This is a genomic window from Kitasatospora sp. NPDC002040, from assembly GCF_040296785.1.
Lineage (GTDB): Bacteria > Actinomycetota > Actinomycetes > Streptomycetales > Streptomycetaceae > Kitasatospora.
Window position 1 is genome coordinate 1 of sequence record NZ_JBEOXV010000025.1, and the last position, 56200, is coordinate 56200.

Annotated in this window: 54 protein-coding genes, 1 tRNA gene and 1 riboswitch (1 of these 56 cut by a window edge); of the genes, 43 read left to right on the top strand and 12 right to left on the bottom strand. The window is 72.6% G+C overall.

The genetic code is table 11. From position 1 onward, the window contains the following. Nucleotides 1–95 precede the first annotated feature (95 nt). Nucleotides 96–1436 (bottom strand): UDP-N-acetylglucosamine 1-carboxyvinyltransferase, encoded by a 1341-nt coding sequence (murA, locus tag ABT118_RS30495; RefSeq protein ID WP_350676255.1) that lies wholly within the window; start codon nt 1434–1436, stop codon nt 96–98. 271 nt (nt 1437–1707) lie between these two features. On the opposite strand from murA, the gene ABT118_RS30500 reads away from it, so the two are divergent. The 13 genes from ABT118_RS30500 to ABT118_RS30560 all read left to right on the top strand — a co-directional run bounded on the left by ABT118_RS30500 (nt 1708) and on the right by ABT118_RS30560 (nt 15040). Beyond that, nucleotides 1708–2277: a YqgE/AlgH family protein gene (locus ABT118_RS30500; protein WP_350676262.1), complete on the top strand. Its 570-nt coding sequence runs from the start codon at nt 1708–1710 to the stop codon at nt 2275–2277. Nucleotides 2278–2321: 44 nt separating this feature from the next. After that, entirely contained in the window at nt 2322–2603 is a 282-nt protein-coding gene (locus ABT118_RS30505) for a DUF3039 domain-containing protein (protein ID WP_350676267.1), read from the top strand. 51 nt (nt 2604–2654) lie between these two features. Then, entirely contained in the window at nt 2655–4271 is a 1617-nt protein-coding gene (locus ABT118_RS30510) for a beta-N-acetylhexosaminidase (RefSeq protein WP_350676271.1), read from the top strand. 253 nt (nt 4272–4524) lie between these two features. Continuing rightward, nucleotides 4525–5391, top strand: coding sequence for an FAD binding domain-containing protein (locus tag ABT118_RS30515; RefSeq protein ID WP_350676575.1), 867 nt, complete (start codon nt 4525–4527; stop codon nt 5389–5391). Further along, the gene (locus tag ABT118_RS32800; protein ID WP_502884731.1) at nt 5388–6470 is read left to right on the top strand and encodes a (2Fe-2S)-binding protein; all 1083 of its coding nucleotides are present in this window, start codon (nt 5388–5390) and stop codon (nt 6468–6470) included. Before ABT118_RS30515 ends, ABT118_RS32800 begins: the two co-directional genes overlap by 4 nt. Beyond that, entirely contained in the window at nt 6467–8806 is a 2340-nt protein-coding gene (locus ABT118_RS30525; protein WP_350676275.1) for a xanthine dehydrogenase family protein molybdopterin-binding subunit, read from the top strand. The genes ABT118_RS32800 and ABT118_RS30525 overlap by 4 nt, the downstream gene beginning before the upstream one ends. A 141-nt stretch (nt 8807–8947) precedes the next feature. Next, nucleotides 8948–9256: a hypothetical protein gene (locus ABT118_RS30530; protein ID WP_350676280.1), complete on the top strand. Its 309-nt coding sequence runs from the start codon at nt 8948–8950 to the stop codon at nt 9254–9256. Between the two features lie 3 nt (nt 9257–9259). Then, the gene (locus tag ABT118_RS30535) at nt 9260–10519 is read left to right on the top strand and encodes an amidase domain-containing protein (protein WP_350676285.1); all 1260 of its coding nucleotides are present in this window, start codon (nt 9260–9262) and stop codon (nt 10517–10519) included. A 5-nt stretch (nt 10520–10524) separates the two neighbouring features. Continuing rightward, nucleotides 10525–10890 (top strand): hypothetical protein, encoded by a 366-nt coding sequence (locus ABT118_RS30540; RefSeq protein WP_350676292.1) that lies wholly within the window; start codon nt 10525–10527, stop codon nt 10888–10890. A gap of 62 nt (nt 10891–10952) precedes the next feature. Next, entirely contained in the window at nt 10953–11543 is a 591-nt protein-coding gene (locus ABT118_RS30545; RefSeq protein WP_350676295.1) for a hypothetical protein, read from the top strand. Nucleotides 11544–11687: 144 nt separating this feature from the next. Then, entirely contained in the window at nt 11688–13055 is a 1368-nt protein-coding gene (locus ABT118_RS30550) for a S8 family serine peptidase (protein ID WP_350676300.1), read from the top strand. A 145-nt stretch (nt 13056–13200) separates the two neighbouring features. Beyond that, complete coding sequence (locus ABT118_RS30555; protein WP_350676304.1) at nt 13201–13527, top strand: DUF2563 family protein; 327 nt, start codon at nt 13201–13203, stop codon at nt 13525–13527. Nucleotides 13528–13579: 52 nt separating this feature from the next. Beyond that, a complete protein-coding gene (locus tag ABT118_RS30560; protein WP_350676310.1) occupies nt 13580–15040 on the top strand; it encodes a PPE domain-containing protein in 1461 nt (486 codons plus the stop codon). A 161-nt stretch (nt 15041–15201) separates the two neighbouring features. On the opposite strand, the gene ABT118_RS30565 is transcribed toward ABT118_RS30560, so the two are convergent. Next, a tRNA-Cys gene (locus ABT118_RS30565) sits at nt 15202–15273 on the bottom strand. A gap of 252 nt (nt 15274–15525) precedes the next feature. After that, a riboswitch (guanidine-III (ykkC-III) riboswitch) is annotated at nt 15526–15592 on the top strand. Nucleotides 15593–15627: 35 nt separating this feature from the next. Between ABT118_RS30565 and ABT118_RS30570 the strand changes: the two genes are divergently transcribed. Both ABT118_RS30570 and ABT118_RS30575 read left to right on the top strand, forming a co-directional pair. After that, nucleotides 15628–15942 carry a DMT family transporter gene (locus ABT118_RS30570; protein WP_350676317.1) on the top strand — a complete coding sequence of 105 codons (315 nt, stop codon included), beginning with the start codon at nt 15628–15630 and terminating at the stop codon, nt 15940–15942. 109 nt (nt 15943–16051) lie between these two features. Continuing rightward, on the top strand, nt 16052–17476 hold the full coding sequence (locus ABT118_RS30575; protein ID WP_350676323.1) for an MFS transporter: 1425 nt from the start codon (nt 16052–16054) through the stop codon (nt 17474–17476). Between the two features lie 67 nt (nt 17477–17543). On the opposite strand, the gene ABT118_RS30580 is transcribed toward ABT118_RS30575, so the two are convergent. Continuing rightward, entirely contained in the window at nt 17544–18851 is a 1308-nt protein-coding gene (locus tag ABT118_RS30580; protein WP_350676578.1) for a polysaccharide deacetylase family protein, read from the bottom strand. Nucleotides 18852–19120: 269 nt separating this feature from the next. On the opposite strand from ABT118_RS30580, the gene ABT118_RS30585 reads away from it, so the two are divergent. From ABT118_RS30585 to ABT118_RS30600, 4 genes are all read left to right on the top strand, one after another. Beyond that, nucleotides 19121–21685 carry a phosphatidylglycerol lysyltransferase domain-containing protein gene (locus ABT118_RS30585; protein WP_350676330.1) on the top strand — a complete coding sequence of 855 codons (2565 nt, stop codon included), beginning with the start codon at nt 19121–19123 and terminating at the stop codon, nt 21683–21685. Between the two features lie 116 nt (nt 21686–21801). Then, nucleotides 21802–22431: a class F sortase gene (locus ABT118_RS30590; protein WP_350676337.1), complete on the top strand. Its 630-nt coding sequence runs from the start codon at nt 21802–21804 to the stop codon at nt 22429–22431. After that, nucleotides 22431–23753, top strand: coding sequence for an alpha/beta hydrolase-fold protein (locus ABT118_RS30595; protein ID WP_350676342.1), 1323 nt, complete (start codon nt 22431–22433; stop codon nt 23751–23753). Before ABT118_RS30590 ends, ABT118_RS30595 begins: the two co-directional genes overlap by 1 nt. Continuing rightward, nucleotides 23750–26275, top strand: coding sequence for a phosphatidylglycerol lysyltransferase domain-containing protein (locus ABT118_RS30600; RefSeq protein ID WP_350676347.1), 2526 nt, complete (start codon nt 23750–23752; stop codon nt 26273–26275). The genes ABT118_RS30595 and ABT118_RS30600 overlap by 4 nt, the downstream gene beginning before the upstream one ends. A 12-nt stretch (nt 26276–26287) precedes the next feature. Here the strand turns inward: ABT118_RS30600 and ABT118_RS30605 are convergent, their stop codons facing one another. Next, nucleotides 26288–26728, bottom strand: a complete 441-nt coding sequence (locus ABT118_RS30605; RefSeq protein WP_350676350.1) for an SsgA family sporulation/cell division regulator — start codon at nt 26726–26728, stop codon at nt 26288–26290. A gap of 359 nt (nt 26729–27087) precedes the next feature. Between ABT118_RS30605 and ABT118_RS30610 the strand changes: the two genes are divergently transcribed. Further along, nucleotides 27088–28908 (top strand): DEAD/DEAH box helicase, encoded by a 1821-nt coding sequence (locus tag ABT118_RS30610; protein ID WP_350676580.1) that lies wholly within the window; start codon nt 27088–27090, stop codon nt 28906–28908. Nucleotides 28909–28933: 25 nt separating this feature from the next. Here the strand turns inward: ABT118_RS30610 and ABT118_RS30615 are convergent, their stop codons facing one another. Then, a complete protein-coding gene (locus ABT118_RS30615) occupies nt 28934–29401 on the bottom strand; it encodes an SsgA family sporulation/cell division regulator (RefSeq protein WP_350676354.1) in 468 nt (155 codons plus the stop codon). Between the two features lie 154 nt (nt 29402–29555). Here ABT118_RS30615 and ABT118_RS30620 point away from each other — a divergent pair, with 154 nt between their 5' ends. The 6 genes from ABT118_RS30620 (at nt 29556) to ABT118_RS30645 (ending at nt 33988) form a co-directional block, all read left to right on the top strand. Beyond that, nucleotides 29556–30368, top strand: coding sequence for a sensor histidine kinase (locus tag ABT118_RS30620; protein ID WP_350676359.1), 813 nt, complete (start codon nt 29556–29558; stop codon nt 30366–30368). A gap of 142 nt (nt 30369–30510) precedes the next feature. Further along, nucleotides 30511–31188 (top strand): LuxR C-terminal-related transcriptional regulator, encoded by a 678-nt coding sequence (locus ABT118_RS30625; RefSeq protein ID WP_350676362.1) that lies wholly within the window; start codon nt 30511–30513, stop codon nt 31186–31188. A gap of 200 nt (nt 31189–31388) precedes the next feature. Beyond that, nucleotides 31389–31616 (top strand): TM2 domain-containing protein, encoded by a 228-nt coding sequence (locus ABT118_RS30630; protein ID WP_350676365.1) that lies wholly within the window; start codon nt 31389–31391, stop codon nt 31614–31616. Nucleotides 31617–31687: 71 nt separating this feature from the next. Continuing rightward, on the top strand, nt 31688–32095 hold the full coding sequence (locus ABT118_RS30635) for a DUF2752 domain-containing protein (RefSeq protein WP_350676368.1): 408 nt from the start codon (nt 31688–31690) through the stop codon (nt 32093–32095). 333 nt (nt 32096–32428) lie between these two features. Beyond that, entirely contained in the window at nt 32429–33079 is a 651-nt protein-coding gene (locus tag ABT118_RS30640; protein ID WP_057237549.1) for an IclR family transcriptional regulator, read from the top strand. Nucleotides 33080–33181: 102 nt separating this feature from the next. Further along, nucleotides 33182–33988 (top strand): S16 family serine protease, encoded by an 807-nt coding sequence (locus ABT118_RS30645; RefSeq protein ID WP_502884732.1) that lies wholly within the window; start codon nt 33182–33184, stop codon nt 33986–33988. Between the two features lie 114 nt (nt 33989–34102). Here ABT118_RS30645 and ABT118_RS30650 read toward each other — a convergent pair whose 3' ends face one another. Together ABT118_RS30650 and ABT118_RS30655 are read right to left on the bottom strand one after the other, a co-directional pair. Then, entirely contained in the window at nt 34103–34864 is a 762-nt protein-coding gene (locus tag ABT118_RS30650; protein ID WP_350676376.1) for an IclR family transcriptional regulator, read from the bottom strand. A 167-nt stretch (nt 34865–35031) separates the two neighbouring features. Beyond that, on the bottom strand, nt 35032–35514 hold the full coding sequence (locus tag ABT118_RS30655) for an Lrp/AsnC family transcriptional regulator (RefSeq protein WP_350676381.1): 483 nt from the start codon (nt 35512–35514) through the stop codon (nt 35032–35034). A gap of 181 nt (nt 35515–35695) precedes the next feature. On the opposite strand from ABT118_RS30655, the gene ABT118_RS30660 reads away from it, so the two are divergent. Next, nucleotides 35696–36226: a VOC family protein gene (locus ABT118_RS30660; RefSeq protein WP_350676385.1), complete on the top strand. Its 531-nt coding sequence runs from the start codon at nt 35696–35698 to the stop codon at nt 36224–36226. 28 nt (nt 36227–36254) lie between these two features. Here the strand turns inward: ABT118_RS30660 and ABT118_RS30665 are convergent, their stop codons facing one another. After that, nucleotides 36255–36767 carry a hypothetical protein gene (locus ABT118_RS30665; RefSeq protein WP_350676389.1) on the bottom strand — a complete coding sequence of 171 codons (513 nt, stop codon included), beginning with the start codon at nt 36765–36767 and terminating at the stop codon, nt 36255–36257. 156 nt (nt 36768–36923) lie between these two features. Between ABT118_RS30665 and ABT118_RS30670 the strand changes: the two genes are divergently transcribed. The 4 genes from ABT118_RS30670 (at nt 36924) to ABT118_RS30685 (ending at nt 42394) form a co-directional block, all read left to right on the top strand. Further along, nucleotides 36924–37634, top strand: a complete 711-nt coding sequence (locus ABT118_RS30670; protein ID WP_350676394.1) for a response regulator transcription factor — start codon at nt 36924–36926, stop codon at nt 37632–37634. A gap of 83 nt (nt 37635–37717) precedes the next feature. Continuing rightward, entirely contained in the window at nt 37718–39079 is a 1362-nt protein-coding gene (locus ABT118_RS30675; protein WP_350676591.1) for a sensor histidine kinase, read from the top strand. A 195-nt stretch (nt 39080–39274) separates the two neighbouring features. After that, a complete protein-coding gene (locus ABT118_RS30680; RefSeq protein WP_350676401.1) occupies nt 39275–40813 on the top strand; it encodes a cellulose binding domain-containing protein in 1539 nt (512 codons plus the stop codon). Nucleotides 40814–41011: 198 nt separating this feature from the next. Further along, entirely contained in the window at nt 41012–42394 is a 1383-nt protein-coding gene (locus ABT118_RS30685) for a glycosyltransferase 87 family protein (protein ID WP_350676409.1), read from the top strand. A 283-nt stretch (nt 42395–42677) separates the two neighbouring features. On the opposite strand, the gene ABT118_RS30690 is transcribed toward ABT118_RS30685, so the two are convergent. After that, nucleotides 42678–43094 carry an SsgA family sporulation/cell division regulator gene (locus tag ABT118_RS30690; RefSeq protein ID WP_350676414.1) on the bottom strand — a complete coding sequence of 139 codons (417 nt, stop codon included), beginning with the start codon at nt 43092–43094 and terminating at the stop codon, nt 42678–42680. Nucleotides 43095–43322: 228 nt separating this feature from the next. Between ABT118_RS30690 and ABT118_RS30695 the strand changes: the two genes are divergently transcribed. Together ABT118_RS30695 and ABT118_RS30700 are read left to right on the top strand one after the other, a co-directional pair. Continuing rightward, nucleotides 43323–44594 (top strand): RDD family protein, encoded by a 1272-nt coding sequence (locus tag ABT118_RS30695; RefSeq protein ID WP_350676421.1) that lies wholly within the window; start codon nt 43323–43325, stop codon nt 44592–44594. Between the two features lie 92 nt (nt 44595–44686). Further along, nucleotides 44687–45388, top strand: a complete 702-nt coding sequence (locus tag ABT118_RS30700; protein ID WP_350676427.1) for an RDD family protein — start codon at nt 44687–44689, stop codon at nt 45386–45388. A gap of 82 nt (nt 45389–45470) precedes the next feature. Here ABT118_RS30700 and ABT118_RS30705 read toward each other — a convergent pair whose 3' ends face one another. Next, nucleotides 45471–45719 carry a hypothetical protein gene (locus ABT118_RS30705; protein ID WP_350676433.1) on the bottom strand — a complete coding sequence of 83 codons (249 nt, stop codon included), beginning with the start codon at nt 45717–45719 and terminating at the stop codon, nt 45471–45473. A gap of 147 nt (nt 45720–45866) precedes the next feature. Between ABT118_RS30705 and ABT118_RS30710 the strand changes: the two genes are divergently transcribed. The 9 genes from ABT118_RS30710 to ABT118_RS30750 all read left to right on the top strand — a co-directional run bounded on the left by ABT118_RS30710 (nt 45867) and on the right by ABT118_RS30750 (nt 53673). Then, a complete protein-coding gene (locus ABT118_RS30710; RefSeq protein WP_502884733.1) occupies nt 45867–46601 on the top strand; it encodes an endonuclease V in 735 nt (244 codons plus the stop codon). A gap of 163 nt (nt 46602–46764) precedes the next feature. Then, the gene (locus ABT118_RS30715) at nt 46765–47247 is read left to right on the top strand and encodes a DUF2563 family protein (protein WP_350676441.1); all 483 of its coding nucleotides are present in this window, start codon (nt 46765–46767) and stop codon (nt 47245–47247) included. 46 nt (nt 47248–47293) lie between these two features. After that, nucleotides 47294–48700 (top strand): WXG100 family type VII secretion target, encoded by a 1407-nt coding sequence (locus ABT118_RS30720; protein WP_350676448.1) that lies wholly within the window; start codon nt 47294–47296, stop codon nt 48698–48700. Between the two features lie 96 nt (nt 48701–48796). Continuing rightward, a complete protein-coding gene (locus tag ABT118_RS30725) occupies nt 48797–50230 on the top strand; it encodes a S8 family serine peptidase (RefSeq protein WP_350676454.1) in 1434 nt (477 codons plus the stop codon). 97 nt (nt 50231–50327) lie between these two features. Then, nucleotides 50328–50537: a hypothetical protein gene (locus ABT118_RS30730; protein ID WP_350676458.1), complete on the top strand. Its 210-nt coding sequence runs from the start codon at nt 50328–50330 to the stop codon at nt 50535–50537. Nucleotides 50538–50606: 69 nt separating this feature from the next. After that, nucleotides 50607–51110 carry a GNAT family N-acetyltransferase gene (locus tag ABT118_RS30735; protein ID WP_350676463.1) on the top strand — a complete coding sequence of 168 codons (504 nt, stop codon included), beginning with the start codon at nt 50607–50609 and terminating at the stop codon, nt 51108–51110. 118 nt (nt 51111–51228) lie between these two features. After that, entirely contained in the window at nt 51229–51729 is a 501-nt protein-coding gene (locus ABT118_RS30740) for a GNAT family N-acetyltransferase (protein ID WP_350676468.1), read from the top strand. A 91-nt stretch (nt 51730–51820) separates the two neighbouring features. Continuing rightward, nucleotides 51821–52345, top strand: a complete 525-nt coding sequence (locus ABT118_RS30745; RefSeq protein WP_350676473.1) for a DinB family protein — start codon at nt 51821–51823, stop codon at nt 52343–52345. Between the two features lie 215 nt (nt 52346–52560). After that, nucleotides 52561–53673, top strand: a complete 1113-nt coding sequence (locus tag ABT118_RS30750; RefSeq protein ID WP_350676476.1) for a nucleotide disphospho-sugar-binding domain-containing protein — start codon at nt 52561–52563, stop codon at nt 53671–53673. 59 nt (nt 53674–53732) lie between these two features. Here ABT118_RS30750 and ABT118_RS30755 read toward each other — a convergent pair whose 3' ends face one another. Next, the gene (locus ABT118_RS30755; RefSeq protein ID WP_350676479.1) at nt 53733–54800 is read right to left on the bottom strand and encodes a DUF2332 domain-containing protein; all 1068 of its coding nucleotides are present in this window, start codon (nt 54798–54800) and stop codon (nt 53733–53735) included. Nucleotides 54801–54951: 151 nt separating this feature from the next. Further along, entirely contained in the window at nt 54952–55356 is a 405-nt protein-coding gene (locus ABT118_RS30760) for a hypothetical protein (RefSeq protein ID WP_350676483.1), read from the bottom strand. Nucleotides 55357–55567: 211 nt separating this feature from the next. On the opposite strand from ABT118_RS30760, the gene ABT118_RS30765 reads away from it, so the two are divergent. Beyond that, nucleotides 55568–56200, top strand: the 5' portion of a protein-coding gene (locus ABT118_RS30765) for a cation diffusion facilitator family transporter (RefSeq protein WP_350676490.1). Its footprint extends 429 nt past the window's final position; only the first 633 of its 1062 coding nucleotides appear in the window; its start codon is at nt 55568–55570; the stop codon falls past the right edge of the window.

Below are 56200 nucleotides of genomic sequence, written 5' to 3' on the forward strand. Positions count from 1 at the left end.
CACGCCCCAAAGGCAATGTCGCCCCGGGCCGCCAAAACGCCCGTGGCCGGTCTCCCCTCGGGGAGACCGGCCACGGTCGTTTCGTGCCTGCGGGATCAGGCGGGGACGAGCTCCTCGCTGGGCAGCTCGACCTGGGCGCCCAGGTCGCGCAGCTTGGCCATGAAGTTCTCGTAGCCGCGGTTGATCAGGTCGATGCCGTGCACGGTCGAGGTGCCCTCGGCCGCCAGCGCCGCGATCAGGTACGAGAAGCCGCCGCGCAGGTCGGGGATGACCAGCTCGCCGCCGATCAGCTTGGACGGGCCCGAGACCACCGCGGAGTGCTGGAAGTTGCGGGCGCCGAAGCGGCAGGGGGTGCCGCCCAGGCACTCGCTGTACAGCTGGATGTGCGCGCCCATCTGGTTCAGCGCGCCGGTGAAGCCGAGCCGGGACTCGTACACCGTCTCGTGCACGATCGACAGGCCGTCGGCCTGGGTCAGCGCGACCACCAGCGGCTGCTGCCAGTCGGTCTGGAAGCCGGGGTGCACGTCGGTCTCCAGCGCGATCGCCTTGAGCTCGCCGCCCGGGTGCCAGAACCGGATGCCCTCGTCTTCGATCTCGAAGGCGCCGCCGACCTTCCGGAAGGTGTTCAGGAAGGTCATCATCGGGATCTGGTCGGCGCCGCGGACGTAGATGTCGCCCTTGGTGGCCAGCGCCGCGCAGGCCCAGGAAGCCGCCTCCAGGCGGTCCGGCAGCGCGCGGTGGTTGTAGCCGGAGAGCTCGTCCACGCCGGTGATCAGGATGGTCCGGTCGGTGCCGAGCGAGATGATCGCGCCCATCTTCTGCAGCACGCAGATCAGGTCGACGATCTCCGGCTCGACGGCCGCGTTGCGCAGCTCGGTGACGCCCTCGGCGAGCACCGCGGTGAGCAGCACCTGCTCGGTCGCGCCGACCGAGGGGTAGGGCAGCTCGATCTTGGTGCCCTGCAGCCGCTGGGCCGCCACCAGGTAGGTGCCCTGCGGGTGCTTCTCGATGGTGGCGCCGAACTGGCGCAGCACCTCGAAGTGGAAGTCGACCGGCCGGCCGCCGATGTCGCAGCCGCCCAGGCCCGGGATGAAGGCGTGGCCGAGGCGGTGCAGCAGCGGGCCGCAGAACAGGATCGGGATCCGGGAGGAGCCCGCGTGCGCGTCGATGTCGGCGACGTTGGCGCTCTCGACGTGCGAGGGGTCGAGGATGAGCTCGCCCTCCTCGTCGCCGGTGCGCACCGTCACGCCGTGCAGCTGCAGCAGGCCGCGGACCACCTTGACGTCGCGGATGTCCGGGACGTTGCGCAGTCTGCTGGGGCCCGTGCCGAGCAGGGCGGCGACCATGGCCTTGGGGACCAGGTTCTTCGCACCACGGACCCGGATCTCGCCTTCGAGCGGGTTTCCGCCGTGGACCAGCAGGACGTCGTCGGTCATCGTTCTCGCAATCCGGGATGCCAAAGGGGGGTGAGTCGGCTGCGGAGCAGGGCAGACGCAAGTGGAAGGATCTTCCACCGGAGTAGAAGACCCTTCCACCACCTATAGATGGTAAGGGGAGGACGATTGGTTCCCTTGCGCCCTAATGGTGATCATGCTCTCCCCGGCGCCGACACGGCGGTCCGGTACGGCCGTTCGGGTGGCGGAAGGCCCCGGACGGCTTTCGTGTTGGAGGCCCCGGCCGGGCCGGTACTGCGGGATCATGTGAGGCATGACCCCGGCCTCCTCGCACACCGGCCGACTCCTGGTCGCCACACCGGTGCTCACCGACCCGAACTTCGCCCGCTCCGTGGTGCTGCTGCTGGACCACGACGCGCAGGGCGCCCTCGGCGTGGTGCTCAACCACCCGACCCCGATCGAGGTGGCGGCGGTGCTGGACGGCTGGTCGGAGCTGGCCGGGCCGCTCGCGGTGGTCTTCCAGGGCGGCCCGGTCGGGCTGGACTCCGCGCTCGCGGTGGCCGTGGTCCCGGGCGAGCCGGGCCAGGCCGAGCCGCTCGGCTGGCGGCGGCTGCACGGCGCGATCGGGCTGGTCGACCTGGAGGCCCCGCCCGAGGTGCTGGCCGGCGAGCTGGGCGGGCTGCGGGTCTTCGCCGGGTACGCGGGCTGGTCGCCGGGACAGCTGGAGGCCGAGCTGGCCGAGGGCGCCTGGTACCTGGTGGACTGCGAACCGGGCGACATCTTCTGTCCGGAGCCCGAACGGCTCTGGCGCGCGGTGCTGCGGCGCCAGCGCGGCCCGCTCGCGGTGCTGGCCACCTACCCGGACGACCCGACCCTCAACTGACGCCTGCTCCCGCCCGGGGCCCGGGCCCCATAGACTTGGCCCCCATGAGCACTCTTGAGCCCGAGCGCGGCCTCGGTACCGGCACCCTGGTCGAGCCCGTCCCCCAGGTGTCCAACGGCGACGGCGACCACGAGCGCTTCGCGCACTATGTCCAGAAGGACAAGATCATGGAGAGCGCGCTCTCCGGCTCCCCGGTGGTCGCGCTCTGCGGCAAGGTCTGGGTCCCCGGGCGCGACCCGAAGAAGTACCCGGTCTGCCCGATGTGCAAGGAGATCTTCGACGGCATCGGCAAGCCGCAGGGCGGGGACGACAACAACAAGCAGTAATCCTGCCTATTGGTCTATGCCAATCGGGGTCGGGCGGGGCAGGATGAGGCCATGGATCTCATCCCGGCCCCGCTGAGTGCCACCCGTCCTCAGACCGGCGAGTTCGTGCTGGACGCCGGCACGACGCTGAACGCAGAACCCGGCCTGGAGGGCGTCGAGTCCTGGCTCCGCGCCACCCTCGGCGCCGCCACCGGCCTCCCGCTCCGCCCCGGCCCCGGCGGCGTCGAGCTGTCGCTGGACGGCTCGCTCGGCCCGGAGGCGTACCGGCTCTCGGTCGGCCCGGACGGCGTCCGGCTGACCGCGGGCGCCCCGGCCGGCGCCTTCCTCGGCGCCCAGACCCTCCGTCAGCTGCTCGGCCCCGACGCCTTCCGCCGCGCCCCGCTGCGCCGCACCGGCTGGGCGCTGCCGTACACCGAGATCGAGGACGCCCCCCGGTTCGGCTGGCGCGGCATGCTGCTGGACGTCTCCCGGCACTTCCTGCCCAAGGCGGACGTGCTGCGCTACCTGGACCTGATGGCCGCGCACAAGCTCAACGTGCTGCACCTGCACCTGACGGACGACCAGGGCTGGCGGATCGAGATCAAGCGCTACCCGAGGCTCACCGAGGTGGGCTCCTGGCGGGACCGCTCGATGGTCGGCTTCCGGGACGCCAAGCGGCACAACGAGGAGCCGCACGGCGGCTTCTACACCCAGGACGACCTGCGCGAGATCGTCGCGTACGCGGACGCCCGGCACATCACCGTGGTCCCCGAGATCGACCTGCCGGGCCACGCCCAGGCCGCCGTCACGGCCTACCCCGAACTCGGCAACACCGACGTGGTGGACACCGCCGGGCTCTCGGTCTGGACCGACTGGGGCGTCAGCGACAACGTGCTGAACGCCTCCGACCAGACCCTGCGGTTCTTCGAGGGGGTGCTGGAGGAGGTACTGGAGATCTTCCCGTCCGAGTTCGTCCACATCGGCGGGGACGAGTGCCCCAAGGAGCAGTGGCGGCTCAGCCCGGCCGCGCAGGCCCGGATCAAGGAGCTCGGTCTCGCGGACGAGGACGAGCTGCAGAGCTGGTTCATCCGGCACTTCGACAGCTGGCTGGCCGAGCGCGGCCGCCGGGCGATCGGCTGGGACGAGATCCTGGAGGGCGGGCTCGCGCCCGGCGCGGCGGTCTCCTCCTGGCGCGGGTACGAGGGCGGGGTGGCGGCCGCGAAGGCGGGCCACGACGTGGTGATGTGCCCCGAGCAGCACGTGTACCTGGACCACCGGCAGGGGCCCGGGGAGGACGAGCCGATCCCGGTCGGCTTCGTCCGCACCCTGGAGGACGTCTACCGGTTCGAGCCGGTCCCGCCCGAGCTGACCGGGCTGGACGACGACGGGGCGGCGGCCGCCCGGGTGATCGGCACCCAGGCCAACCTGTGGTCCGAGTTCGCGAACGACGCCCGTGACATCGACTTCCGGATCTTCCCCCGGCTGGCCGCGTTCGCCGAGGTGGCCTGGTCGGACCTGCCGCGCGACCCGGCCGCCCGCGACTGGACCGGCTTCGAGCGCCGGATGGCCACCCACTACGCCCGCCTGGACGCGCTCGGGGTGGAGTACCGCCCCGCCGCCGGACCGCACCCCTGGCAGCGCCGCCCCGGCGTGCTGGGCCGCCCGGCGGCGGGCCCCGGGAACTCCTGAGTCCGGCCCGTACGTCAACACGAAGTGAAGATCCGATCCGGGCCCGCCCGGATCGGATCGTTTCGCGCCTGGATTCGTCCGGGATTCTCCCCGCCTGTCCGTGCCCCGGGAAATGATCACCAAGCTTTGTGTGCCAGAGTTGCCCAACCCGCCCCGATCGCCCGTACCCTACGGGCCAGGCCGCACCGCCGGGAGACGGCGGGCAGTTGATGAGCAAGTGGAGCACGGTGGATTCCTGGTGAACCGGACGATCATGCTGCCGGCCTCGCTCGACGAGGCCGTCGAGGCGCTCGCCGCCACTCCCGGCGCGGTGCCGGTGGCCGGTGCCACCGACCTGATGGAAGCGGTCAACGCGGGACGGCTGCGGCCCGCCGCGCTGATCGGCCTCGGCCGGATCACCGAACTGCGCGGCTGGCGCTACGAGGACGGCGGCACCGCCGTCCTGGGCGCCGGGCTGACCCACGCCCGGATGGACCGCCCGGACTTCGCCGCGCTGATCCCCGCGCTGGCCGACGCCGCCCGGACGGCGGGACCGCCGCAGATCCGCAACGTCGGCACGCTCGGCGGCAACATCGCCACCGCCGCCCCGGCCGGGGACACCCTGCCGGTGCTGGCCGCGCTGGAGGCGACCGTCACGCTGGCCCGGGCCGGCTCCACCCGCGAGGTACCGGTCAGCCACCTGCTCACCGGCCTGGACCCGGTCCGCCCGGGCGAGCTGCTCACCTGGGTCCGCGTCCCGCTGCTGCACGCCCCCCAGGTCTTCCTGAAGGCCACCGGCCGCAGCGGCCCGTCCCGCGCCACCGCCTCGGTCGCCCTGGTGCTCGACCCGGCCCGCCGCGCCGTCCGGTGCGCGGTCGGCGCCGTCGCGCCGGTGCCGCTGCGCCCGCTGGAGGCCGAGTCCTGGGTGGCCGGCTGCATCGACTGGGACGCCCGCGGCGACCAGGCCGCCAGCACCATCGACCCGGCCGCGGCCGCCGCGTTCGGCGAGTACGTCGCCGCCGCCTGCGTCCCCGACGGCATGGCGGAGGGCGGCCCCGAGGGGGCGCACGCCGCCGCGCTGAGGCTGCGGCGTACGGTATCCGTGCTGGCCCGACGGGCACTGGGAAGGGCGCTGAAGTGACGGACGACCTCGTGGGCGCGGACGTGCGCCCCACCGCCTCGTACACGCTGCGGGTCAACGGCTTCGAACGGCCCGTCAGCGACGCGTGGATCGGCGAGAGCCTGCTCTACGTGCTGCGCGAGCGGCTCGGCCTGGCCGGGGCCAAGGACGGCTGCGAACAGGGCGAGTGCGGGGCCTGCTCGGTGCAGGTGGACGGCCAGCTGGTGGCCGGCTGCCTGGTGCCCGCGGCGCTCGCCTCGGACAGTGAGATCGCCACCGTCGAGGGCCTCTCGGCCGGCGGTGCCGCCAGTGACGTGCAGCAGGCGCTCGCCGACTCCGGTGCCGTGCAGTGCGGTTACTGCACCCCCGGGATGGCGATGGCCGTCCACGACCTGCTCCAGCGCAACCACCGGCCCAGCGAGGTGGAGGCCAGGCAGGCGCTCTGCGGCAACCTCTGCCGCTGCACCGGCTACCAGGGCGTGCTCGCCGCCGTGCAGGCGGTCGCCGAGGCGCGCGGCGTGGTCGAGGAGGAGCCCGACGCCGAACCGGCCCCGGCCCCGGCCCCGGCCGCTGCGGCCGACCGGTCGGCCGCGCAGCCCGTCCCGGTGCTGCCCGCGCAGTCCGCCGCCGACCTGCCGCTGGCCGGTGAGCACCCGATCTACGCCGACTCCGAGGTCTGGGTCGAGGCCGATCCGCAGCCGGCGGGCGTCGAGTACGGCGCCACCACCCATCAGACCGGCGTCTACGAACCGGGCTACCCCGCCGCCCCGTACTACGACCAGGCCCCGTACGAAGCCCCCTACGACCCCGGCTTCGAGGCCCCGTACGACCCCGGCCGGCACGAGGCCACCCCGGCCCACGGCACGGCCCAGGACAGCCAGGCCGGCACCCCCGCGCACGGCACCCCGTACATCCCGACCCCCGCGCACGGCACCTCCTTCGACGGTGCCGCCTTCCAGGGCCCGCCGTTCGACGGCCAGGGCTACGACGGCACGGTCTACGACGGACAGGGCTTCGACGGCAGGTCCTTCGACGGCACGGTCTACGACGGCAACACCCCGCCCCACGGCATCCGGCTCCCCGAGGACGATCGCGCATGAGCTCGCCCACCGACCTCGCCGTCCCCGCTCCGGCGGAGGAACTGCCGGACACCGCCGAGCCGTTCGGCCTCGGCAGCTCCGCCCCGCGCAGCGACGCGCTGCCCAAGGCGCTCGGCATCTACCCGTACGCCGCCGACCTGTGGGCCGAGGGGCTGCTCTGGGGCGCGGTGCTGCGCTCGCCGTACCCGCACGCCCGGATCGTCTCGATCGACACCAGCGCCGCGCTGGCCGTGCCCGGCGTGCACGCCGTGATCACCGCCGCCGACCTGCCGCCCGCACCCGAGGGCGCCGCCGAGGGCGATGGGGAGGGCCGGGGCACCGACAGCCGGGGCACGGCCGACCGCCCGGTGCTGGCCTCGACCGTGGTCCGCCACCACGGCGAGCCGGTGGCCGCCGTCGCCGCCGACCATCCGGACACCGCCCGGCTGGCCGCCGCCTCGATCGTGGTCGAGTACGAGCCGCTGGAGCCGGTCACCGACCCCGAGCAGTCCTTCACCGTCCCGCCGCTGCACCCCGACGGCAACCTGTTCCGGCACCTGCCGCTGCGCACCGGTGACCCGGACGCGGTCGGCGAGATCGTGGTCGAGGGCCTCTACCAGGTCGGCCGCCAGGACCCGGCGCCGATCGGCGCCGAGGCCGGCCTGGCCGTCCCGCGCCCCGACGGCGGGGTCGAGCTGCACCTGTCCTCCACCGACCCGCACGGCGACCGCGACCGCACCGCCGCCTGCCTCGGCCTGGAGCCGGACCGGGTCCGCCTGGTGGTCACCGGCGTGCCCGGGGCCACCGCCGACCGCGAGGACCTGTCGTTCCAGGTCACGCTGGCGCTGCTGGCGCTGCGCACCGGCCGTCCGGTGAAGATGACCCTCACCCGCGAGGAGTCCTTCCAGACCCACACCACCCGGCACCCCGCGCTGCTCCGCTACCGCCACCACGCCGACGCCGAAGGCAAGTTGGTCAAGGTCGAGGCGCAGATCCTGCTGGACGGCGGCGCCTACGCCGAGGTCTCCGCCGAGGCGCTGGCCGCCGCCACCGCCTTCTCGGTCGGCCCCTATGTCTGCCCGAACGTCTTCGTCGACGCCTGGGCGGTGCGCACCAACAACCCGCCCGCCGGGCGGATGCGGGGCGAGGGCGCACTCCAGACCTGCTTCGCCTACGAGTCCCAACTCGACCAGCTGGCCGCCCGGTTGGGCCTCGACCCGCTGGAGATCCGGCGCCGCAACGCGCTCGCCACCGGTGACCCGATGCCGACCGGACAGGCCGTCACCTGCCCTGCCCCGGTCGCCGCCCTGCTCGACGCGGTGGCCACCGCGCCGCTGCCGCCGCTCCCGCTGGACGACCCGGACAGCGAGTGGCTGCTGCCCGGCGGTCCGGGCGGTGCCGGTGACCCGGCCGCCGTCCGGCGCGGGATCGGCTACGCGGTCGGCATGGTGCACATGCTCGGCGCGGAGGGCGAGGACGAGGTCTCCACCGCCACCGTCCGGGTGAGCGGCGACCACGCCACCGTGATCTGCGCGGCGGTCGACTCCGGGCAGGGATTCGCCACCCTGGCGCGGCAGATCGTGCAGTCCGTACTGGGCGTCTCCGAGGTCTACATCGCCCCGGCCGACAGCGACCAGTCCGCGGCCGGTCCGTCCGCGCGGGGCCGGCACACCTGGGTCTCCGGCGGGGCGGTGGAGCGGGCCGCGCTGATGGTCCGGCACCAGCTGCTGCAGCCGATCGCGGCCAACTTCGGCATGTCCGTCGAGCTGCTCTCGATCGCCGACGGCAAGATCACCTCGTACGACGGCGTGCTCGGCATGCCGGTCACCGAGGCGCTGGAGGGCAAGGAGCTCTGGGCCACCGCCCAGTGCCGTCCGCACCCGACCGAGCCGCTGGACGAGCACGGGCAGGGCGACGCCTTCGTCTCGATCGCGTTCTGCGCGATGCGCGCCGTGGTCGACGTCGACATCGAGCTCGGCGCCGTCCGGGTGGTCGAGATGACGGTGGCCCAGGACGTCGGCCGGGCCCTGAACCCCCGTCAGATCGAGGACCGGATCGAGGCCGCCGTCGCCCAGGGCGTCGGGCTGGCCCTGCTGGAGGACCTCCGCACCGAGGGCGGCCGCTTGGTCAACCCCTCGCTGACCGGCTACCGGCTGCCCACCGCCCTGGACACCCCCGAGGTCCGGATCGCCGCCCTGATCGAGGACCGCGACGTGGTCGCCACCTTCGGCGCCAAGGCGGTCAGCGCCGTCCCGGCCGTGACCGCTCCGGCCGCGGTGGCCGCCGCCGTCCGGGCCGCGACCGGGCTGCCGGTCGGGCGGCTGCCGATCCTGCCCGAGGACGCCACGGTCGGCTGACGGCGGGGGCGGGCCTTTCGGTAGGCGCCGTCTGACGGTCCGTTCGATGACCCGTTCGACGGCTGGTCGGAGGGCGCCGTTAGGGTGTTCTCCGGTAAAGCTGTACTGAACGGGGAACGGGCGGGGGTCCGGATGCAGGACGTGAACATCTCCACCGGCGGGGTGCGCAGGGCGGGCGACAGCATGGGGGAGCTGAGCGGGCAGACCAAGGGTCGGCTCGCCGGAGCGCTGGACTCCAGCGAGACCGCGGGGGCGCTGGACCCGGCCTGGTCGTCGGCGGCGACCCTGCGCGAGTGCGCCGGGGACTGGGAGCGCCACCTGGTGGTGCTGGCCGACCGGATGCAGCGGCTCTCCGAGCAACTGCACAGCTCGGCCAACGAGTACGACGCGGCCGACGCCGAGGCGGACGCCCGGATGCGGGCCGCGATGACCGACCTCGGGCGGGTGTGAGCCGTGATCACCTTCGCCGATCTGAAGAACGCCCACCCGGCCCAGTGGCAGACCGCCGCCGAGGACTGGCTCTCGCTCTCCAAGCACGCGCTGCAGGCCGCCGAGGACGTCCGGGCCAACGGCAGCCGCCCGCTGCAGGACGACTGGACCGACGCGGTCGGACAGCAGGCCGCCGCCGACCTCAAGGACATCGCCGACCGGCTGGAGGCCGGCGCCGACGTCATGCGCGGCATCACCATGGTGCTGGACGGGCTCGCCTCGTCGATGGAGTACGCCCAGCGCACGCTCCAGCACGCGCTCGCCCTGGCCGACTCCTACCGCATCACGGTGGATGAGAACGGCAACACCTCCACCCAGGGCGACGGCGTCACCAGCGAGAAGCTCACCAACCTCAACGACGTCTCCGACCTCATCAAGGAGGCGCTGCGCCAGGCCCGTGAGGCCGACGCCCTCGCCGAGCCCGAACTGCGCACCCTGATGGGCAAGACGTACGAGTCCGACCCGACGAAGGCGCTGGACGACGCGCAGACCGCCGCCTCGCACACCCAGATGAACATCCTCTCCGTCAGCATCCCGGACGGCAGCGACCCGCAGGTGGTCCGCGACTGGTGGGCCGGCCTGACCGTGCAGGAGCAGCGCGAACTCATGCGCGCCGAGCCGGTGAAGCTGGCCGACCTGAACGGCATCCCGGAGGACGTCAAGCTCGACCTGCGCGGCCGGGACGGCAAGTACGACCGGGTCAAGCAGGTCCAGTGGGCGCTGGACCACTGGGACGACACCTCGATCGACAAGCTCGACAACAACTGCACCAACTTCGCCTCCGAGTCGCTGAAGCAGGGCGGCGTGAAGGAGAAGCCCGACAGCGGCTGGGGCCCCGGCTGGTCCGACGACAGCTGGGGCCGCGACGACGACGCCGACTCCGGCTGGCTCGACGAGCGGACGGACTGGTCCAAGAGCTGGGGCGCCGCCGAGAACCTGCAGAACTTCATGCTGCAGAACGGCGGTTACGAGGTCCCCGCCTCGCAGGCGATGCCCGGCGACCTGGTCTTCTACGAGCAGTCCGGCGACAACGAGCACATCGAGAAGGGCAACACCCACCACGCCGCCGTGGTCACCGCCGTCACCCCCGACGGCGACATCAAGTACACCCAGCACACCACCTCCCGCCAGAACGTCAGCCTGGACGGGCGCCTCCCCGCGACCGAGAAGGGCGAGGGCGAGCAGCGCGTCCGCATCGTCCGCGTCTCCCCGAGTTGGTACTGATGACCATGCATCGTCGTTCTGGCCCGGCCGGGTTGGTCGGCCTGGTGGCCGCTCTGCTGGGTGCGGCCGCCGTGTGGTGGTACAGCGCCGCCTACGACGACCGGCACCGTGCGGTGCTGGCCGGCTGCCTCGACCTGCCGGCCAACAGCGGCATGCGGGTGGGGGCTTGGGCCGCGCTCGGCTTCGGTGTGGTGGCGGTGGTGGTGCCGCTGGTGCTGCGGCTGCTGGGCCGCGCCCGGCTGGGCGTGCTGGCCGTGATCGCGGTCGTGGCGGGGGTGGTGCTGGTGGGGGCCGGCGCCGTGGCGGTCTCCGACACGCTCGAACAGCACAGTGGGCGGCGGCTCTGCTCCGGTGCGGCGGCGCTGCGTTGAGCCGTGCTCCCGATTCTTCTCTCCTGGTTCTGACTCCGACTCCGACCCTGATTCGAGGTCTCATGCGTATCCGACGGTTCACCGGCGCGGTGGCGCTGGCGGTGCTTCCGCTCACGCTCACGTCCTGCTCGATGATCAGCCAGGCGACCGGTCACCCCACCGCGGTGGACATGCCGGTGGAGTCCGAGACTCCGGACAGCAACCCGAACGCGGCGCCGGTGGCGGTGCAGAAGCGGACGCAGACGGTGCAGATGTGCTCGGTGTTCACCGCCGAGGACATCAACCAGGCCACCAACGACGTGATGGAGGGCCAGAAGGACCCCGGCAACTACTGCGTGGTCTCGACGAAGAAGTCGATGCTGGCGATCGCGGTGATGGCGACCCGCTATGAACAGGGAGTCCAGAGCCAGGAGGGTGGCAGCACCAACCTCCGCTTCGGCGGGAACCGGGCCTCGCAGAAGTTCACCAAGGCCAGCGGCAAGGACCTCGACTCCTGCGACATCGTGGTGCAGCTCAACAGCATCAACGAGTTTGGTGACAACGCATTGGAAGTGGATATCACCAACTACGACAAGGCGACGAAGCCCGATGTCTGCGGTGTCGCCCGGAAGATCACTCAGATGATCTTCGACAAGATTCCAAACGCAGCCTGACCGAAGGAGCGGGGCAGTCAATTCGGCTGTGCGAAAGGCGTGCAGACGCGTGGGGTCCTGCCCATGTCAGCTAGTCGGGCGATACGATCGAGCAGTCCGTGTCTGCCAAGGCCCGGACCGGAGTCTCCAACTAACGGGGTAGGGATGACGCTCACCAGGACCATGCGCGCACTCGGCGCCACCGCACTGGCCGCCGGACTGCTGCTGACCTCGGCGCCGCTCGCCTCCGCTGACCAGGTGCGGGACGGGCAGTGGCCGATCCAGCAGTTCGACCTGGCCAAGGCCTGGGCGGTCACCAAGGGTGACGGTGTGAAGGTGGCCGTCATCGACCAAGGCGTTGACGGGACTCACCCCGACCTGGTCGGGCAGGTGCTGCCTGGGTACGACCCGAGCGGTCAGGGGTTGGAGAAGGCTCCCAAGGTAGGCCACGGCACTTCGATGGCCGGCGTTATCGCTGGGAAGGGGCACGACGGCGACTCCGGCGTGATCGGCGTGGCACCAGGGGCCAAGATCATCCCGATCTACAAGGTCAATGCCAAGGGGGCCGATGCAATCGCAGAGGGCATCCGGTGGGCAGCCGACCACGGCGCGAGGGTCATCAACATCTCGCAGGGCTCCCCAGGGGCAGCTCGTGACGAGGACATCGAAGCAGTGGCCTACGCCGTTGCCAAGGATGTCCTGGTGGTTGTAGCGGCAGGTAACGAGGCGAGTTCCAAGGTCTCCAGCCCCGCCAATGTGCCGGGTGTGTTGGCTGTTGGAGCGGTTGGCAAGGACGGCAAGGTTTGGGCTAATTCGAACTCCGGACCCGAACTGATGCTCACTGCTCCGGGCGCTGAGATCGTTTCTACCGGTTCCTGCTCCGGCAGTAAGTACTGCATTGCTGACGGCACCTCGTCGGCGACGGCCTTCGTCTCTGGTGCGGCTGCCCTGGTTCGGGCCAAGTACCCGGACCTGACCGCTGGCCAGGTGGCCAATCGGTTGATCAAGACGGCGAAGGTGCCTGCTGCACTCGGCGGCGCCAAGCTTCCCGACGTGCACTATGGCTACGGCATCGTGCGCCCGTACGAGGCGCTCACGCAGAACATTCCGGCAGGATCCGCTCAGGGGCCGCTGGCAAAGACCGAAGCCGCCTCAGGTGGCAGCACCTCGCCCAGCGCCGCAGCGGTGACGCCGGGCGGATCAGACCCCGGTGCGGGGCCCGCAGCGATCGCAGATCCGGAGAGCTTTTCCATCCTGGGCAAGGGTCTTGTCGTGGGGGCGGTCATCCTGCTGGTGCTGGCACTGCTGATCGTGATCCTCATCGTGGTGCTGGTGAAGGCGTCAAAGCGCCGCAGGGCGGCTGCCGCAGCGCAAGCAGGGCCGCCTCCGTACGGATACCCGCAGGCCCAGCCGCCGTACCCGAACCAGCCCTACGGCAGCCAGCCCCCACCGCCGGGTCATTCGCCCTACGGCAACCAGCCGCCACAGCAGCCGCCGTACCAGAACCCGTACGGTCCTGGTGGCAATCAGTAACGTTGATGGTGTGTCAGCACCCCTCGTGTAAGCGATACGATCGAACGCCCTGGTTCGGCAGCAGCCGACGGGCCAGAGCGAGTTCATCACCCGCCGGAGCCAATGCCAGACGGGGAAGCAGCGACACTCCAGGGGGAGGAGCCGTATGTCGGACGGATATCAGGTCAACACCGACGAGTTGGAGGCGGTCGTCAAGCGACTGCGGGCGCTCCAGCAGAACATCGGTCAGACCGCAGACAAGACCAAGTACAACACCGTCGTCCACCGAAACGACTTCGGTGGCAGCTTTGTTGAGGCGGAGGCACTGTATGCAGCCCATGGCGACATGCAGGGTTTCCTGACCGACACGATCGCCAAGCTGAACGAGTTGATCAACGACTTCGGCGACAAGACCAAGATGGTCAACGACAACTACCGGACCATCGAGGACGACCAGAAGTCCGTCATGAACAGCCAGCAGGGAGCGGTCTGACATGGCAGGGAAGACGAACTTCGCAGGTGAGAACCTGGTCCCGCTGAAGCGGATGCTGGAGGGCTCCAACCCAGGGCGCCTGAAGGAGGTCGCTGAGCACTGGAAGAACGTGGACGTCGAACTGCGCGCTGCGGCCGACGAGTTGCAGAAGGCGGTCGAGCATGCCACGCAGAACTGGCAGGGTGCGGCCGCCCAGGGATTCGCGACCAGGGCCGGCGTTCTGCACAGCAGCCTGACCAACACGGCCGCGCACGCTGTGCAGACCTCGGGTGCGATGAGCTATGCGCACCAGGCCCTTGAGCAGAGCAAGGCCGCGATGGGGAACATCGATGTTCCGAGCTCCTTCGAGAGCGGCGTGAAGTGGGTCAGCGACCTCGGCGACCGCTCCGACGCTCAGTTCAAGGCCGACCTGGCCAGCGGCATGGACCGGGCCAGTGCGGTCAACAAGAACTACGACGAGCTCTCCGCCACCGAGATCGCGCACCAGCAAGCGATCGTCGTGATGGAGCACTTGGGGCCGCAGTACACGGAAGCCGCCTCGTACCTCAAGGCGGACCGGGGTGACTACAACTTCCCGGAGAAGCCCTACCCGCCGGCTCCGGTGAGTCCGCCGCCGCCGGTCGGGCCGCCGAAGCCGCCGCCGCGGATCGTCCCGCCGTCGCCGAGTCAGCCCGGTGGGCCGGACTCGAACAAGCCGAAGCTTCTTGTGCCCGAGCCGCAGCACCCGCTGCCGGGGATTCCGGAGAAGCCGGGTGGTCCGTCGCTGCCGGGTGGGCCGGGTGGGCCGGGGCATCCGTTGCCTCCGGTGACGACGTTGCCGCATCCGGGTCTTGACCTGGACAGCCTGAAGCCGGCTCCGCCGTCGACGACGCTGCCCCGGCCCGGAGTGGACCTGCCGGGTGGCGGTGGTCTCGGGACCGGCGGTGGTGGCGGTGTCGGTGGCGGCATCGGGGGCTTCCCCGGTGGTGGTATCGGTGGGCTGCCTGGTGGCGGTGTCGGTGGTGGCGGCCGGGGCGGTGGTGGTATCGGCGGTGGCCGTGGTGCCACCGGTGGTCTCGGCGGTGGCAAGGGCGGTGGCGGGCTCGCCGGTGGCGGCGGTGCGACCGGCCGCGGTGCCGGCGCGGGTGCCGGTGCCGGCGGTGCGGGTGCTGCCGGTGGTGCTGCGGGTCAGGGGCGTGGCGGTATGCCCGGGGCCGGCGGTATGGCGGGCGGCGGTGCTGCCGGTGGTGGTGCCAAGGCCGGTGGCGGTAAGCCGAGTCTGGTCCGCAAGGCGGGCGGCGCGGTCGGTGGCGCGAAGGCGGGCGGCGCGAGCGGCCGGGCCTTCACCCAGGGCGGCTCCGGTCTCGGCCAGGGCGGCGCGGGCCGTGGTGGTGCTCCGGGCGCGGGCGGTATGCCCGGTGCCGGCGGTGCCGGCAAGAAGAAGGACAAGAACGGTCAGCGTCCCGACTACCTGGTCGAGGACGAGGACACCTGGCGTTCCGGCGGCAAGGCCAACCCGCCGGTGATCGAGTAGCGGGTGGTCGGGCCATGACGGAACGGCCCGGTCGCGGGGGGAGACCCTGCGACCGGGCCGTTCCGTTTTTTCGGCCGCCGGAGCGATGAAAGCAGAAAAGAATGCGCCGAATTCCCCTGCCCGAAGGCAGGTGAATTCGACGCACGGTGAATCAGGTGAAGAGGCCATGACGGGAATCGAACCCGTGTAAACCGCTTTGCAGGCGGTTCCCTAAACCACTCGGGCACACGGCCGGGAGCGCACGACGGCAGGCCGGAGGCGGCCGTCGGGGCAGGTGGAGAACGTCAGCTGCAGGAAGGACAACACGGAGCGGCACAGGTGCGGGGCATTGCGATCGCCACCGTCTTCCTGCTCATGGCCTGCTCCTGTCGTCGTGGCCCGGATCGACCGGGCGCGCTGTTCGTGAATTCATAGTGCCCGAATGCCGGGGTCGGCGTCAATATCCGTATATGAATTCCGTGTGTCGGGCGTGCTAGCCTCGGAGGCAGGTGATCGATCTGAGCGGTCACCCCGGACGAGCGCGTCGTACCCGGTCTGACAAGACGGCGCAGTAGTGAAGTGACACCTACTGCGAGGGAGTGTTCGTCATGGCCTGGGTCGTTCTGGTCGTCGCCGGTGTGCTGGAGACCGTGTGGGCGGTCGCCCTGGAGGCGACGAAGGGGTTCACCCGGCTGGTGCCGACGGTGGTGTTCGCGGTCGCGCTGCTGCTCAGCATGGGTGGCCTGGCGTACGCGATGAAGACCATCCCGCTCGGCACGGGGTACGCGATCTGGGTCGGGATCGGTGCGATCGGCACCGCGCTGTACGGGATGGCGGTGATGGGTGACGCGGTGAGTGCGGCCCGGATCACCTGCCTGGTGCTGATCCTCGGCGGGGTGGTCGGGCTCAAGGTGCTGCACTGACCGGGGGACCGACCGGGGGGACTGCGGGCAGGACCTACGACCAGCGGAGTAGTCGGGGGCGACCACAGGTCAGGAGTAAAAGCCGTCAACGGCTCTTACTATGTCAGGTATGACCACTGCCTCCCCCACTTCGGTCGACGCTGTCCACCACCCCCTCCCGGAAGAGGAGAACGGGGGTGTGCTCAGCGGTCCGTACCGCGCGCTCACGCTCGGGATCGTCTCGGTCGTCCTGCTGCTGGCCTTCGAGGCCACGGCGGTGAACACCGCGATGCCGCAGGCGGCGAAGGAACTGGGCGGGCTCGGGCTGTACGCCTTCGCCTTCTCGGGGTACTTCACCTCCACCCTGTTCGCGCTGGTGATATCGGGGCAGTGGTCGGACCGGCGGGGGCCGATGGGGCCGCTGTTCACCGGGATCGCGGTGTTCGGGGCGGGGCTGGTGGTGGCCGGGGCGGCCGTGAACATGTGGATGTTCGTGGCGGGCCGGGCGGTGCAGGGGCTCGGCGGCGGGCTGGTGATCGTGGCGCTGTACGTGGTGGTCGGACGGGCCTTCCCGGAGCGGCTGCGTCCGGCGGTGTTCGCGGCCTTCTCGGCGGCCTGGGTGCTGCCCTCGATCCTGGGGCCGCTGGTCTCGGGCGCGGTGACCCAGCACCTGGGCTGGCGCTGGGTGTTCCTCGCGGTGCCGGCCCTGATCCTGCTGCCGCTCGCGGTGATGGGCCCGGCGCTGCACCGGGCCGAGCGGGCCCAACCGCCGCAGCGGGCGGGCGAGTTCGACCGGCGCCGGACCGGCCTGGCGGCGATGGCCGCGCTGGGCGCGGCGCTGCTGCAGTACGCGGGGCAGCGGCTGGACCTGCTCGGGCTGGTCCCGGCGGTGGCGGGGGCCGCGCTGCTGCTGCCCGCCGTGCTGCGGCTGCTGCCGGCCGGGGCGCTGCGGGCGGCCAGAGGGCTGCCGACGGTGATCGTGCTGCGCGGGGTGGCGGCGGGGGCGTTCTTCACGGCCGAACTGTTCATCCCGCTGATGATGGTGACGCAGCGACAGCTGTCGCTGACCATGGGCGGGCTGACCCTGACCAGCGGCGGGCTGTCCTGGGCGCTGGGCTCCTGGCTGCAGGGGCGGCCGGCGGCGGACCGGCACCGGGAGGCGATGATCCGGCTCGGCTTCGTGCTGACGGCGGTGTCGATCGCGGGAGCGGCCCTGGTGCTGATCCCGGCGGTGCCGGTCTGGGTGGCGGCCGCGTCCTGGGCGGTCGGCGGGATCGGGATGGGGCTGGCGGTGGCCAGCATCAGCGTGCTGATGATGAAGCTGTCCGCGCCGGAGGAGGCGGGGGCGAACTCGGCCTCGCTCCAGCTGAGCGACGCGCTCGGGAACGTGCTGATGACCGGTCTGGCCGGGGTGCTGTTCGCCGGGCTCGGCGGTGGCGCGGTGGCGGCGGCGCACGAGGGCGGGCTGCCGGTGGCGCCGTTCGCGGTGATCTTCGCGGCGATGGCCGGGGCGGCCCTGGGCGGTGCCGCGCTCTCGGGCCGGGTCAGGGCGTGACCTGAGCACCCTCGGACGTGAGGGTGCCCCGGTCCGGGGATGTCCGGGCCGGGGCACCAGGCGTTCACTACCCCGCCGGGACCGGAGCGGCCGGAGCGGCCGGAGCAGCCGGGACGGCGGGGGCCGCGGCCGGGGTGCCGAGGAAGGCCTCCCAGCCGCCGGTCGGCGCCTGGCCGGGGTTGAGCGTCTGCAGCTTGCGCAGCACCGCCGGGTCCTGCACCTCCAGCCACTCCACCAGCTGACGGAACGACACCAGCCGGACCTCGGGCTTGCCCGCGATGGTCTTGATGGTCGCCTCGACGGCGTCCATGTAGATGCCGCCGTTCCACTGCTCGAAGTGGTTGCCGATGTAGAGCGGGGCCCGGTTGGAGTTGTACGCCCGCTCGAAGCCGGCCAGGTAGGAGCCGGTGGCCTGGGTGCGCCAGGCGTCGTACGAGCCGGCGTTGCCCTTGGTGTTGTTGCCGGACTGGTTGTACATGATGTTGTAGTCCATCGAGAGCACCTGGAAGCTGTGCCCCGGGAACGGCACCGACTGCAGCGGCATGTCCCAGAGCGCGCCGCCCTGGAACTTCTGCGGCCAGACCTGGGTGCCGCCGGGGCCGCTGCTGTCGTACTTCCAGTTCCGCTTGACGGCGGTCGGCAGCAGCCCGCGCTGGCCCTCCAGGCAGGGGGTGCGGCCGCCGATCAGCTCCTTGCGGTAGTCGAACGGCAGGGCGGGCAGGTCGGAGAAGCCGGTGTTGCTCTTCCAGTTCATGACGAACGACATCGCCTGCTCGATCTCGCTGTCCCACTCCTCGGGGGACCACCGCCCGCCGCCGTTGGCGCCGCAGAAGTGGCCGTTGAAGTGGGTGCCGATCTCGTGGCCCTCCAGCCAGGCGGCGCCGATCTGCTCGACCGTGTCGTGGATGTGCTGGTCCGACAGGTAGCCGATGTCGCTGGCGCCGACCGAGTGCTGCGGCGGGTGGTAGAGGTTCTTCTTCGCCTCCGGCAGCAGGTAGATGCCGGAGAGGAAGAAGGTCATCGAGGCCTTGTTGTCCTTGGCCAGCTGCCGGAACCGGGTGAACAGGCGGTTGTCCAGCTCGCCCGCGCCGTCCCAGGAGAAGACCACGAACTGCGGCGGCCGCTCCCCGGGCTTGAGCATCTCCGGCTTCGGCTGGTGCGGCTGCGGGCCGGTGTCGGAGGTGGAGCCGTCGCCGATCAGCTCGGCGGGCGGCTTGGCCGGGACACTGGGGCTGGCGGCCGCCGGGTTGCCGGCGGCGGGCGGGGCGGCCGCCTGCTCGCCGTCGCTGCCGTTCGGGCCGCCGCAGCCGGCCGCCAGCGTGGCGGCGGTGGCCGCTCCGGCGGCCAGCAGTGTTCGGCGGGAGAGTGCGTCCATGGTCACGTCCGTTCCTGGAGGCCGTGCGGGAGAGTGACTGCGCCGAGGCCGTCGGATGCCGGTCGGTGATTAGTCCGATAAGTGCACGGATCTGGCTGAATGGGCCACAGCCTGCCACGACGACGGCCCCGAGCCCGGTAAGGCGGGGCGGTGGCGGGGGTGATCCTGCGGGCGTCCGGACGACGCTCACCCGTTCGGAGTGCCCGACTGGCAACCGGTCCTGACCAGGCGTCAGCTGGGATCCCGGACCGACGGAGGCAGACCCGTCCATGTGGCAGTCGGTGCTCGACGCCTACCGCGAGCGGATCGTCGACACCGGTCGGCAGCCGCTCTTCCTGCTGCTGCTCGGGCTGATCGGCTCGTTCCTGTTCATCCGGTTCAGCGTCCGGATGATCCGGCGCGGCACCAGCTGGTGGCCCGGCAACGTCACGCCCGGCGGCCTGCACATCCATCACGTGGTGTTCGGCCAGGGCCTGATGGTGATCTGCGGGGTCGGCGCGTACGCCGTCCGGGGCGACGGCGGGACGCTCTGGAACGTGCTGGCGATCGGCTTCGGGATCGGCTGCGGGCTGGTGCTGGACGAGTTCGCGCTGGTGCTGCACCTGGAGGACGTGTACTGGAGCGAGCAGGGCCGGACCTCGGTGGACGCGGTGATCCTGACCGTCTCGCTGATCGGGCTGCTGCTGCTCGGCGAGGTGCCGCTGGGCGGGTTCTCCGGCGGGATCACCGGCGGTCAGCTGCTGGGGGCCGGGCTGCTGCTGGTCCCGGTGCTGATCAGCCTGCTCAAGGGCAAGATCTGGACCGGCCTGCTGGGCGTGATGCTGCCGCCGCTGGCGCTGGTCGGGATGCTCCGGTTGGCCCGCCCGCGCAGCCCCTGGGCCCGCTGGCGCTACCACGCCCGCCCCCGCCGGCTGGCCCGGGCGGAGCGCCGCGAGGACCGGTTCCACCGTCGGCTGGTGGCGGCCAAGACCACGGTGTACGACGTGCTGGCCGGTGCCCCCGACCCGAGCCCGCGCCCGGAGCCGGTGCCTGCACCGCTGCCTGAGCCACCGTCGGCCGGGCCCGTACCCGCGCCGGTCCCGGAGCCGCCGGTGCCGGTGGCCCGCTGGCGCGGCCGCTGCGCCACCGCGGCCGAGTGGTACCTGCGGATCGCGGCGGCGCTCAACCTGGTGGCCGGGCTGATCGCGCCGTTCCGGGAGCAGGTGCACCGCGCCAACAGCGGCGAGTTCTTCACCCCGGTGCTGATGACCGCGGGCTTCACCGCCGCCCTGTTCGCCGCGCTGCTCGCGGTGATGCTGCGCCGCCGCAAGCGGGCCGCCTGGATGGTGGCCACCACCGTGGTGGCGCTGTACGCGGCGCTGTTCTCGCTCGCCCTCGCGGCGCTGCCGGAGGACCGCGCGCACCCCTTCAACTGGGTCTCGGCCGGGCTGACCCTGGCCGTGCTGCTGGCCCTGCTGGCCGGCCGCCCGGCGTTCCGGGCCCGCGGCGAGCCGGGCAACCTGCCGCTCGCGGTCACCTTCCTGGTCGGCGGCGGCGCGGTGCTGACCGGCGTGGGCACCGTGCTGCTGCGGCTGGCCGACCCGGGCACCGCACCGGGCTGGCGCGAGAGCGCGACGTACGTGGCGCTCCGCCTGGTCACCCTCTCCGGCATCGGGGAGTACGCCGACCTGACCGTGCCCGGCTGGTTCGACCTGCTGCTGAACGTACTGGGCGCGGGGCTGCTGCTGGGCGCCGTCCGGCTGCTGTTCCGCTCGCCGCGCGGGCTGGTCCGGCTGGAGCCGGAGGATGAGGAGCGGCTGCGCGCGCTGCTGGCCCGGTACGGCGAGGGGGACTCGCTCGGCTACCTGGCGCTCCGCCGGGACAAGTCGGTCTGCTGGGCGCCCTCGGGCCGCGCGGCGGTGCTGCACCGGGTGGTCAACGGCGTCACCTTCGCCACCGGCGACCCGATCGGCGACCCGGAGGACTGGCCGCAGGCGATCGGGGCCTGGCGGCAGCAGGCCAGGCAGTACGCCTGGATCCCGACCGTGCTGGGCGCGGGGGAGCGGGCCGGGCAGGAGTACCGGCGGGCCGGGCTGCGGGCGCTGGAGTTCGGCGACGAGGCGGTGGTCGAGGTGGCGGGCTTCGTGCCCGCCGAGGAGCTGCGCCAGGTGCGCGCGCGGGTCACCGCCGCCGGGTACCGGGTGCTGCTGCGCCGGCACCGGGACGTCCCGGCGGCCGAGTCGGCGGAGCTGGTCCGGCTGGCCGACGCCTGGCGGCACGGCCGGGGCGAGCGCGGCTTCGCGATGACGCTCGGCCGGCTCGGCGACCCGGCGGACGGCGACTGCCTGCTGGCCGAGTGCCGGGACGAGAACGACCGGGTCTGCGCGCTGGTCAGCCTGGTCCCCTGGGGCACCGACGGCCTGACCCTGGACCTGGTCCGCCGGGACCGCGAGTCGGACGACGGCCTGATCGACCTCCTGCTCACCGAACTGGTGCTGCGGGCAGGGGAGTTCGGGGTGGCCCGGGTCTCGCTGAACTTCTCCATGTTCCGCTACGTGTTCGAGCGCGGCGGGCAGGCCGGGGCCGGCCGGATGCTCCGGCTGGCCCGGGTCGGGCTGCGCTCGCTGGCCCGCTGGTGGCGGCTGGAGCAGCGCTACCGCGCCAACACCAGGTACGGACCGCACTGGCGCCCGCGCTTCCTGCTGTACGAGAAGTCCGCCGAGCTGCCCGCGATCGTGCTGGCCGGCGCGGGGGCGGAGGGGCTGCTGTCCCGCCGCCGGCTGCCAGGTACGGTGATCACTCGTTCGGGGCAGCTTCCGGTCGGATCCGGAACCGACCCGTCGTCAGCTGGCTGACCTGCGGTCATGTCCCGTACGGCGGAAGGCGTTCGAACCGGGCCCGGCGAGCGGGTCGGGCCGGGCGACGGTTGACTGGCAGGGATCGCGGACGGACCGAACGAGGGGAGTCAGGGGTGACCGGGAAGGCCTCCAGGAGCCCGTGGCCGGGCACGGTCGCGGCCGGCGGTGCTCTGGTGCTCGGGGCCTGGCTGCTGGCCGGGGGCGGCACGAGCGGCCCGCCCGCCCCCGACGGGACGCAGGGGATGGACCACGCCGCCACGGCCGGCCTGCTGGTGCCGCCCAGGGCGCACGCGGTGCCGACCCGGATCAGGATCCCGGCCCTCCGGGTGGACGCCCCCGTGTCCGCGCTCGGACTGGACGGCGGCGGCCGGTTGGAGCCCCCGGCCGAGCACGACCGGAACCTGGCCGGCTGGTACCGGGACGGCGTCACCCCCGGCCAGCGCGGCACCGCGATCATGGCCGGGCACGTCGACCTCGCGGACGGGCCCGCCGTCTTCTACGGCCTCGGCACCCTGCGCAAGGGCGACCAGGTGGAGGTGGACGGAGCCGACCGCGGCACCGGGTACTTCACCGTGGACGGGGTGGAGAGCTTCGCCAAGAAGGACTTCCCCGACGCCCGGGTGTACGGCCGGGCCGCCGACTCCCAGCTCCGGCTGATCACCTGCGGCGGCGGCTTCACCGCCGCGCACGGCTGGGACGCCAATGTCGTTGTCTTCGCCCACCTGGTACGGAGTGTCAGCTGATGACCGGTCGGATGCAGCAGGCGGGCTGGAACCCGCTGGACTGGTCGCTCACCACCGGGGTGATCCCGGCCGTGGTGCTGGCGGTCGGCGCCGCCGCACTGCTCGGCCTGGTGTACTCCAGGAGCCGGCACTGGTGGACCCGGCGGCTGCCGTGCGCGGTGGTGCTGGCCGCCGCCCTGACCGTGCTGGTGCGGTTCGTGGTGGACGACTGGTGGGTGCCCTTCCCCGACGGGCTGCCGCGAAAGACCCTGTTCTGGATCGGGGTGGCGATCCTCGGCATCTGCCTGGCCCTGCTGCGGATGCCGCCGCTGCGCTGGCGCGGCCGGGCGCTGGCCGCGCTCGCCGCCGCGCTGGTGGTGCTGACGGCGAGCTCCGAGATCAACCGGCAGTTCGACGAGAACCCGACCCTGCGGGTGCTGCTGGCCCCCTGGATCGGCAAGACCGACGCGCTGACCACCGGTCAGGTCCCGTCGGTGCAGGTCCCGGCCGGCAAGACGCTCTCCGAGGTCTGGCACGCACCGCCGGGGCTGCCGACCAAGGGCACGGTGTCGACCACCCCGATCCCCGGGGTGAAGTCCGGCTTCAAGACCATGGACGCGTACGTCTACCTGCCGCCCGCCTACCAGGCGAACCCCCGGCCGCTGCTGCCGGTGCTGGTGATGCTGACCGGCCAGCCCGGCACCCCCTCGGACTGGGTCGGCACCGGCCAGGTGCCGGAGCAGATGGACGCCTTCGCCGCCGCGCACCAGGGGCTGGCCCCGATCGTCCTGATGGTCAGCCAGAACGGCTCCGAGTGGGGCAACTCGCTCTGCATGAACTCGAAGATCGCCCAGTCCCAGACCTACCTGGCCCAGGACGTGCCGGACTGGACCCGCACCCACCTGCAGACCGCCTCCGGCCGCAAGGCCTTCGCGATCGGCGGCCTCTCCCAGGGCGGCACCTGCTCGATCCAGCTCGCCGTCAACGCCCCCGAGGTCTACGGCACCTTCCTGGACATCTCCGGTCAGCTGGAGCCCACCCTGGGCACCCGGCAGGATACCGTGGACAAGGCCTTCGGCGGTGACGAAGCGGCCTTCGAGGCGGTCGACCCGCTGCACGTGATGGCCCGGAAGAAGTTCCCCGACACGGCCGGCGCGTTCGTGGTCGGCGCGAGCGACGGCGAGTTCGGGCCGCAGGTGCGGGAGGTCTACCAGGCGGCGCTGGCGGCCGGGATGCAGGCCACCTTCCAGACCGTCCCGGGCAGCCACGACTGGAACACCTTCCGGGCCGGGCTCGGCAACAACATCCCTTGGCTGGCCCAGCAGGCGGGAATGATCCGATGACCGCGCCGCTCCCCGGGGCCGAGGCCGCCCCGACCGCCCCGAGGCCCGAGCGCGGCTGGCAGCGCTGGGTCCGGCTGCTCGGCACCCTGGCCGCCCGGCTGCGCACCGCGCCGCTCACGGTGGCGCTGTTCCTCGCGCTCTGGGTCGTCGGCGCGGCCACCGGCAGCCTCGGCGACGGGCCCTCGGACGCGCTGCTGCACCAGGTCGGGGTCGGCCTGCCGAGCCTGCGGGCCGGGCACTGGTGGACCCTGGTCAGCTCGCTGTTCTGGTGCCCCGGCATCGGCGGGTACGTGGCCACCAGCCTGCTGCTGCTGGTGCTCGGCCCGGTGGCCGAGCAGCGGCTCGGCACCCCGCTGGCCGCCGGGGTGCTGATCACCTGTCAGGTGCTCGGCTCGCTGCTCGGCACCGGCCTGGTGCGGCTCGGGGTGGCGGCCGAGCTGGACTGGCTGCTGGCGATCCAGGACCAGATCGCGATCGGCCCCGGCGTCGGCCTGCTCGGCCTGGCGGCGGTGCTCAGCTACCGGCTGACCGCGCTCTGGCGCCGCCGGCTGCGGCTGCTGGCCGTGCTGGTGCCGCTGGTGGCGATGCTGTACGTCGGCCACCTGGAGACCGTCCAGCGGGTCTCGGCGGTGCTGATCGGCCTGCTGCTCGGCGCGCTGCTGCACCACCGGAGGCCGGCCCGGCCGCGCGGGATCTCGCACACCGAGGCCCGGGTGCTGGTCGCGCTCTGCCTGCTGGCCACCGCGCTCGGCCCGCTGGTCGCCTCGCTCTACCGGGACGCGACCGGGCCGTTCAACACCATGAGCGAGCTGTACTTCTCGCACGTGCCCTCGGCCGACGAGGTGGCCGAGGCCTGCGACGAGTCGGCCAAGGCCTGCGCCCGGGCGCACTCCACCCAGCGGTTCTTCGACTCGCCCGGCCGGCTGATGGCGGCCCTGGTGCCGGCGCTGCTGCTGGTGCTGGCCGAGGGCCTGCGCCGGGGCCTGCGGCTGGCCTGGTGGATCACCGCCTGCACCGAGCTGATCTGGACCGGCGTGCTGATCTGGGTGCTGGTGGACAACTACCGGGACTTCGCCGACAGCGGCGGCTCCGGCTACCTGGTCCAGCTGATGGGCGAGGCGATGCTGCTGCCGGTGGCGATGCTGGTGCTGCTGCTGATCACCCGTCAGCGGTTCGACCAGCGGCTGTCCCGGCGGGTGCTGTCCCGGCTGGCCCTGGTGGTCGGGTCGGCGCTGTTCCTGAGCTGCGGCGCGTACGTCGGGATCGGCTGGCTGGTCCGGGACCAGTACGAGCCGGACGCGACCTTCGGCGGGCTGGTGGCCGGGCTGCCCTCGGAGCTGCTGCCGCCCGCCTACAACGACCTGGTGCCGGACTACCCGATCGCGGACGGGGGCACCGCGCAGACGCTGGAGATCTGGTGCGGGGTGCTGTTCTGGGCGGTCGCGCTGGTCGCCCTGCTGCTGGCGTTCCGCCGCCCGGTGGTGCACGTGGACGCCGAGGACGCGGCCCGGGCCAGGGAGCTGCTGACCCGGTACGGCGGCTCGACGCTGTCCTTCATCTCCACCTGGGACGGCAACCACTACTGGTTCGACGAGCGCGGCGAGGCGGCCGTCCCGTACCGGGTCCTCGCCACCGTCGCGCTGACCACCGGCGACCCGTTCGGCGAGCCGGCCGCCCGGCGGCGGGCGGTGGCCGGGTTCGCCCGGTACTGCGACGAGCGCGGCTGGACGCCCTGTTTCTACAGCGTCACCGCCGACACCCAGGAGGCGGCCGAGCAGCTCGGCTGGCGCTCGCTCCAGGTCGCCGAGGACACGGTGGTGCCGCTGCCCGACCTGGCCTTCACCGGGAAGAAGTGGCAGGACATCAGGACCTCGCTGAACAAGGCCGGCAAGCAGGGCATCACCGCCGAGTGGTGGCGCTGGCAGGACGCCCCGATCGCGATCCGGGACCAGATCCGCTCGATCTCCGAGGAGTGGGTCTCCGACAAGGGCCTGCCCGAGATGGGCTTCACCCTGGGCGGTCTGGAGGAGCTGGCCGACCCGGCCGTCCGGGTGCTGGTCGCGGTGGACGCCGACCGGACGGTGCACGGGCTGACCAGCTGGATGCCGGTCTACCGGGACGGCGCCCCGGTGGGCTGGACGCTGGACTTCATGCGGCGCCGCTCGGAAGGGTTCCGCGGCGTGATGGAGTTCCTGATCGCGTCCGCGGCGCTCGGCTTCAAGGAGGAGGGCGCCGAATTCCTCAGCCTTTCCGGTGCCCCGCTGGCCAGGGCCGAGCGCGGTGGTGAACTCACCGCCCTGGACCGGACCATGGACTGGCTCGGCAAGAGCATGGAGCCGATCTACGGCTTCCGCTCGCTGCTCGCCTTCAAGGCCAAGTTCCAGCCCGAGTACCGGCCGATGTACATGGTGTACCCGGACCCGGCCGCGCTCGGCAGCATCAGCCGGGCGATCGGCAAGGCCTACCTGCCGCACCTGACCCCGGCCCAGGGGGTCCGGCTGATGCGGAAGCTGTCCGGGTGACCTGACGCCCGGTCAGCCGAGCAGCTCGGCCAGCTCCCGGTCCGCGTCGAGGAACCGGTACTCCTCGCCCTCGGCGACCGCCAGGTAGCTGTCCCGGAGGAAGCGCCGCAGCTCGGGCGCTCCGAACTGGAGCAGCGCGACGCCCTCGGGGGCGCGCAGCTCGACCATGGTGCGCTGCCCCGGCGCGGGGTGGACGTGCACGTCGCCGTCCCCGGTGGGCAGGTCGAGGCCGGCCGCCAGCAGCTGGCGGGCGAAGACCCACTCGACCTCGGGCGCGGACCGCGGGGTGTGCACCGGCTCCGGGCCGGCGTCCAGCGAGTACTCGGCGGGGAAGCCCATCCGCACGGCCAGCGGGTCGTCGGCCCGGTAGCGCAGCGTGACCCGGAGCAGGGCGGAGCGGTGGGTGGTGACGATGAGACGGGCCTGGACGATCTGCTCGACTACGGCGGACATGGGTTCCTCCCGGTTCACGCGGACCCGGATGTCGGGACCCACCTCGGTGAGAGTGGTGGGACCCCTGGGGCCTTACGTCACTTCTGGGACCAATTGCTGTGATCCGCGTCACATGCCCATGGTCCGTGCCGGGGAAACCTGCGGGGCGGCCGGGCCCGGCAGCGGTCCGCCGGAGCGGGTCGCGGGCATGCCGTCCGGGCCGGTCGGCGGATCTCGTGTCGGGCCGCGCCGGGAGGGGGCTGCCGGTAGGCTAGGCGGGTTGTCCGACCGCTGCCCGACTGTGGGGCGGGCCCGCCACATCGGCCCTGACCTGCGATGATCCCCCTTCGGAGACCGTGAGTACTGCCGCTTCCTCCGCCATGAGCCCGCTGTTCTCGGATGCCCAGCCGCACCATGCGGCCCGGCCCGTCGCGGCGTCCTCGCACCAGCTCTCCCCGGCCTTCCCGAGCCGTGCCGCGTACGGCACGGCGGGCAAGCTCCGGGCCTGGCAGCAGGGTGCGCTGGACAAGTACGTCGAGAAGCAGCCGCGGGACTTCCTCGCGGTCGCCACCCCCGGCGCCGGCAAGACCACCTTCGCGCTCACCCTGGCCTCGTACCTGCTGCACAACCACCTGGTGCAGCAGATCACCGTGGTGGCCCCGACCGAGCACCTGAAGAAGCAGTGGGCCGAGGCCGCCGCCCGGATAGGCATCAAGCTCGACCCGGCCTACTCCTCGGGGCCGCTGTCGAAGGAGTACCACGGCATCGTGGTCACCTACGCGGGCGTCGGGGTCAACCCGATGCTGCACCGGAACCGGACCGAGGCCCGGAAGACCCTGGTGGTGATGGACGAGATCCACCACGCCGGTGACTCCAAGTCCTGGGGCGAGGCCTGCTTCGAGGCCTTCGAGCCGGCCACCCGGCGGCTCTCGCTGACCGGTACGCCGTTCCGCTCCGACACCAACCCGATCCCGTTCGTCCAGTACGCGCCGGACACCGACGGGCTGCGCAAGTCGCTGGCCGACTACACCTACGGCTACGGCCACGCGCTGGCCGACCACGTGGTGCGGCCGGTGATCTTCCTCTCGTACAGCGGCAACATGCGCTGGCGGACCAAGTCCGGCGACGAGCTGGAGGCGCGGCTCGGCGAGCCGATGACCAAGGACCTGATCGCCCAGGCCTGGCGGACCGCGCTGGCCCCGCAGGGCGAGTGGATCCCGAGCGTGCTGCAGGCCGCCGACCGGCGGCTGACCGAGGTGCGCAAGGCGATCCCGGACGCCGGCGGCCTGGTGATCGCCACCGACCAGAACGTGGCCCGGGCCTACGCCAAGATCCTCCGCGAGATCAGCGGCGAGAAGGCCACCGTGGTGCTCTCGGACGAGAACGAGTCCTCCCAGCGGATCTCCGACTTCGCGGCGGGCGACTCCCGCTGGATGGTCGCGGTCCGGATGGTGTCCGAGGGCGTCGACGTACCCCGGCTCTGCGTCGGGGTGTACGCCACCTCGATCTCCACCCCGCTGTTCTTCGCCCAGGCGGTCGGCCGTTTCGTCCGGGCCCGCAAGCGCGGCGAGACCGCCTCGGTCTTCCTGCCCACGGTGCCGACCCTGCTCGGCTTCGCCAACGAGATGGAGCTCCAGCGCGACCACGTGCTGGACCGGCCGAAGAAGGAGGGCGACGGCCTCTTCGACGAGGAGGACCGGCTGCTCGCCGAGGCCGAGCGGGCCGACGACGGCCCGGACGGCGCCGGCGGCGACGAGTTCAGCTACGAGGCGATCGGCTCCGACGCGGTCTTCGACCGGGTGCTCTACAACTCGATGGAGTTCGGGATGCAGGCGCACCCGGGCAGCGAGGAGGAGGACGACTACCTCGGCATCCCGGGCCTGCTGGAGCCGGACCAGGTGCAGATGCTGCTGCAGAAGCGCCAGACCCGGCAGATCCAGCGCGCCAAGGGCAAGCCGGCCGAGGAGGCCGACCTGCTGGAACTCCCGGCCGAGCAGCGCCCGGTGGTGACCCATCAGGAGCTGCGCGACCTGCGCAAGGAGCTGAACGGGCTGGTCGCCGCCTGGCACCACCGCACCAACCAGCCGCACGGCACCATCCACAACGAGCTGCGCCGGCAGTGCGGCGGCCCGCTCACGGCCCAGGCGACGGCCAATCAGCTGAAGGCCAGGATCGCCAAGGTCCGCGAGTGGGCGAACTGAGCGACGGGCCCCGGGGCGGTCCGGCTCAGTCCCGGCCCGCCTCGGCGAGCAACTCGGCCAGCCCGCGCTCCAGCTGACCCTCGGTCAGCTCCGCGCCGAACGGGACCATCAGGTCGGTCCGCAGCAGGACCGCGTGCAGGGGGGCGAGGCCGACCGAGATGCTGGCCGAGCCCCCCGGTGCGTGCAGCAGCAGCTGGACCGCGTCCGGCTCGCCGGGGTGCGGGCGGACGTGCACGTCGCCCTCGCCCGCCGGGGCGCCCATCCCGTCCAGCAGCAGATCCCGGGCGATGGTCCAGTTCACCGGCTGATCGCCGGGCAGGTGGAAGGTGAGCCGGACGGCCAGCGGGTCGTCGGCCCGGTACCGCAGCTCGGTGCGGACCCGCAGCCGCAGCCCGGACCCGTCCTCCAGCTCCATCGCCAGCTGGGCACAGAGCCGCTCGGCGGGCTCCTGGCCGGTGCCGTCGGCCTCTTCCGGTATGTCACCGAAGCGCATATTGTCCCCCGTTGTCGTAGTCGTCCGACCAGGTTCGCTGCTTGATCCATTCCTGGCATCGGCCGAGCGTCGGGGGTCGGTTTCGCCCCATAGGCTGGTCGGAAACCAGCTGTTCGGCGGTGGACGAGGATCGGGATCAATGCTAAGGGACAGGGTGCGACTCGGTGGGCTGCTGATGCCGCTGGCTGCGGGCGGTGCGGCGGTGGCGTGGTCGCGGCACCGGTCCCGGCAGCGGGTCGAGCGCAGCCGCCGGGAGCACGAGCGGGCCGAACTCCACCGCGAGCAGGGGAGGATCGAGGAGCGGGTCCGGATGGCCAGGGACCTGCACGACACGGTGGCCCAGGGGCTGGCCGCGGTCACCATGCTGACCGGGGCGGTGGACCGGGCGCTGCCCGCCGGGGCCCCCGGCCTGGCGAAGGCCAGGGAGCGGCTGTCGACCCTGCATCGGATCGCGGTCCAGGCGCTCGGCCAGGTCGGCGACCTGACCGGCGGGGTGGCGGCCTCCCAGCTCGACGGCGGCGGCCTGGGCGAGGCGGTCGAGCAGTACCTCGGACTCGCCCGCCGGGCCCTGGCGGGCGTCGGCGACCTGCCGGCGGTCGGGGCCTTCGGCGGCGAGCCCTGCGTGCCCGCGGTGCCGGAGCTGGAACTGCTGCGCTCCGGCGCCGAGCGGCGGTTGCCGCTGACGGTGGAGAGCGCCGTGCTGCGGATGGTCCAGGAAGGCGTGGCGAACGCAGTCCGGCACTCCGGCGGACGGGTCGTCAGGGTCGAACTGCACTACCTGTCCGACCGGTTGCGGGCCGAGGTCCGGGACGACGGCCGGGGTATTCCGGCCGGGCGGGAACCCGGGATCGGCCTCGGGCTGGCCGGGGCGGCGCAACGGATCCGCGGCCTCGGCGGTGAGCTGTCGGTGAAGTCCGTTCCCGGTGGGGGCGCCGCGGTGGCGGTGGAGTTCGAATATCCCGTCTGATGGCGCGGCAGGGTATTTGTCCGATCATCCGTATGCCCTGGCATACTGGCCTCCCCGTTGCGGGACCCCGGCGCAGAGAGCGGCCCGGGTGGGCACCACCTCGGTTGGAGAGCGCATGGGGGCAGACCGCCGGGGCACGGCCATGACCGCCACCACTGCGACCGCGCCGACCGTACCGACCGTCAAGGTCCTGCTGGTGGACGACCATCCGGCGATCCGGCTCGGGGTCCGGATGATGCTGGAGGACCACCCGGACCTCGCGGTGGTGGGCGAGGCGGCCGGGGACGACGAGGCGCTGCGGCTGCTGGCGGAGCTGCCGCCGGAGGAGTACCCCGAGGTGGTGCTGCTCGACCTCAACCTCGGGGCGGGCCTGTTCCAGGGCGTCGACCTGATCCGCAGCCTGCTCGGCCTGGAGCGCCCGCCGGCCGTCCTGGTGCTCAGCGCCTACGGCGGTGAGCAGGACGTGTTCGCCGCGATCGACGCGGGGGCGACCGGCTTCCTCGGCAAGGAGAGCGCGGCGGTGGAGCTGGTTCCGGCGCTCCGGGCCGCGGCCCGCGGCGAGTCGGTGCTCGGCCCGGCCGCGGTCGGGCGGCTGCTGCGCCGGATGCGCGGTGGCGCGCCCGGGCTCTCCCGGCGGGAGGTCGAGGTACTCCAGCTGCTGGCCGACGGTCTGTCGAACCGTCAGATTTCGGCCCAGCTATTCATCAGCGAAGCGACCGCGAAAAGCCACCTGACCAATATCTACGCGAAGCTCGGCGTGGAGAGCCGGGGTGCGGCGGTCGCGGCAGCCCTCAGGGACGGTCTGCTCCGGGTGGTCTGACGGCCCGTTGTGCAAACGTTACGGCGATTTCGTTTACTGACGAGATTTTGCCAAGACAACACCTACTCCGGTCCGATAATGTTCCGCGTGCCGGGTCGCGGGGGTGTTGATTCCAGAGCGACTCTTCGGCAATCCCATTGATGTGACACGACCTCACCATGCCCATTTCCGGCCGGGGTCATCAGAAGGAGAAAACTACCGTGGCCAACACCGCCTCCACCGCGCCCGCCAAGTCCAAGGTCACCGCCGGCGTTCTCCAGATCCTCCTCGGCGGCTTCGGCGCCGGCCGTTTCTACACCGGCCACACCGGTATGGCCCTCGCGCAGCTCTTCACCTGCGGTGGCCTCGGCGTCTGGGCGCTGATCGACGGCATCATCTTCCTCACCAGCAACGACCGCACCGACGCCCAGGGCCGTCCGCTCGTCTGATGACGCTCCAGGTGCGCCGCAGGCGTTCCGACCCCCGGTCCGGTGGATTCACCCGGGCCGGGGGTTCCGCCGTGTCCGGGCCCGTTCGGCCGGGCGCCGCCGCCCGCCTGCGCACCGCCGCCCTGCCGCTGGCCCTGCCGGCCGCCGGGGCGCTCGGGGCCTGGTACCTCTGGTCCCGCGATCCGCACCTCCCGGGGCAGCTGCTCCCGTTCTGCCCCTGGCGCAGACTGACCGGCCTCCAGTGCCCGGGCTGCGGCGGCACCAGGATGGCCTACGACCTGCTGCACGGTGACCTGGCCGCGGCCTGGGCCGACAACGCCGCCCTGCTGCTCACCCTCCCGGTGCTCGCCGTCCTCTACGGCACCTGGCTCCGGCACGGCCTGGCCGGACGGCGGTTCCGGCTCCGGCTCGGCCCGCGCGGGACGGCCGCGGTGCTGACCGCCGCGGCGCTCTGGACGGTCGGCCGCAACCTCTGGTGACTGTCCGGACTCCGGACTCCGTTCGAACTGACAGTCGGAAACGCCCCGTGGAATGGGGGGGTTGTCCTGTTTTGGGTTCCGTTCGATAACAGATCTTGCCCGAATTTTGGACAGACCCTTCCGCAGCGTGCCCCTCCTTCACTACTTTCTCCACACGCTCTCTCGAACGACCCACCCAGAACCGAGACGGGCACCGCAGGGCTGTGCGTTCGTCGACGACGCCGACGTACTGCTCCAGGGCGGACACCCCACCTGCGCGTGACACCCCGGACCCCCGAGACAGGCACCCGCCTGCCCGGAGTCCGGTGACCGCCGCAGAAAGGAATGCGCGTCGTGACTGCCGAGACCTCCCAGACCCTGGACCGTGGTGTCCGGGTCCTCAAACTGCTGGCCGACTCCGAGCGCGGCCTGACCGTCACCGAGCTGGCGGCCCGGCTGGCCGTCAACCGGACGGTCGTCTACCGGCTGCTGGCCACGCTGGAGCAGCACGGGCTGGTCCGCCGGGACATCGGCGGCCGGGCCCGGGTCGGCCTGGGCGTGCTGCGGCTGGCCCACCGGGTCCACCCGCTGCTCCGGGAGGCCGCGCTGCCCGCGCTGCGCAGCCTGGCCGAGGACCTCGGTGCCACCGCGCACCTGACCCTGGTCGACGGCGCCGAGGCGCTCGCGGTGGCCGTGGTCGAGCCGAGCTGGACCGACTTCCACGTCGCGTACCGGACCGGCCTGCGGCACCCGCTGGACGAGAGCGCGGCCGGCCGGGCGATCCTGGAGGCGCGGAACTTCCCCGGCCAGCGGCGGCCCGAGCAGGGCTTCGTGATCACCCGGGCGGAGGAGCAGTCCGGCGCCAGCGGCGCGGCGGCCGCGCTGCTCGGGCTGAGCGGGATCGAGGGCAGCGTCGGCGTGGTGATGCTCAACGGGCTGGTGCCCGAGCGGGTCGGCCCGCGCGTGGTCGAGGCCGCGACCGAGGTCGCGGACGCCCTGCGCTAGCGGACGCCCTGCGCGGACGGCTCTGCGCGGACGGCCCTGGGCGGACGGCCCAGGGCGGGCGGGGTGCCGCGCGGGGCCGGGTCGGCCCCGTACGATTCCGGTGTGTCCGATGCGAAGCTTCCCCCGGTGCTGACCCGTCCGAAGACCCGTGCGCTGGCCCTGTGCGGGGTGCTGGTCGCGGCGCTGCTGGGGACGGCGGCCTTCGTGCCGCTGCCGTTCACCCTGACCATGCCGGGGACCACGGCGGACGTGCTCGGCTCGTACGAGGGCCGGCCGGTGCTGACGGTCACCGGAGCGCCGGTGCGGCAGACCGACGGGCAGCTGCGGATGGTCACCATCTCCGCGACCAACCCGGGCGAGCGGACCACCATGCGCACCGCGCTGGACGCCTGGCTGAACCCGGACGAGGCGGTGCTGCCCTCCGAGGCGGTGTACCCCCAGCGGGACCCGGTCAAGGCCGAGCAGGTGACGGCGGAGCAGATGGCGGAGTCCCAGGACAGTGCCACGGTCGCCGCGTTGAACTACCTGAAGCTCTCGCCGAACCAGGTGAAGGTGAAGGTCGACCTCGGCTCGATCGGCGGCCCGAGCGCGGGTCAGCTGCTGGCGCTGGGCATCGTGGACAAGCTGGCCGGTGACGGCAAGGGCGGCGACCTGTCCGGCGGCAGGGTGATCGCGGGCACCGGGACCATCGACGAGCAGGGCAACGTCGGCGCGGTCGGCGGCGTACCGCTGAAGACCCAGGCGGCCGCCCGGGACGGTGCGACGGTCTTCCTGGTGCCGAGGAGCGAGTGCTCGTCGGCGAAGGTGAACACCCCGGCGGGGCTGCGGCTGGTGCCGGTGGAGACGCTGGCGGACGCGGTCGCTGCTCTGACCGCGCTGAACACCGGTGGTGCGGTGCCCGCCTGCTGACGGTTCGTGGGGGCCGGGCGCTTTCCCCGTTCGCCCGGCCGTCGGGCCGCCCCCTGCGGCCCGGGCGGTTCGGCGCCGACGACTACTCGGGGCCGAGGACTCGGTCCGGTGGGCTCAGAGCCCGAAGGCGACCGCCGCGAAGTCGTCGCTCAGCCGGGTCCGCAGCTGTGCGGCGATCTGGGGTAACCGGTGCGCCTGGGCCATCGGCAGGCTGACCGAGACGGCGGCCAGCCCGCTGCCCGCCACGATCGGCACCGCCGCCGCGGCGGTGCCCAGCACGAACTCCTGGTACTGGGTGATCGGCGCGGCCCGCTGCGGCCCCTGCCGGGGCAGCAGCGGCAGCTGGGCCGGATCGCGCAGCGTGTACGGGGTGAGGGCGACCATCGGGTGCCTGGCCAGGTAGGCCCGGCGCTCCTCGGCGGACATCAGGGCCAGCAGGGTCTTGCCGGCCGAGGTGGCGTGCGCGGCGCTCCGGAAGGCGCTGAGGTCGACGGTGGGGGCACCGGGTGCGGCCTGGGCCGCGATCAGCTCCACCTCGCCCTTGCAGTAGCGGGACAGGTAGACCGCCGCGGCCAGGTCGTCGCTGAGCCGGCGCAGCAGCCGGTCCAGCCGCCGGTGCCCGGCACCGGGGCTCTCCTCCCCGGACAGCCCGGCGACGGCGGGGCCGGTCAGGTAGCGGCCCTCCCGGCGCTCCAGGTAGCGGTCGTGCACCAGGGTGCGGAGCAGGTGGTAGGCGGTGCCCAGGGCCAGCCCGGTGTCCCGGGCGAGCTGCTTGGCGGTGGCCCCCCGGGGGTAGCGGGCGACCGCCTCCAGCAGCCGCAGCGCGCGCTGGGCGGAGGCGATCAGGGTCGTCGGAGCATCGGTCCCGGCGCTCACCGGCCGCCTCCGGACCTATGGGGAGCGACGACTGACGGAGCGGAAGCTGACGGGGCGGAAGCTGGCGGGTACTCAGGTACCGGTACGGATCTCATGCCTGCGATCTTGGCGCGCACAGGCCTTTGGCATATGCCACTGCGGCCTGTGTTGCCCCTGCGGACAGCGGGTCACTCCCGGGCGGCCTGGTCGACCAGCGGCAGGACGCGGAACGGCACCGGGTTCTCCAGTGCGATCGCGGTCGAGGCCCGGACGATCCCGTCGAAGCCCACCACCCGGTCGATCACCCGCTGGAGGTCGGCGTTCGACCGGGCCACGATCCGGACCAGCATGTCCCCGTGGCCGGTGATGGTGTGCAGCTCCAGCACCTCGGGGACGGAGGTCAGATGGGCCCGGACGTCCACCCCCTGGCCCTGCGAGATCTCCAGCGTCGCGAAGGCCGTGACCGGGTAGCCGATCGCCCCCGGGTCCACCTGGGGGCCGAAGCCGCCGATCACCCCGCGCGCCTGCAGCCGGTCCAGCCGGGCCTGCACCGTGCCCCGGGCCACCTGGAGCCGGCGGGAGCACTCCAGTACCCCGATCCGGGGCTCTTCGCTGAGAAGTCTGATCAACTTGCCGTCGAGTGCGTCGATGGCGTCGTTCGGGGTGTGCACGGCGGCTCCATCCGGTGGGCAATCTGTCCAACTGCGCCTGTCATTGTCCGGCCCGGACGCACAGCTTGCCCAGCCGGAAACGGACCAGTTGCGCAACGCCGGTCCGGGGGCCACGCTCCCTCCACCGCCTCGTGGTGCGGGCCCCCACACCGCGCCACGAGGCCAACCGGGGAGGTTCTCGTTGACCGACGTCTCCACCGCACCGTTCGTCCTCCACCCGGACGAGACCGGCCCGCTCCCGGCCCGGCGCACCGACGCCCTGCTGGCCGTCCGGGACGCCCGCCGCACCGCCCGCTACTACTGCGCCGCGCTGGCCATGCGATGTACCGCCTACGCCGGACCCGAGACCGGCCGGCTCGACACCCTCTCCTTCGTGCTGGAGTCCGGGCCCACCCGACTGGTCGTCAGCTCCGCCCTGCACCCGTTCACCGAGCGGGCCGAACGGATCGCCCGGCACGTCGCCCGGCACGGCGACACCATCCTCGACCTGGTCATCGAGGTGCCCGACGTGTACGCCGCGTACGACTACGCGGTGGACCGGGGCGCGCTCTCGGTGGCCGAGCCGGCCGAGGTCGGCGACCGCTACGGCACCGCCGTGCTGGCCACCCTCGGCACCCCGGGCCCGGCCCACCACCTGCTGGTCGAGCGCACCGCCTACCCGGGGCCCTACCTGCCCGGCTACCTGCCGCCGCCGCCCGGCATCCTGGACTGACGGCGCGGGCCGTCGGCCTGAGCGGCCGTCAGCGGACGACCGTCTGCACCTCGGGGTGGAAGCCGTTCCAGGTGGCGAAGACCGAGTTGGTGCTGCCGTCCTTGGAGAAGTCCACCCGGAGCCACTTGTCGCCCTGCCAGAGGTCCATCTTCCAGCCCTGGTCGGGGGTGGCCGAGACCAGCTCGGCCGTGGTCGCCTGCACGTCCAGCGCCACCCGGCCGCCCGGCACCCGGTAGCTCTTCACCGTGGAGACGGGCTCGGCCGGGGGCTTCTTGGACGGCTTCGGCTTCGCCGAGGTCGGTGCCGCCGGGGCCGGACTCGCCGACGTGGTCGCGGGGGCCGGACTGCTCGCGGCCGGGGCCGGGGACAACGGAACTGACGGGGCGTCCGAGGTCCTGGAGACGGAGGAGGGCAGCGGCACCGCCGAGGGCTGTTCGAACGCCGCGTCGGTCAGCACTGCGTGCACGCCGAACCAGGACAGCGCCACCGCTGCCCCGGTTGCCGCCGTCCAGGCGCCGAGCTGTACCAGTCCGTTCCGCATCGCGTGCACATCCTGCCGTACCGCCGGGACCGGTAGGAGTGCAGGTCAGCGAATCGGCAGGGAAGTTGCACAAATGACACCGGAGCGGTCGCCGAGCGTCCCGGAACCGCCCCGCGGTACAGACCACTGGACCCGAATGGCGTACCCTGCGGCCCCATGGCAACAGTGCTCGTGGTCGAGGACGACCCCTTCGTACGCTCCGCCCTCATCCGGCACCTGGCCGAGTCCGGCCACGCGGTCCGCAGCGTCGGCACCGCGCTGGAAGCCCTCCGCGAGGTTGCCCAGGTCGGCTGCGACCTGGTGATCCTCGACCTCGGCCTGCCGGACCTGGACGGCAGCGAGGCGCTCAAGATGATCCGGGGGCTGACCAACGTCCCGGTGATCATCTCGACCGCCCGGGACGACGAGGCCGAGATCGTCCGACTGCTGAACGACGGCGCCGACGACTACCTGGTGAAACCTTTCTCCGTCGAGCATCTGACGGCCCGGATGACCGCCGTGCTGCGCCGCTTCAGCGGGGGCACCGCTCCGGTCGCCCAGGTGCTCCGGGTCGGCGGCCTCGCCATCGACGCCCAGCGCCGCGAGGCCGTCCTGGACGGCCGGCCGCTGGACCTGACCCGGCGTGAGTTCGACCTGCTCGCCTTCCTGGCCGGCCGGCCCGGTGTCGTGGTGCCGCGCAAGGAGATCCTGGCCGAGGTCTGGCGGCAGACCTACGGCGGCGACCAGACCATCGACGTGCACCTGTCCTGGCTGCGCCGCAAGCTCGGCGAGACCGCCTCCAAGCCGCGCTACCTGCACACCGTGCGGGGCGTCGGGGTCCGGCTGGAGGCACCCGCGGTCGGGGCGGACGACGGGGAACCGACGTGAGCCGTCGGGGCGGCTCCGCCGACGACTCCGGCTCGCGGGACTCCGGCTCGCGCGGTTCGGGCCTGCGCGGCTCCGGGCACTCGTTGCGGTGGGCCCTGATCAAGGCCGCGGTGGCCGGCACCACGATGGTCGCGCTGGCCTTCCTGATCCCGCTCGGCCTGATGGTGCAACAGACCGCCAGGGACCGCGCCTTCACCTCGGCCGAACGCCAGGCCGCCGCGCTCGGACCGGCCCTGGCGATCACCACCGAGCAGGACGCCATCACCCGCGCGCTGGCCAGCACCGACGCGGGCGCCCAGGAGAAGATGGCCGTCCACCTGCCGGTGGTCGGCTACAGCCCCGGCACCGTGGTCGGCCACGGCCGGGCCTCCGAACTCGCGGTCGCCACCGCGGCCGGCCAGGGCCAGTCCTTCATCGACCGGGCCCCCGGCGGCTTCGTCCTGCTCCAGCCGGTCGCGGTGGACGCCAAGCGGGTCGCCGTGGTGGAGGTGTACGTCGCCGGGGGAGACCTGACCCGGGGCGTCGCCACCGCCTGGCTGGTGCTCTCGCTGGTCGCGCTCGCCCTGGTCGCCATCTCGGTGCTGGTGGCCGACCGGATGGGCGCCCGGATCGTCGGCTCGGCCCGCCGGCTGGCCGCCGCCGCCCGCTCGCTCGGCAGCGGCAACCTGGCCGTCCGGGTCCCGGTCGAGGGCCGACAGGTCGACGGCGCCCCCGAGGAGCTCCGCGAGGCCGCCCTCGCCTTCAACGCGATGGCCGACCGGGTGGTCCACCTGCTCGCCGCCGAACGCGAACTCGCCGCCGACCTCTCGCACCGCCTGCGCACCCCCCTGACGGTCCTCCGGCTGAACGCGGCCTCGCTCGGCACCGGTGACGCCGCCGACGCCACCCGGCACGCGGTCGCCCAACTGGAGCGCGAGGTGGACCAGATCATCCGCACCGCCCGCCGCGCACCGGAGGACGTCCCCTCGGTCGCCTTCGGCTGCGACGCCGCCGAGGTGATCCGGGAACGGGTCGCCTTCTGGTCCGCCCTCGCCGAGGACGAGGGCCGCCGCTGGCAGCTCGCCGGGGCCGAGGGCACCGCGCCGGTACCCGTCCAGCGGGGCGACCTGGCCGCCGCGGTCGACGCGCTGCTCGGCAACGTCTTCCGCCACACCGGCGTCGGCACCGCCTTCTCGGTCGACGTCCTGGCCACCGAGGGATCGGTGATCGTGCTGGTCGGCGACGCCGGACCCGGCTTCGCCGACCCCGCCAGCGCCCTCCGCCGGGGCGAGGGCCAGGGCGGCGAGGGCTCCACCGGCCTCGGCCTCGACATCGTCCGCAAGCTGGCCGAGACCACCGGCGGCGACCTGGCCCTCGGCCGGTCCGCCGTCCTCGGCGGGGCCGAGCTCCGCCTCCGGCTGGAGACCCGGCCCGCCCTGCCCAGGCTCTCCCGCAAGCGACGCTAGCCGGTCCCGGTGCTCCGGGCCGGTTCCGGTCGGCCGGGGGTGGGTGGCCTCAGGGCGGGTGCCTTAAGGCTTCCCTAACGGAGGTGTTCGGGTGGCTGAGGCGGCGGTTCGGGCCGGTGGGGCGGGGCTAGCGTCGGGCCGACCGGTGGCGTGCGGCCCCGGTTGACGGTCACTCAGCCGGAGGTTTGTGCGCCCATGACGAATCAGCCCACCCGACGTTCGGGGCACCGCCGCCGGAGCCGCAAGGGCGCCGTGATCGGAGCCTCCGCTGTCGCCACCGCGATTGTCGCGGGTGCCGTGGTGGCCTTCGCCGCCTCGGCCAGCGCCGCCACCCCCGGCGCGGTCTACAGCCGCACCAGCACCTGGGAGACCGGCTACACCGGCCAGTACCTGGTGACCAACCCAGACAGCAAGGCCATCGACGGCTGGACCCTCAGCTTCGACCTCCCGGCCGGCGCCCGGATCGACTCGCTCTGGAACGCCGCCTTCACCGCCAACGGGCAGCACATCACCGTGAAGCCGCAGGACTGGGGCAAGCGGATCGAGCCAGGCAAGTCGCTGGACGTCGGCTTCGTGGTCCAGGGCAGCGGCGCCGCCCAGGCCGAGCCCGGCAACTGCCTGATCAACGACGCCCCGTGCACGGCGGGCTCCACCACCCCGCCGACCCCCTCGGGCCGCCCGACCACGGCCGCCCCGAGCACCTCGCCCACCTCGACGGCCACCCCCACGGCCACGCCGACCGCGGCCCCCAGCTCGGCGAAGCCGACTCCGACTCCCACGCCGTCGGCCTCGGTCAGCACGCCGCCGGTGGTGACGACGGGTCGCTTCGCGCCGTACGTGGACACCTCGCTCTACCCGCCGTTCGACCTGGTGGCCACCGCCAAGGCGACCGGCGTGAAGGACTACACCCTCGCCTTCGTCGTCTCCGGCGGCGGCTGCACCCCGAAGTGGGGCGGCGTCAGCGAGCTCGGCGCCGACGCGGTGGCCTCGCAGATCGGCGCCCTGCGGGCGATCGGCGGCGACGTCCGGGTCTCGTTCGGCGGCGCCAACGGCAGTGAGCTGGCCACCGCCTGCTCCTCGGTCGCCGAGCTGACGGCCGCCTACCAGAAGACCGTGGACGCGTACGGCGCGACCAAGGTGGACTTCGACGTCGAGGGCGGCGCGCTCGGCGACACCGCCGCCAACACCCGCCGGGCCCAGGCCATCACCCAACTGCAGAAGAACGCCGCCGCCAAGGGCAGGACCCTGGACGTCTCCTACACCCTGCCGGCCCTGCCCAGCGGACTCACCCAGGACGGCGTGAACCTGGTCGCCAACGCCAAGACCAACGGCGTCGCGATCGGCGCGGTGAACATCATGGCGATGGACTACGGCGACGGTGCCGCCCCCAACCCGCAGGGCCGGATGGGCAAGTACGCGATCGACGCCGCCACCGCCACCCAGGCCCAGCTGAAGAGCGTGCTCGGCCTGGCCGACGCGGCCGCCTGGGCCAAGGTCGCGGTCACCCCGATGATCGGCGTGAACGACGTCGCCAGCGAGGTCTTCACGGTGGCCGACGCCACCCAGCTCGCCGAGTTCGCCAGGACCAAGCACCTGGCCTGGCTGGCGATGTGGTCCGGCACCCGGGACAAGGCGTGCGCGGGCGGCGCCAAGCCGTACGCCGACGCCAGCTGCAGCAGCATCGCCCAGCAGCCGCTGGACTTCACCCGGGCCTTCGGCGCTTACACCGGCTGACGGCGCCCGCTTTCCGTACTCCTTGCCGTGCCGCTCTCCGCACCGCTTTCCGTACCGCCCGGGGCGGCCCTGACCAACGGGGGGTCAGGGCCGCCCCGGCGTCCACCGGCCGCTTGGGCCCGGCGCTGCTTTCAGGTCGCGGGTTCGCGGTGGTCCGGTAAGGTCGCTAGCTGGTCTACCGGCGGACGGAGCTATCACGTGACAACGGCGCAAGAGCAGCGCAGAGCCCCTCAGGGCCCTGCCACCGCTGGCCCGGTCACGCCCGGGCGGCGGGTTGCCACCGCCCTCGGCGCCCCCGTCCGGGCGCTGCGGGAGGCACCCCGCCGCCCACTGGGGATCGCCTTCGGCGTGGCGCTGCTCTCACTGCTGACGTACGCGACGGTCCGCCACTTCGTCGGCACCTCGATGGTCGACATGATCGTCTACCGGGCCGAGGGCGCCGCCGTCGCGAACGGCCAGGACCTGTACGGGCTCCGGGTGACCGAGTGGAACCTCCCCGCCACGTACCCGCCGTTCGCCGCGATGCTGTTCGTGCCGACCACCTGGTTCGGCATCGGCTTCCTGCGGGTGGCGATCACGGCCGGCAACGTCGGGCTGCTGGCCACGTTCGCGTACCTCTCCTTCAAGCTGGTCGGCTGGCCCCGCCGGGACCTGCGCGCGGTCGGCGTGGTGCTGGTGGCCGGCCTCGGGGTCTGGCTGGAACCGGTCTTCACCACGCTCCGGTACGGGCAGATCAACCTGGCGCTGGGCTGCCTGATCCTCTGGGACCTGACCCGCTCGGACTCCCGCCGCTCCAAGGGCATGGCGATCGGCATCGCGGCGGGCATCAAGCTCACCCCCGGCCTGTTCGCCGTCTACCTGCTGATCACCGGCCGGATCAAGGCCGCGCTGGTGGCCGGGGCGACCTTCCTCGGCACGTTCCTGCTCGGGGCGCTGGTCCTCCCGGACGCGACCTGGGGCTTCTGGACCAAGTACCTCTACGACTCCTCGCGGGTCGGCAAGACCGAGATCGTCGACAACCAGTCGATCAGCGGCACCGTCGCCCGGCTGCTGCACACCGCCCACCCGGGGGCCGTCGCCACCGCGGTCGCGGGGCTGATCGCGATCGCCGGGCTGGCCACCGCCGCCTGGGCGTTCCGCAGCGCCCGCTGGCTGCCCCGGGCGGAGGCCTGGGGCGTCTGCTGCGCCGCCGTCACCGCCGTGCTGATCTCCCCGATCAGCTGGACCCACCACTGGGTCTGGTGCGTGCCGGTGCTGGTGCTGCTCGCCGCCGAGGCCGCGCACGAGCGGTCCCGTCCGGCGGCGATCCGGCGGCTGCGCTGGCGGCCGATCTTCGGGGCCACGCTGCTCGCCTTCCTCTCCTTCGGCATGTGGGTCGTCCCGCACAAGGGCGATCTCGACCTGCACCTCTCGCTGCTCGCCCAGCTCCCGGCTTCGGTCTATCCGCTGACCGGCCTGTGCTTCCTGGCCGTCGCCGCGCTGCGGATCCGCTCCCGCCGGCGGGCGGCCGGGGCGCCGATGCTCAGCCTGCCGCGACAGCGCAGCGCTGCGCCGGTGGCCGAGACGCTCCGGCGGGGCTGAGTCCGACGCGGGGCCTGGTGCTGATGCTGGGCCTGGCGCGGGTGCTTGCATTGGCGCTGAGTCTGGTGTGGGTCTCGGGCGGGGGCTGAGGGCGCGGCACCGTTCACGTTCGGGTGGGTGTTCGCGCTCGGATCACCGTTCACGCTCGCGTGGGCGTTCGCGGCCGCGTCACCGTTCGTGTGGGCGTGGCCGTTCATGCCTGCGTCACCATTCACGTTCGCGTTCATGTTGGCGCGAGCGTCGGCGTTCACGCCTGCGTGCGCGTTCACGCCTGCGTATACGTTCACGCCAGCAGCTCGGCCAAGGAGTGGTCGAGGTCGAGCGCGGCCAGCTCGGCGCCCGGCGGCACCAGCCGGTGCGCCCGCTCCAGCCACGCCGCCACGGCGGGCAGCGGCGCCTCCAGCAGGGCGTCCCCAGCCGGCGAACTGAGCGCCATGCAGAGCACACTGCGCCGCCCCGACCGGGTCGGCCAGATCCGCACGTCCCCCTGGCCGCACGGCCGGAAGGTGCCCTCGACCAGCAGCTCGCGGGCGAACACCCAGGTCACCGGGGTGCCGGTGTCCAGGTGGAAGGTGATGTGCACAGCGAACGGGTCGTGGCTGCCGTACGACAGCCGGGCCGGGACCGGGACGCTGCGCTCGGGGGAGAGCACCAGGTTGAGTTCGAGCTCGTGCTCGACGACGCTCGTGGACCGCTCCATGACGGGTTTCCTCTCGGTGTCGTGGGGCCCGCCTCCGAACCCCTGCACCAGGAGAGAGTGAGCTCCGGTGAAGCTCTTACACGCATTCACCCACTGTCCTGGGATTGACCAACTGCCCGCCGCCGGGCGCCCGAGGCACTACCCTTTGTGACTGCCCGACGACTGTCCGCCCGCGCACGGGTGCTGACGGGTCGTCCGCTCCACGGTGCTGCCAGGAAAGAGACCCCCATGACGGAACGGCCCCTCGCCGGTGACCTGGACACAGCCCTCGACCCGGCGCCGGGCTACTACCCCGACCCGTCCGTCCCCGGCTTCGTCCGCTACTGGGGCGGCTCCGCCTGGGTGCCCGGCACAAGCCGCCCGGCCCCGCCGACGGGTGAGCCGCTGGCCCCGCCCCGGGGTGCCCCGCACCGGGCCGCCGCCACCTTCGCCCCGGCCGCGCCGCCGCCGCGTCCGGTCGTGATGGCCCAGGTCCACGTCGAACCCGTGCTGCCGGGCGTACCGCCCGTCCCGCACCTGCCTGCGGCGCTCCGGTCGGGGGCTTCCGGTGCGTCGGGACCCTCGGGGGTGTCGGCGCCGACGGTGCAGTCGGTGGAGGAGACGGGGCCGGTCTTCTTCGACCAGACCTCGGGGGGTGCCTCGTTCACGCTGGCGCCGTACGCGGAGCGGGAGTTGCAGCAGGCCGTCCAGGAGCCGCCGGCGGCCACCGCGTGGCGGGCCGCACCGACCGCGCAGCCCGAGGTGGTCTCCTGGGGGGCCGTTGCCGCGACCCTGCCCGAACCGCTCCCCGTTCCGGCTCCGTCGCCCGCGCCCGCCCCTGCGGCTGTGCTCCAGGTCGCGGAGGCGGCGCCTGCCCCGACTCCCGCCCCGACGCCGATGCCGACGCCGGCACCTGTCGCGACGCCGGAGCCGACGCCTGCCCCGGTGAAGGCGGCCGCGACCGTACGGCCGCCCGTCGCCACCCGGCCGCCCACGGCGCGGCGGGCGGCGACCCGCAAGCCCCCGGCCCCGCTGCCCGCCGGTCTCGGCCGGCGCGCGGTGGCCCGGCTGGTCGACACCGCGGCCCTCGCCCTGGTCGCGGTCGCGGCCGGAGTGCCGACGGTCGGTTCGGTGATCACCCACATCGACGAAAAGGTGGTGCAGGCCCGGCAGGCGAGCATGGTGGGCGGCGGCGGCCAGGTGCGGGTCTGGCTGGTCGACGGGCTGGTGGTCGGCCGGGTCGGCGTGCTGCTCGGCATCCTGCTGCTGGCCGCGCTGCTCTACGAGGTGGTTCCGGTCTCCCGGACGGGCCAGACCTTCGGCAAGCGCCTGGTCGGCATCCGGGTCGCCGACGCGACGCGGGCGGCCCCCGCGCCGTCGTTCGGCCGGTCCCTGCTCCGCTGGTCGGTCCGGCAGCTCGCGGTGCTCTCGGTGGTCGGACTGTTCGCGCCGCTGCGGGACCGTTCCGCCCGGCGGGGCTGGCAGGACCGGGCGGCGCGTACCCGGGTGGTGCGCGCCTGACCGGCACTCAGGAGGGGTGACCGGCGCCCCCGATGGAGCAAAACGGACTAAATATCCCAACATCGTAGTATCCGTGATGTTCTACTCAGGTCATGAGCACCCATGACCCCTCGTCAGACCCCACGTCGGAGGGGGGCGACAAGCCCTCCTTCGACAAGCGGCCCCCGCAGCCGGGTGCGCCGCAGGGTGTGCCGTCCGATCCGTACGGCGCCCCGCCACCGCCCCCGCCTGCGGCCGACCCCTACGGAACCCCGCCCCCCGGCGGCCCCTACGGCGCCCCCGGCGGCTACGACGGGAGCCCGTACGGCGCCCCGCCGCCCCCGCCCGCCTACGGTGCGCCGTACCAGGCGGGCGCCGGTCCGGTCCCCGGGATGCCGCCGCTCGGCGGTTGGGGCGCCAGGATCCTGGCCCGCCTGATCGACTTCCTGCTGATCCAGGCGGTCGCCGTGGTGGTCGTGCTCCCGTTCGCCAACCTCGGCGACCAGGGCGGCTGGGTCGGTGCGGCCTGGCTGGGCTACGGCCTCTACTTCATCTACGAGGGCATCATGCTCAGCCGGGACGGCCAGACCTTCGGCAAGAAGCTGATGAAGGTCCGGGTCGCGATGCTGGTCGATGGCAGCGCACCGACCGGCTCGGCGGCCTGGACCAGGGCAGCGACCTTCGTCCTCCCCGCGGTGATCTGCTGCGGCGGGCTGTGGTGGCCGGTGAACGGCCTGTTCGGCGTCTTCGACAAGCCCTACCGCCAGTGCATCCACGACAAGGCCGCCAAGACCGTGGTCGTCTCCACCGTCTGACCGCGTCTCAGGGCCCGCGGGCGGTACGTCCGCCCACGGGCCCTGTCCATGTGCCGTGTGCCGTGTGCCGCGTGAGCAGCGGCTAGCGTTGCGCGGCGTACTCCGGTGCCGCCGTCCGGGCGGCCTGCTGCCGCTGCGGAGCGGCTGCCCGCCGCTGTGCGGCGACGCTCACCAGCAGCGCGGTCGCCAGCGTGCCCAGCGCCACGGCGAAGGCCACCAGGACCGCGATCTGGAACACCCCCCGCGACCCGGAGACGGCGAGCAGCACCGCAGCCGCGGCGACCACGGTCAGGGTGCCGGTGCTGAGTTGGGCGATGGTGGGACGCGACATGACGGAACCGTCCTTCGCACGAGCCTTGCGCTGCCGGGGGAAGCCTTGCCTTACCAAGGTGTACCCACCGCTCCGTCCGGACAAGTACGCCTCCGTCCGGCAGCGGGGGCGCACGGGCTCACGGGCGGGTGGGCGCGGGGCCCGCGGATGCACTGGGTACGGTGGCAGCGAACTGCCGGAGTGACCTGGGGGAAGCCTGTGCCCGTTCCTGCCGACTGGCCCACCACGGAGGGCGAAGCCGTCGCGGTGCAGCAACGCCTGCGCCCGCTGGTCGAACCGTCCGGTCCCGGGCCGGCCCCGGACGCGCTGGTGGCCGGCGTCGACGTCGCCTACGACGACGACCGCGACGTGGTGGTCGCCGCCGCCGTCCTGCTCTCGCTCTCCACCCTGGACGTGGTCGAGGAGGCGACCGCGACCGGCCGGATCAGCTTCCCGTACGTCCCCGGCCTGCTCGCCTTCCGCGAACTCCCGACCGTCCTGGACGCCTTGACGGCGCTGCGGCACACCCCCGACCTGGTGGTCTGCGACGGCTACGGCCTCGCCCACCCCCGCCGCCTCGGCCTGGCCAGCCACCTCGGCGTCCTCACCGGCCTGCCCACCCTCGGCGCCGCCAAGACCCCCTTCACCTTCACGTTCGACCAGCCCGGCCCCGAACGCGGCGCCACCTCCGCCCTGCTCGACCCCGACACCGGCGAACAGGTCGGCGCCGCCCTCCGCACCCGCGCCGGCACCAAGCCGGTCTTCGTCTCGGTCGGCCACCGCATCGGCCTGCCCGAATCGGTCGACACCACCCTGCGACTGACGGCCGGTTACCGCCAGCCCGAGACCACCCGGCGGGCCGACGCGCTCTGCCGACGAGCGCTGGCGGCCGCTGTGTGGTGATTCGGTACCAATCGCCGACGGTGCCTCACGTCGGCGTTCAGGCCGACGGCCGCATGTGTTAGACATGAGGGTTGTAGGCCCGTGTCCTCAAGACCGGGTCGTACCGGAACAGTTGATATCAGGGCATACCAGTCCAGTACTGGCTCCATGGGGGAGGACAGTCGTGAGCACGGGGAACGGTGGCGGCACCGGCTACCGCGTCGAGGTCGACAACCTGCGAGCGTTCGCCGCGCAGGTGCGCGGACTGTTGGACGAGTTCCAGTCACGCGCGGACGGCAGTCGCACGCACGGGCAGAGCGGAGTCAGTCGAACCGCTTTTGGGACCTTCCCCGAAGCGCAGGCGCTGTTCGACAAGTACGAGGTCATGCGGGACAACCTTCGGGACGTCATGAACCTGCTTCAGGACGCGATCAACGAGACCCAGCGCAAGGCTGACCTCACCGCGAGCAACTACGAGGAGCAGGAGACCGAGACCGCTCGTGGTCTGAAGGTCAACTCTGACGGTTGGTCGGTCGGCGGCCCGGCAGCGGTCACCCCGGCCACGTACTCGTCGACAGTCCCGCGCCCGGGCGTTCCGCAGTCGAGCCCCAAGCCGCCGACAGGCGCAGCCCCGGCCGGCAGCGGCGAACCGCAGTCGACGTGGTGAGCGCCCCAGTGCCCATGATTCCGCAGCGGACAGGAGGAACCCGCCCATGAGCAGCCAGACCGACTTCAACGGTTACAGCCACGCCGATCTCCGCCGCATGGTCGGCAGTATGGACTCGGGCGGCATCATGTCCGCAGCAGATCCCTGGCGCCGGGCCACTGACACCCTGAAGCAGATCCGCACTTCTCTCACGACCGCATCGTCGGATGCGACGACCACGTGGGAAGGCGCCACCAGCGAAGCGTTCCACACCAAGATGACCACGCTGGCCGCTGGTATCAGCAACACTGCGTCCTACGCCAACGATGCCGCCGTCGCTCTCGAACTGATGTCGGCCGCCATTGACGAAGCCAAGCGCACGATGCCGGAGGAGCCGAGCTTCTGGTCCAAGGCTGCGGACGCCATCGGTGACACTGCGGCCGCCGCCACCGGCAGCGAGGACGAGGACACCAAGACCGCTGTCACGGATGAGAAGAAGGCCCAAGCAGTAGCGGTCATGAACCTGTTGGCCAGTCGCTACCGTGCGACCACTGACTACCTCAAGCCGCCGCCGAACAGGATCACTGACCCGTCGGAGGTCGTCGCCCCGGACTCCGCAGGGCCGGCGGTGCTCAGCGCACTGGTCATGGGTGGCGGTGTGGGCCTCGTGGGATCGACGGGTTCGGGCAGTACGTCGACCAAGTCCCGTTCCACCACCGCTCCGGGCAGCGGTGTCGGTGCGCAGGCGCCGAAGAAGGTTCAGCCCAGCGGTCCCACGGATTCCGGGATCAAGGGTGGCACTGCCAACCCCGCTCCCAAGCCTGCGTCGCCGGCGCCCTACGGGCCTGGAACGGGACTCGATGGTGTGGCGGTCAGCCCGAAGCCGGGAACGGGCGGTTCTTCGGGTCCGGGAACACATGGCGGTCCTGGAGCGGGGACGGGAACCGGGAACGGCCTTGGCGGTAGCGGCCTTGGCGGTGGCGGTCTGGCCGGTGGCGGTGCAGCGGGCGGAAGCCCGAAGGCCACCGTTGCAGGCGGATTCGCCGGTTCTCGTGACGCGAGCGGGTTCAACTCCCGTGGCGGAGGTACCGGTTCGGGCATGGGCAGTCGCGCCGGAAGTGCCTTCGGCGCTTCGGGGATGCCTGGGGCGGGCGGCACTGGAAGTGGCGCGGGAGTCGCCGGCGGCGGAGCCGGTGGCGGCACGGGTTCGAGTGCAGCTCGTCGCGCCGGCGGAACAGCTGGTGCGGTTGGCTCCGGCGGCGCGGGTCGAGGCGCCTTCACCGAGGGCGGATCAGGGCTCGGTCGTGGCCGCGGTCAGGGTGCGCCGGGCGGAGCGGGGCAGGGCGGGGGCATGCCTAGTGCTGCCCAGGCCGGCAAGAAGGACAAGAAGGACAAGCGGCGTCCGGACTACCTCGTCGAGGACGAGGAGACCTGGGCAACCGGGGCACCGACCAACCCGAATGTAGTGGAGTGAGAGTTTGCTGATCCAGGTGGGCGGTGCGGACTTCGACGGCGCCGCCCACCTGAAAAGGCAGCGCAAGGATTCCAGTGAGCGGAGTAGCGAGACTTGATGTCCAGTCGGCAGGTTCGGGGAGCAGCTGTACTCGTTCTGGGGTCCTTGCTGTGGGGGACTGTCGCCGGCTCGGCCGCCGCTGACAATATCCGCGAAGGCCAGTGGCCCATCAGCAAGTTCGGCGCCGCAGACAAGGTCTGGCCGGTGAGTCAGGGCGAGAACGTGATTGTCGCGGTCATTGACGGCGGAGTCATGGCTGACCACCAGGACCTTGTCGGGCAGGTGTTGCCGGGAGCTGACTTCACCGGAGAGAAGAGCGACGGCCGCGTCGACAAGGATGGCCACGGCACGGCCATGGCGAGTCTGATCGCCGCGCACGGGCATGGAGCTGGAAACCAGGATGGCGTCATCGGCCTTGCGCCAAAGGCAAAGATTCTGCCGATCAGAATCAACCTGGGCGGAGGCACCGACGTCGTGAGTGCTCAGGACAACGAGGTTCCTGATGCAATTCGCTTCGCCGTGGATCACAATGCCAAGGTCATTAACATGTCCTTCATTTCAGGATCCGGAAAAGCCACTCGAGACGCCATCAAATATGCCATCGACAAGGACGTTGTCCTGGTTGGAGGCGTTGGCAACCTCGGGAATCACGACACTCCGGTAGGATATCCGGCTGCCATCCCCGGTGTTGTCGCTGTTGGTGCCGTCGACCGGGACGGTAAGGTCTGGGAAAAGTCGAACAGTGGGCCCGAGATCACGTTGGTGGCACCCGGGGTTGAAATCTACTCGGCGGGCTACAAGACTGCGGCGGAATACCGCAAGGCCAATGGGACTTCCGACTCCACTGCCTACGTGTCCGCGATTGCGGCGCTGGTGCGGTCGAAGTACCCGAGTCTCTCGGCCGGGCAGGTCATCAACCGGCTGATCAAGTCAGCCGTGGTGCCCGCTGGGCAGACGGTGCCGAACAACAGCTACGGCTACGGGATCGCCTCGGCGCAGAAGGCGCTGGCCGCCAACCCCGCCGTCGACAACGGTCCGAAGGAGAATCCGCTGCTGTCGCGGCCGGAGTCGCAGCGTCAGCCGGACGCGTCGTCCGCTGCGCCGCAGGCGTCCACGCCGGCGGGTGGGAGTGCGGCCGGGGGGAATCAGGCCGCGGCGCCCAAGAGCGACAGTGACAGTGGGATCCCGGTCTATGTCTGGGCGATCGTCGGGCTGTTGGCCGTGGTCGTGGTGGGCGGCGTGATCGTGCTGGTCCGGCGGAACAAGGGTGGCGGCGGCCAGCCTCCGTACGGCGGCGGTGGTGGTGGTGGCGGGCCGCAGCAGCAGTACCCGCCGCAGGCGCCGTACGGCGGGGCGCAGCCTCCGCAGCAGCCGTACCAGCAGCAACAGCAGCCCTATCCGCCCCAGCAGCCCTACCCGCCGCAGCAGTACCCGCCCCAGCCCGGCGCCGGTGGTGGCGGCGGTAACACCGGCGGCAACCCGTACCGCTGACACGCCCACGAACGGTGCACAATCCCCGGCAGGGGAGCGGGCCTTCGGGTACTGATGGCCCGTCAGTAAGCCATCGCACCCGAAGGGCCGTCCTGTTATGCGTATCCGCAGCCGCTGTCTGAAGTCCGTCCTGCCCGCGCTTGTGCTGGCGCTGAGCCTTGCCGCTCCGGCGACGGCCGGTGCGACCGAGGGGCACCCGCCGGCCAATGCCGAGGAGGCGAAGGTGTGTGCGGATCTGCTGGGGTGGGCGCAGTCGATCGTCGGGCTGCCGGGGACCTCGGTCGACTCGAGTTGCACGGTCAAGTAGGCGGTGGCTCGGGCGGCGGCCGTTCGGCGGCTACGGAAACTGCGTTGCCGCCGCCCGGAGAATGGGGGCATGAGCACAGTGCCCCTGAACTGGACCGTCACCCCGACCGCAGTGGACCACCCGGATGCGGCGACGGTTCTGTACGAGTACCTGGACGAGCTGGTCAGCCGGTACTACGGCCGGCCGGCGACGTCGCAGGAGGTCACCCAGGAGCTGGGTGACGGAGCGGATCTGCGGGAGCCGCAGGGGGTGTTGCTCGTGGCGCGGGACGCGGCGGGGCCGGTCGGTTGTGTGGGGTTGCACTGGCGGGGAGCGGGTCTCGGGGCGGGGGAGGCGGAGTTGACCCGGGTGTACGTCCGGAAGGCGGCCCGGCGGGGTGGGGCGGGGGCCCTGCTGGTGGGGGCGGCGGAGGAGCTGGCGCGGGAGCGCGGGGTGGGGACGATGCGGCTGAACACCCGCAAGGACCTGGTCGAGGCGATCGCGCTGTACCGCCGCCTCGGGTACCGGCCGGTCGATCCGTACGGGGACGACCCGTACGCGGAGGTCTGGTTCGCGAAGCCGCTGAGCGGATGACGCCGGGCCGATGACGCCGGGCGGGTGACGCCGGGCCGATGACGCCTGCCGGCCGGTGGGCGCCACGGGCGGGGGAAATCCCCTGGCCGGGAGGACCGGCGCAAGGCAGACTGCCGGGATGATCATTCGTGAGGCGACCGCGGCCGACTGGCCCGCCATCTGGCCCTTCCTGCACCGGATCGTCGCGGCCGGCGACACCTTCACCTGGCCCCGGGACATCGCCGAGGAGGCCGCCCGGGAGATGTGGATGAAGTGCCTGCCGGGGCGGACGGTGGTCGCGGTGGCGGAGGACGGCACGGTGCTCGGCAGTGCGGAGACGCACCCCAACCAGATGGGCCCGGGTTCGCACGTCGCCAACGCCGGGTTCATGGTGGACGACGCGTACGCGGGCCGGGGGGTCGGCCGGGCGCTCTGTGCGCACGTGATCGAGCAGGCCCGGGCGGACGGCTACCGGGCGATCCAGTACAACGCGGTGGCGTCGACCAACTCCCGGGCGGTGGCGCTTTGGAAGTCGTTCGGCTTCACGGTGCTGGCCGCCGTGCCGGAGGGCTTCCTGCATCCGGAACTCGGCTACGTCGACCTGCTGGTGATGTACCTGCCGCTGCACGAAGAAGCCTGAGCCGGGGAGAAGCCGGACTGGCGGGATCTCGGCGACGGCTGGCCCTCGTGCCGCTGGCCGGACGCCGGGCCGGGACCGCATCCTTGGTGCCATGATCACTCCTGACACCAAGGACTGGACCTGGGTCCTGGACCGCCCCTGCCCCGACTGCGGCTTCGACACGCCGTCAGTCGTACGCGAGGACGTCGCCGGTCTGGTCCGCGCCAACGCCGCCGCCTGGGCGGCCCTGTTGACCGAGCGGTCGGCGGACGAGCTGCGCCGTCGGCCCGCGCCCGCGGTGTGGTCGGACCTCGAGTACGCCTGCCACGTCCGGGACGTCTTCCGGATCTTCCACGTCCGGCTGCGGCTGATGCTGGACCAGGAGGCGCCGCTGTTCCCGAACTGGAACCAGGACGAGACGGCCGTCGCCGAGCGCTACAACGAGCAGGATCCGACCCTGGTGGCCGCCGAACTGGCCTCCGCCGCCGACCGGTTGGCCCAGGGCTTCGAGTCGGTGGGCGGTGCGCAGTGGCAGCGCACCGGGAACCGCAGCGACGGCGCCCGGTTCACGGTGGAGTCGTTCGCCCGGTACCTGATCCACGACCCGGTGCACCACCTGCACGACGTCACCGGGTGACGGGCCGGCGGATCCACCGAAGGTTCGGCTGACAAGTCGTCACATCTCTTCGGTCGGCGGTCGGCGATTGCTTGGCGGAACATCCAATGGAGCGTTGTGATCCACCGGCATGTAATAAAGGCCAGCGGTTGCAACCGAGTTGACCCCGGGCACAAGCCGGGGAGAACACTCCACCGGATTGCCGAGTACCGCCCCACCATGCGAGGAGAACCACTGTGCGCGTCCTGTTCACGGCCCCCGGCTCGGTCGGCCACATCTTCCCGCTCGTCCCGACCGCGCAGGCCCTGCGGGCAGCGGGCCACGATGTGCTGTTCGCCGGGCAGACCCCGGTGGAGAAGCTGCGCAACACGGGTCTGCCCGCCGTTGACGTCGGCGACGGGACCAACGTCAGCGAGGCCTTCGGGCGGGTCCTCGCGGGGGTCCGGTTCACCTCCGGGGAGCGGTCGGAGGACGAGACGATGGAGCTGGCCGCCCAGGGCTTCGCCGAGCACGGCCGGGTGACCATCTCCGGTCTGCTGGAGGTCGCGCGCGGCTGGCGGGCGGACGTGATCGTGCACGCCCCCTTCCAGTCGGCCGCGCCGCTGGTCGCCGCCGTGCTCGGCATACCTGCGGTGGTGCACAACTTCGGTGTCACCTCCGGCGGGGTGGCCGCCCGGATGGCCCGGATCCTGGCGGGTGAGTACGCCGCGCACGGGATCGACGGCCCGGCGGAGCCCACGGTCGTGGACGTCCTCCCGGTCTCGCTCGGCGGGGACGGCGGGGGCTGGCGCGTCCGCTACGTCCCGTTCAACGGGGGCGGCACCGTGCCGGCGGAGCTGTTCCGCCGCGGACCGCGGCGGCGGATCGCCGTGACGCTGGGGACGGTCTTCGCCGAGTGGGAGGGCATCGGTGCCCTCTCCGGCCTGATCGAGCAGGCCGGCCGCGTCGACGCCGAGGTCCTGCTCGCGTTGGGGGACAGCGACCTGGCCCCGCTCGGCGAGCTGCCCGCCAACGTCCGGGCGCTGCCCTGGGTGCCGCTCAACGAGCTGTTGGAGGCCTGCGACGCGGTGGTGCACCACGGCGGTTCCGGCACCATGATGACCGCCGCCGCGCTGGGCGTGCCGCAGCTGATCCTCCCTCAGGGGGCGGACCACTTCGCGAACGCCGCAGCCGCCGAGGCCAACGGGATCGCCCTGCGTTCGAGCACGGACGCGGTGGACGCCGCACTGCTCGACCGCCTCCTGGACGACGAGGCGGTGCGGAAGTCGGCCGCCGCCGTCCGGGCGGAGATCCAGGCGATGCCCTCGCCGGCCGAGCTGGTCGCGGACTTCGAGAGCCTGATCGCCTGACTGACTGACCGCCGCCCGGCCCTGATCTGGACCCGGACCCGGACCCGGACCCGGAGGTCCTACAGCGCCCACGCGGGCAGGCCGTGCGGTACGGCCTCGGCGAGCACCTGCTCGGGACCGGGGCCGGACCGGACGGTGAGGACGAACCGGCGCTGCTCCGAGCCGGGCGCCCGGCTGGGCTCGAAGGCGATGTGGGCGAACCGGGCGGTGGGAGTGGCGGCCGCCGCCAGTCGCTCCAACTCGGCCTCCACCTGGGCCCATTCGGCGGCCGGGACGTACTGGCGCATGATCGAGTGCCAGACCACGGTGAGCGTCCCCTCGGCCGGGTGGACCTGGCGGAGGAACTCTGCCGCGCCGATCTTCTCCACCTCGGCCGGGTGCACGGCGGCCAGCGCCAGCGCGCCGTCCAGCCGGGCGGCCCGCTCGGGGCGGTCGGCCCACACGTACGCACGCAGGGCGAGCGCGCCCTCGGCGGAGCGCGGGTCGATCGGGGCCAGGTCGCAGCCGCGCCGTTCGGTGAACTCCACTGCGGGCAGCGGCCGGTCGACCGGGAACGGCGGCGGGCCCTGCCAGGCGTCGGTCAGCCGGACGGGGGAGTCGGCCGGGCCCAGGCCGCCGCCGGACCACTCGCAGCGGAACCGGTCGGCGAGCAGGTTGAGCCCGGCGCTGGCTCCGAGCTCGAACAGCCGGACCGGCTGCGGGGCGTCCGCGAGGGTGTGCAGCAGGCCGGCGATCAGCAGGTTGGCCCGGCCGGTCTCGTTGGTCTGCGGGGGTCGGGTGAGCCAGCCCCTGACCCAGTCCAGGTGGTCGGCGACGGTGGCGCGGAAGGCCGTCCAGGCGGCCTCCGGGACGGGCCGGGAGAACTTCCCGCCGGCGCTGGGGTAGTAGGCCGCCAGCTCCGGTGCCCGCCCGGTCAGCACCAGCGCGTGCACGCCGCCGAGCAGCCGCAGCGCGATCGCGTCCGGCCCGGGTGCGTCCTCGTGCCCGGCGACGGCCGCCGCGCACGGGCCGCCCTCCGCCACGTCCAGCGCCGCCCGGCGGAGCAGGAACTCGTAGAGCGGGGACCCGAGTTCACCGCAGGCGGTGGCCTGGCGGTCGATCATGGCAGCGGCGTGGGCGAGCGGCACCGGCGGACTCCTCGGTCGGAACGGTCGGACGGCCGCCCGTCAGGGAGCGGCGCCTCTCATCCTTCGCCCACCGGGCCTCCCGGTGAAGGCTCCACCGGGGTGACAGTGATCACCGGACGCCGATCACGGAGAGGCCGGCACCGGACGGCGCTCACCAGTCCGCCGCCTCGCGCAGCGCGTGCCGGAGCTGGCTGGCCACGTTGGCGGTGTCGGTGCCGACCACGTCGGCGATCTCCGGGGTGGCCAGGCCCACCACGTAGTGCAGGATGGCGAGATCCTCGTCGGCCGCGGTCACCCGCTGCACCGGGACCCGAGCCGGGTCGAACCGCCCGGTCACGGTGGCCCGCAGGATCCGCCAGGCGGCTGCCGTCGGGTTGGGGCTGCCGAGGATCTCCGGCCAGGCCGCCGCCATCGCCGCGAAGGCGTCCTCGACCACGGCCGCGGCCTGCGCCGCCTCCCGGAACCAGACCCGGGCGTAACTCAGGTACCGAGGGTGGTGCAGCTCCCGGAAAGCGATGAACTCCACTGAGGAGGCCGGGTCATGACGATTGGTCACATCAGCCTCTCGTCCGGTCGGGGGTGGCAGGTGGCCAGTGTTCACTCTAGGGCCTCGGGCGGCTGCTTTGAGTGACAAGTCCCATCAGATACTCGGGAGGGGTGCGATTGAGCCGTTGTGTGACGACCTGTCAGTTGCGAGCGCTGCGCACCTGGTCAGAACGGGTAGAACGGCAGTGGCTGCAAGGGAGTTGGTGTGCCACCGTACCTCCATGGAGCCGCACGGACATCCCCATGGACACCGGCACGACCACTCCCACCCGCATGCGCACGATCACCCGGAAGGGCGCCACCGGACGGCGGACCGTTCCGCGAGCCGGTCGGCGCACCAGCCCACGAGCAGGTGGGCGCACCGGCTCGCCCACCTGCTGCGACCGCACTCGCACGACGCCGCCGACCGGGTCGACAGCCCGCTGGAGACCTCCGCCGAAGGCCTGCGGACGCTCTGGATCTCGCTGGTGGTACTGGCGCTCACGGCGGGCGTGCAGGCCGTCGTGGTGGCGCTCTCCGGCTCGGTCGCGCTGCTCGGCGACACGGTGCACAATCTCGCCGACGCGCTGACCGCGATCCCGCTCGGCCTGGCCTTCCTGCTCGGCCGCCGGGCCGCCAACCGCCGCTACCCGTACGGCTACGGACGGGCCGAGGACCTGGCCGGGATGGCGGTGGTCGCGGTGGTCGCCGTCTCGGCGGTGTTCGCGGCGGTGACGGCCGTCCAGCGGCTGATGCACCCTCAGCCGGTGGGCCACCTCTGGGCGGTGGCCGGTGCCGCACTGGTCGGCTGCCTGGGCAACGAGTGGGTCGCCCGCTACCGGATCGCCACCGGGCGGCGGATCGGCTCCGCCGCG

Coding starts and splice junctions, on each gene's coding strand:
- murA (WP_350676255.1), bottom strand. CDS start 1,436: ATGACCGACGACGTCCTGCTGGTCCACGGCGGAAACCCGCTCGAAGGC.
- ABT118_RS30500 (WP_350676262.1), top strand. CDS start 1,708: ATGACCCCGGCCTCCTCGCACACCGGCCGACTCCTGGTCGCCACACCG.
- ABT118_RS30505 (WP_350676267.1), top strand. CDS start 2,322: ATGAGCACTCTTGAGCCCGAGCGCGGCCTCGGTACCGGCACCCTGGTC.
- ABT118_RS30510 (WP_350676271.1), top strand. CDS start 2,655: ATGGATCTCATCCCGGCCCCGCTGAGTGCCACCCGTCCTCAGACCGGC.
- ABT118_RS30515 (WP_350676575.1), top strand. CDS start 4,525: ATGCTGCCGGCCTCGCTCGACGAGGCCGTCGAGGCGCTCGCCGCCACT.
- ABT118_RS30525 (WP_350676275.1), top strand. CDS start 6,467: ATGAGCTCGCCCACCGACCTCGCCGTCCCCGCTCCGGCGGAGGAACTG.
- ABT118_RS30540 (WP_350676292.1), top strand. CDS start 10,525: ATGCATCGTCGTTCTGGCCCGGCCGGGTTGGTCGGCCTGGTGGCCGCT.
- ABT118_RS30545 (WP_350676295.1), top strand. CDS start 10,953: ATGCGTATCCGACGGTTCACCGGCGCGGTGGCGCTGGCGGTGCTTCCG.
- ABT118_RS30550 (WP_350676300.1), top strand. CDS start 11,688: ATGACGCTCACCAGGACCATGCGCGCACTCGGCGCCACCGCACTGGCC.
- ABT118_RS30555 (WP_350676304.1), top strand. CDS start 13,201: ATGTCGGACGGATATCAGGTCAACACCGACGAGTTGGAGGCGGTCGTC.
- ABT118_RS30560 (WP_350676310.1), top strand. CDS start 13,580: ATGCTGGAGGGCTCCAACCCAGGGCGCCTGAAGGAGGTCGCTGAGCAC.
- ABT118_RS30570 (WP_350676317.1), top strand. CDS start 15,628: ATGGCCTGGGTCGTTCTGGTCGTCGCCGGTGTGCTGGAGACCGTGTGG.
- ABT118_RS30575 (WP_350676323.1), top strand. CDS start 16,052: ATGACCACTGCCTCCCCCACTTCGGTCGACGCTGTCCACCACCCCCTC.
- ABT118_RS30580 (WP_350676578.1), bottom strand. CDS start 18,851: ATGGACGCACTCTCCCGCCGAACACTGCTGGCCGCCGGAGCGGCCACC.
- ABT118_RS30585 (WP_350676330.1), top strand. CDS start 19,121: ATGTGGCAGTCGGTGCTCGACGCCTACCGCGAGCGGATCGTCGACACC.
- ABT118_RS30595 (WP_350676342.1), top strand. CDS start 22,431: ATGACCGGTCGGATGCAGCAGGCGGGCTGGAACCCGCTGGACTGGTCG.
- ABT118_RS30600 (WP_350676347.1), top strand. CDS start 23,750: ATGACCGCGCCGCTCCCCGGGGCCGAGGCCGCCCCGACCGCCCCGAGG.
- ABT118_RS30605 (WP_350676350.1), bottom strand. CDS start 26,728: ATGTCCGCCGTAGTCGAGCAGATCGTCCAGGCCCGTCTCATCGTCACC.
- ABT118_RS30610 (WP_350676580.1), top strand. CDS start 27,088: ATGAGCCCGCTGTTCTCGGATGCCCAGCCGCACCATGCGGCCCGGCCC.
- ABT118_RS30615 (WP_350676354.1), bottom strand. CDS start 29,401: ATGCGCTTCGGTGACATACCGGAAGAGGCCGACGGCACCGGCCAGGAG.
- ABT118_RS30625 (WP_350676362.1), top strand. CDS start 30,511: ATGACCGCCACCACTGCGACCGCGCCGACCGTACCGACCGTCAAGGTC.
- ABT118_RS30665 (WP_350676389.1), bottom strand. CDS start 36,767: ATGCGGAACGGACTGGTACAGCTCGGCGCCTGGACGGCGGCAACCGGG.
- ABT118_RS30670 (WP_350676394.1), top strand. CDS start 36,924: ATGGCAACAGTGCTCGTGGTCGAGGACGACCCCTTCGTACGCTCCGCC.
- ABT118_RS30680 (WP_350676401.1), top strand. CDS start 39,275: ATGACGAATCAGCCCACCCGACGTTCGGGGCACCGCCGCCGGAGCCGC.
- ABT118_RS30690 (WP_350676414.1), bottom strand. CDS start 43,094: ATGGAGCGGTCCACGAGCGTCGTCGAGCACGAGCTCGAACTCAACCTG.
- ABT118_RS30695 (WP_350676421.1), top strand. CDS start 43,323: ATGACGGAACGGCCCCTCGCCGGTGACCTGGACACAGCCCTCGACCCG.
- ABT118_RS30700 (WP_350676427.1), top strand. CDS start 44,687: ATGAGCACCCATGACCCCTCGTCAGACCCCACGTCGGAGGGGGGCGAC.
- ABT118_RS30705 (WP_350676433.1), bottom strand. CDS start 45,719: ATGTCGCGTCCCACCATCGCCCAACTCAGCACCGGCACCCTGACCGTG.
- ABT118_RS30710 (WP_502884733.1), top strand. CDS start 45,867: ATGCACTGGGTACGGTGGCAGCGAACTGCCGGAGTGACCTGGGGGAAG.
- ABT118_RS30720 (WP_350676448.1), top strand. CDS start 47,294: ATGAGCAGCCAGACCGACTTCAACGGTTACAGCCACGCCGATCTCCGC.
- ABT118_RS30725 (WP_350676454.1), top strand. CDS start 48,797: ATGTCCAGTCGGCAGGTTCGGGGAGCAGCTGTACTCGTTCTGGGGTCC.
- ABT118_RS30730 (WP_350676458.1), top strand. CDS start 50,328: ATGCGTATCCGCAGCCGCTGTCTGAAGTCCGTCCTGCCCGCGCTTGTG.
- ABT118_RS30735 (WP_350676463.1), top strand. CDS start 50,607: ATGAGCACAGTGCCCCTGAACTGGACCGTCACCCCGACCGCAGTGGAC.
- ABT118_RS30740 (WP_350676468.1), top strand. CDS start 51,229: ATGATCATTCGTGAGGCGACCGCGGCCGACTGGCCCGCCATCTGGCCC.
- ABT118_RS30745 (WP_350676473.1), top strand. CDS start 51,821: ATGATCACTCCTGACACCAAGGACTGGACCTGGGTCCTGGACCGCCCC.